The 56,636-nt window shown below is 67.3% G+C and carries 48 protein-coding genes, 1 tRNA gene and 1 other RNA gene (2 of these 50 cut by a window edge); 34 read left to right on the forward strand and 16 right to left on the reverse strand.

Annotated features, from left to right (window positions below; all coding sequences use genetic code 11):
• Both BKK81_RS06895 and glnK read left to right on the forward strand, forming a co-directional pair.
• Window positions 1-1,534, forward strand: the 3' portion of a protein-coding gene (locus tag BKK81_RS06895) for an NAD(+) synthase (RefSeq protein WP_071011596.1). It extends 539 nt beyond the left edge of the window; only the last 1,534 of its 2,073 coding nucleotides appear in the window; its start codon lies beyond the left edge, outside the window; the stop codon is at window positions 1,532-1,534.
• 111 nt (window positions 1,535-1,645) lie between these two features.
• On the forward strand, window positions 1,646-1,984 hold the full coding sequence (gene glnK, locus BKK81_RS06900; RefSeq protein WP_071011598.1) for a P-II family nitrogen regulator: 339 nt from the start codon (window positions 1,646-1,648) through the stop codon (window positions 1,982-1,984).
• Between the two features lie 27 nt (window positions 1,985-2,011).
• Here the strand turns inward: glnK and BKK81_RS06905 are convergent, their stop codons facing one another.
• From BKK81_RS06905 to trxB, 3 genes are all read right to left on the reverse strand, one after another.
• A complete protein-coding gene (locus BKK81_RS06905; RefSeq protein WP_071016173.1) occupies window positions 2,012-2,599 on the reverse strand; it encodes a trimeric intracellular cation channel family protein in 588 nt (195 codons plus the stop codon).
• 124 nt (window positions 2,600-2,723) lie between these two features.
• Window positions 2,724-3,395 carry a Smr/MutS family protein gene (locus BKK81_RS06910; protein WP_071011600.1) on the reverse strand — a complete coding sequence of 224 codons (672 nt, stop codon included), beginning with the start codon at window positions 3,393-3,395 and terminating at the stop codon, window positions 2,724-2,726.
• A 278-nt stretch (window positions 3,396-3,673) separates the two neighbouring features.
• On the reverse strand, window positions 3,674-4,621 hold the full coding sequence (gene trxB / locus BKK81_RS06915; protein ID WP_071011601.1) for a thioredoxin-disulfide reductase: 948 nt from the start codon (window positions 4,619-4,621) through the stop codon (window positions 3,674-3,676).
• A gap of 169 nt (window positions 4,622-4,790) precedes the next feature.
• Here trxB and BKK81_RS06920 point away from each other — a divergent pair, with 169 nt between their 5' ends.
• From BKK81_RS06920 to BKK81_RS06930, 3 genes are all read left to right on the forward strand, one after another.
• Window positions 4,791-7,118 carry a DNA translocase FtsK gene (locus tag BKK81_RS06920; protein ID WP_071011603.1) on the forward strand — a complete coding sequence of 776 codons (2,328 nt, stop codon included), beginning with the start codon at window positions 4,791-4,793 and terminating at the stop codon, window positions 7,116-7,118.
• A gap of 149 nt (window positions 7,119-7,267) precedes the next feature.
• Window positions 7,268-7,927: an outer membrane lipoprotein chaperone LolA gene (gene lolA / locus BKK81_RS06925; protein ID WP_083383988.1), complete on the forward strand. Its 660-nt coding sequence runs from the start codon at window positions 7,268-7,270 to the stop codon at window positions 7,925-7,927.
• An 8-nt stretch (window positions 7,928-7,935) separates the two neighbouring features.
• Complete coding sequence (locus BKK81_RS06930) at window positions 7,936-8,337, forward strand: hypothetical protein (protein ID WP_071011604.1); 402 nt, start codon at window positions 7,936-7,938, stop codon at window positions 8,335-8,337.
• Between the two features lie 21 nt (window positions 8,338-8,358).
• On the opposite strand, the gene BKK81_RS06935 is transcribed toward BKK81_RS06930, so the two are convergent.
• On the reverse strand, window positions 8,359-9,042 hold the full coding sequence (locus BKK81_RS06935; protein WP_231907995.1) for a hypothetical protein: 684 nt from the start codon (window positions 9,040-9,042) through the stop codon (window positions 8,359-8,361).
• Window positions 9,043-9,265: 223 nt separating this feature from the next.
• On the opposite strand from BKK81_RS06935, the gene dctP reads away from it, so the two are divergent.
• The 4 genes from dctP to BKK81_RS06955 all read left to right on the forward strand — a co-directional run bounded on the left by dctP (window position 9,266) and on the right by BKK81_RS06955 (window position 13,515).
• Window positions 9,266-10,384: a TRAP transporter substrate-binding protein DctP gene (dctP, locus tag BKK81_RS06940; protein ID WP_231907996.1), complete on the forward strand. Its 1,119-nt coding sequence runs from the start codon at window positions 9,266-9,268 to the stop codon at window positions 10,382-10,384.
• A gap of 95 nt (window positions 10,385-10,479) precedes the next feature.
• Entirely contained in the window at window positions 10,480-11,919 is a 1,440-nt protein-coding gene (locus tag BKK81_RS06945; protein ID WP_156811164.1) for a replication-associated recombination protein A, read from the forward strand.
• Between the two features lie 104 nt (window positions 11,920-12,023).
• Window positions 12,024-13,337 (forward strand): serine--tRNA ligase, encoded by a 1,314-nt coding sequence (gene serS, locus BKK81_RS06950; protein WP_071011606.1) that lies wholly within the window; start codon window positions 12,024-12,026, stop codon window positions 13,335-13,337.
• A gap of 88 nt (window positions 13,338-13,425) precedes the next feature.
• Window positions 13,426-13,515, forward strand: a tRNA-Ser gene (locus BKK81_RS06955).
• A 267-nt stretch (window positions 13,516-13,782) separates the two neighbouring features.
• Here BKK81_RS06955 and BKK81_RS06960 read toward each other — a convergent pair.
• The 4 genes from BKK81_RS06960 to BKK81_RS06970 form a co-directional block, all read right to left on the reverse strand.
• On the reverse strand, window positions 13,783-14,337 hold the full coding sequence (locus BKK81_RS06960; RefSeq protein WP_071011608.1) for a hypothetical protein: 555 nt from the start codon (window positions 14,335-14,337) through the stop codon (window positions 13,783-13,785).
• Window positions 14,334-14,648, reverse strand: a complete 315-nt coding sequence (locus BKK81_RS36980) for an NMCC_0638 family (lipo)protein (RefSeq protein ID WP_442873394.1) — start codon at window positions 14,646-14,648, stop codon at window positions 14,334-14,336. Before BKK81_RS36980 ends, BKK81_RS06960 begins: the two co-directional genes overlap by 4 nt.
• 827 nt (window positions 14,649-15,475) lie before the next feature.
• Window positions 15,476-16,777: a hemolysin family protein gene (locus tag BKK81_RS06965; protein WP_071011609.1), complete on the reverse strand. Its 1,302-nt coding sequence runs from the start codon at window positions 16,775-16,777 to the stop codon at window positions 15,476-15,478.
• Window positions 16,778-16,832: 55 nt separating this feature from the next.
• Window positions 16,833-17,798 (reverse strand): LysR family transcriptional regulator, encoded by a 966-nt coding sequence (locus BKK81_RS06970; RefSeq protein WP_071011611.1) that lies wholly within the window; start codon window positions 17,796-17,798, stop codon window positions 16,833-16,835.
• 267 nt (window positions 17,799-18,065) lie between these two features.
• Between BKK81_RS06970 and BKK81_RS06975 the strand changes: the two genes are divergently transcribed.
• From BKK81_RS06975 to BKK81_RS06985, 3 genes are all read left to right on the forward strand, one after another.
• On the forward strand, window positions 18,066-18,992 hold the full coding sequence (locus tag BKK81_RS06975) for a glutamate/aspartate ABC transporter substrate-binding protein (protein ID WP_442873243.1): 927 nt from the start codon (window positions 18,066-18,068) through the stop codon (window positions 18,990-18,992).
• Between the two features lie 220 nt (window positions 18,993-19,212).
• Window positions 19,213-20,019 (forward strand): transporter substrate-binding domain-containing protein, encoded by an 807-nt coding sequence (locus BKK81_RS06980; RefSeq protein ID WP_083383990.1) that lies wholly within the window; start codon window positions 19,213-19,215, stop codon window positions 20,017-20,019.
• Between the two features lie 76 nt (window positions 20,020-20,095).
• Window positions 20,096-20,755 (forward strand): amino acid ABC transporter permease, encoded by a 660-nt coding sequence (locus tag BKK81_RS06985; protein WP_071011615.1) that lies wholly within the window; start codon window positions 20,096-20,098, stop codon window positions 20,753-20,755.
• Between the two features lie 108 nt (window positions 20,756-20,863).
• On the opposite strand, the gene cphA (BKK81_RS06990) is transcribed toward BKK81_RS06985, so the two are convergent.
• On the reverse strand, window positions 20,864-23,440 hold the full coding sequence (cphA, locus tag BKK81_RS06990) for a cyanophycin synthetase (protein ID WP_071011616.1): 2,577 nt from the start codon (window positions 23,438-23,440) through the stop codon (window positions 20,864-20,866).
• Between the two features lie 31 nt (window positions 23,441-23,471).
• Window positions 23,472-26,114 carry a cyanophycin synthetase gene (cphA, locus tag BKK81_RS06995; protein ID WP_071011618.1) on the reverse strand — a complete coding sequence of 881 codons (2,643 nt, stop codon included), beginning with the start codon at window positions 26,112-26,114 and terminating at the stop codon, window positions 23,472-23,474.
• 253 nt (window positions 26,115-26,367) lie between these two features.
• Between cphA (BKK81_RS06995) and BKK81_RS07000 the strand changes: the two genes are divergently transcribed.
• The 3 genes from BKK81_RS07000 (at window position 26,368) to BKK81_RS07010 (ending at window position 29,856) form a co-directional block, all read left to right on the forward strand.
• Window positions 26,368-28,674, forward strand: coding sequence for a cyanophycin metabolism-associated ABC transporter (locus BKK81_RS07000; protein WP_071011619.1), 2,307 nt, complete (start codon window positions 26,368-26,370; stop codon window positions 28,672-28,674).
• A 21-nt stretch (window positions 28,675-28,695) separates the two neighbouring features.
• On the forward strand, window positions 28,696-29,166 hold the full coding sequence (locus BKK81_RS07005; RefSeq protein ID WP_071011621.1) for a cyanophycin metabolism-associated DUF1854 family protein: 471 nt from the start codon (window positions 28,696-28,698) through the stop codon (window positions 29,164-29,166).
• 360 nt (window positions 29,167-29,526) lie between these two features.
• Window positions 29,527-29,856, forward strand: coding sequence for an RcnB family protein (locus BKK81_RS07010; RefSeq protein WP_071011623.1), 330 nt, complete (start codon window positions 29,527-29,529; stop codon window positions 29,854-29,856).
• Window positions 29,857-30,016: 160 nt separating this feature from the next.
• Here the strand turns inward: BKK81_RS07010 and ssrA are convergent.
• From ssrA to ompA, 4 genes are all read right to left on the reverse strand, one after another.
• Window positions 30,017-30,375, reverse strand: a transfer-messenger RNA (tmRNA) gene (gene ssrA, locus BKK81_RS07015).
• Window positions 30,376-30,418: 43 nt separating this feature from the next.
• Window positions 30,419-31,111 (reverse strand): phosphoglycolate phosphatase, encoded by a 693-nt coding sequence (gph, locus tag BKK81_RS07020; RefSeq protein WP_071011624.1) that lies wholly within the window; start codon window positions 31,109-31,111, stop codon window positions 30,419-30,421.
• Complete coding sequence (gene ubiG, locus BKK81_RS07025) at window positions 31,108-31,857, reverse strand: bifunctional 2-polyprenyl-6-hydroxyphenol methylase/3-demethylubiquinol 3-O-methyltransferase UbiG (protein ID WP_071011626.1); 750 nt, start codon at window positions 31,855-31,857, stop codon at window positions 31,108-31,110. The genes gph and ubiG overlap by 4 nt, the downstream gene beginning before the upstream one ends.
• Before the next feature lie 115 nt (window positions 31,858-31,972).
• Entirely contained in the window at window positions 31,973-32,632 is a 660-nt protein-coding gene (gene ompA, locus BKK81_RS07030; protein ID WP_071011628.1) for an outer membrane protein OmpA, read from the reverse strand.
• A gap of 457 nt (window positions 32,633-33,089) precedes the next feature.
• Here ompA and gyrA point away from each other — a divergent pair, with 457 nt between their 5' ends.
• The 7 genes from gyrA to aroA all read left to right on the forward strand — a co-directional run bounded on the left by gyrA (window position 33,090) and on the right by aroA (window position 42,645).
• Complete coding sequence (gene gyrA, locus BKK81_RS07035) at window positions 33,090-35,771, forward strand: DNA gyrase subunit A (RefSeq protein WP_071011629.1); 2,682 nt, start codon at window positions 33,090-33,092, stop codon at window positions 35,769-35,771.
• A 116-nt stretch (window positions 35,772-35,887) separates the two neighbouring features.
• Complete coding sequence (locus tag BKK81_RS07040) at window positions 35,888-36,451, forward strand: DUF2059 domain-containing protein (RefSeq protein ID WP_071011631.1); 564 nt, start codon at window positions 35,888-35,890, stop codon at window positions 36,449-36,451.
• A 120-nt stretch (window positions 36,452-36,571) separates the two neighbouring features.
• Complete coding sequence (gene serC / locus BKK81_RS07045) at window positions 36,572-37,726, forward strand: 3-phosphoserine/phosphohydroxythreonine transaminase (protein WP_071011632.1); 1,155 nt, start codon at window positions 36,572-36,574, stop codon at window positions 37,724-37,726.
• Between the two features lie 97 nt (window positions 37,727-37,823).
• Window positions 37,824-38,972, forward strand: coding sequence for a prephenate dehydratase (gene pheA, locus BKK81_RS07050; protein ID WP_071011634.1), 1,149 nt, complete (start codon window positions 37,824-37,826; stop codon window positions 38,970-38,972).
• Window positions 38,973-39,093: 121 nt separating this feature from the next.
• Window positions 39,094-40,215, forward strand: a complete 1,122-nt coding sequence (gene hisC, locus BKK81_RS07055; protein ID WP_071011636.1) for a histidinol-phosphate transaminase — start codon at window positions 39,094-39,096, stop codon at window positions 40,213-40,215.
• A 146-nt stretch (window positions 40,216-40,361) separates the two neighbouring features.
• Complete coding sequence (locus tag BKK81_RS07060; protein WP_071011637.1) at window positions 40,362-41,258, forward strand: prephenate dehydrogenase; 897 nt, start codon at window positions 40,362-40,364, stop codon at window positions 41,256-41,258.
• Window positions 41,259-41,340: 82 nt separating this feature from the next.
• Entirely contained in the window at window positions 41,341-42,645 is a 1,305-nt protein-coding gene (gene aroA, locus BKK81_RS07065) for a 3-phosphoshikimate 1-carboxyvinyltransferase (RefSeq protein WP_071011639.1), read from the forward strand.
• 19 nt (window positions 42,646-42,664) lie between these two features.
• Here aroA and BKK81_RS07070 read toward each other — a convergent pair whose 3' ends face one another.
• A complete protein-coding gene (locus tag BKK81_RS07070) occupies window positions 42,665-42,901 on the reverse strand; it encodes a DUF2061 domain-containing protein (RefSeq protein WP_071011641.1) in 237 nt (78 codons plus the stop codon).
• A gap of 138 nt (window positions 42,902-43,039) precedes the next feature.
• On the opposite strand from BKK81_RS07070, the gene cmk reads away from it, so the two are divergent.
• The 11 genes from cmk (at window position 43,040) to cysM (ending at window position 54,472) form a co-directional block, all read left to right on the forward strand.
• Window positions 43,040-43,702 carry a (d)CMP kinase gene (cmk, locus tag BKK81_RS07075; protein WP_071011642.1) on the forward strand — a complete coding sequence of 221 codons (663 nt, stop codon included), beginning with the start codon at window positions 43,040-43,042 and terminating at the stop codon, window positions 43,700-43,702.
• Window positions 43,703-43,857: 155 nt separating this feature from the next.
• Window positions 43,858-45,552 carry a 30S ribosomal protein S1 gene (rpsA, locus tag BKK81_RS07080; RefSeq protein WP_071011644.1) on the forward strand — a complete coding sequence of 565 codons (1,695 nt, stop codon included), beginning with the start codon at window positions 43,858-43,860 and terminating at the stop codon, window positions 45,550-45,552.
• A 28-nt stretch (window positions 45,553-45,580) separates the two neighbouring features.
• On the forward strand, window positions 45,581-45,991 hold the full coding sequence (locus tag BKK81_RS07085) for an integration host factor subunit beta (RefSeq protein WP_071016182.1): 411 nt from the start codon (window positions 45,581-45,583) through the stop codon (window positions 45,989-45,991).
• Between the two features lie 229 nt (window positions 45,992-46,220).
• Complete coding sequence (locus BKK81_RS07090; RefSeq protein WP_071011646.1) at window positions 46,221-46,538, forward strand: LapA family protein; 318 nt, start codon at window positions 46,221-46,223, stop codon at window positions 46,536-46,538.
• 3 nt (window positions 46,539-46,541) lie between these two features.
• Complete coding sequence (lapB, locus tag BKK81_RS07095) at window positions 46,542-47,762, forward strand: lipopolysaccharide assembly protein LapB (RefSeq protein ID WP_071011647.1); 1,221 nt, start codon at window positions 46,542-46,544, stop codon at window positions 47,760-47,762.
• Between the two features lie 42 nt (window positions 47,763-47,804).
• Window positions 47,805-49,190 carry a UDP-glucose dehydrogenase family protein gene (locus BKK81_RS07100; RefSeq protein ID WP_071011649.1) on the forward strand — a complete coding sequence of 462 codons (1,386 nt, stop codon included), beginning with the start codon at window positions 47,805-47,807 and terminating at the stop codon, window positions 49,188-49,190.
• 71 nt (window positions 49,191-49,261) lie between these two features.
• On the forward strand, window positions 49,262-50,209 hold the full coding sequence (gene rfaE1, locus BKK81_RS07105) for a D-glycero-beta-D-manno-heptose-7-phosphate kinase (RefSeq protein WP_071011651.1): 948 nt from the start codon (window positions 49,262-49,264) through the stop codon (window positions 50,207-50,209).
• 83 nt (window positions 50,210-50,292) lie between these two features.
• Window positions 50,293-51,285, forward strand: a complete 993-nt coding sequence (rfaD, locus tag BKK81_RS07110) for an ADP-glyceromanno-heptose 6-epimerase (protein WP_071011652.1) — start codon at window positions 50,293-50,295, stop codon at window positions 51,283-51,285.
• 164 nt (window positions 51,286-51,449) lie between these two features.
• Window positions 51,450-51,794, forward strand: coding sequence for a ComEA family DNA-binding protein (locus BKK81_RS07115; protein ID WP_071011654.1), 345 nt, complete (start codon window positions 51,450-51,452; stop codon window positions 51,792-51,794).
• Window positions 51,795-52,179: 385 nt separating this feature from the next.
• On the forward strand, window positions 52,180-53,484 hold the full coding sequence (locus BKK81_RS07120) for a solute carrier family 23 protein (protein WP_071011655.1): 1,305 nt from the start codon (window positions 52,180-52,182) through the stop codon (window positions 53,482-53,484).
• 85 nt (window positions 53,485-53,569) lie between these two features.
• Window positions 53,570-54,472 carry a cysteine synthase CysM gene (cysM, locus tag BKK81_RS07125; protein ID WP_071011657.1) on the forward strand — a complete coding sequence of 301 codons (903 nt, stop codon included), beginning with the start codon at window positions 53,570-53,572 and terminating at the stop codon, window positions 54,470-54,472.
• Between the two features lie 124 nt (window positions 54,473-54,596).
• Here cysM and mltB read toward each other — a convergent pair whose 3' ends face one another.
• Window positions 54,597-55,703 (reverse strand): lytic murein transglycosylase B, encoded by a 1,107-nt coding sequence (mltB, locus tag BKK81_RS07130; protein WP_071011658.1) that lies wholly within the window; start codon window positions 55,701-55,703, stop codon window positions 54,597-54,599.
• 135 nt (window positions 55,704-55,838) lie between these two features.
• Between mltB and BKK81_RS07135 the strand changes: the two genes are divergently transcribed.
• A protein-coding gene (locus tag BKK81_RS07135) for a histone deacetylase family protein (RefSeq protein ID WP_071011660.1) crosses the window boundary here: on the forward strand, window positions 55,839-56,636 show its 5' portion. The gene runs 126 nt beyond the window's last position; 798 of the gene's 924 nt are visible here — the first part of the coding sequence; its start codon is at window positions 55,839-55,841; its stop codon lies off the right edge, out of view.

The following is a 56,636-nucleotide window of genomic DNA, read 5'->3' on the forward strand; positions in this document are numbered from 1 at the left end:
AGACGTGTGGGTGCCGGTGCCGCCGTCCTCCTTCGCCGCGCTGGCCGGCGCCACCGTGCTGGTGAACCTGTCCGCCTCGAACATCGTGGTGGGCAAGTCGGGCTACCGCCATCAACTGGTCGCGCAGCAGTCGGCGCGCTGCCTGGCCGCCTACCTGTACACCTCGGCCGGCAAGGGCGAGTCGTCGACCGACCTGGCCTGGGACGGCCAGGCCCTCATCTACGAGAACGGCGAGCTGCTGGGCGAATCGGAGCGCTTCGCCGACAGCTCCCACCTGCTGGTGGCCGATGTGGACCTGGAGCGGCTGTCGCGCGAGCGCATGCACCAGACCACCTTCGGCCAGTCGGTGCGCCGCCACCGCGAGGAAGTGGCGCGTTTCGAGGTGGTGCGCCTGCGCGTCGGCGTGCCCGAAGGGCAGCCGCTGCCGCTGGTGCGCAAGGTGGAGCGTTTCCCCTACGTGCCGGCCGATGCGCGCCGCCGCGACGCGCGCTGCCGTGAGGTCTACAACATCCAGGTGCAGGCGCTGGTGCAGCGGCTGTCGTCCAGCGGCATCGCCAAGGTGGTGATCGGCGTGTCGGGCGGGCTGGACTCCACCCATGCCCTGCTGGTGTGCGCCAAGGCGATGGACCGGCTCGGCCTGCCGCGCACCAATATCCTGGCCTACACCATGCCGGGCTTCGCCACCAGCGAGCGCACGCTGCGCCAGGCGCGCCGGCTGATGGAGCTGGTGGGCTGCAGCGCCAGCGAGATCGACATCCGCCCGAGCTGCCTGGCGATGCTCAAGGACCTGGGCCATCCCTACGCCGAAGGCAAGCCCGTCTACGACGTGACCTTCGAGAACGTGCAGGCGGGCGAGCGCACCAACCACCTGTTCCGGCTGGCCAACTTCCAGCATGCCATCGTCATCGGCACCGGTGACCTGAGCGAGCTGGCGCTGGGCTGGTGCACCTACGGCGTGGGCGACCACATGTCGCACTACAACGTCAACGCCAGCGTGCCCAAGACGCTGATCAGCCACCTGGTGCGCTGGGTGGCCGAGACCGGGCAGGTGGCCGACGGCGGCGAAGGCGTGCTGCTCGACATCCTGGACACCGAGATCAGCCCGGAACTGGTGCCGGGCAACTCCAGCAGCGGCCCCGAGCAGAAGACCGAGTCCGTGATCGGGCCCTACGAGTTGCAGGATTTCCACCTGTACTACACGCTGCGCTTCGGCTTCACGCCATCCAAGGTGGCCTTCCTGGCGCTGGCGGCCTGGGGCGACCGGGAACGCGGCGAATGGCCCGAGGGGCCGCACGTGCCGCGCCACGAATACACGCTGGCGGAGATCAAGCGGGTGCTGGGCATCTTCGTCGACCGCTTCTTCCGCACCAGCCAGTTCAAGCGCTCCTGCATCCCGAACGCGCCCAAGGTGGGCTCGGGCGGCTCGCTGTCGCCGCGCGGCGACTGGCGCGCACCCAGCGATGGCGAATCGGCGGTGTGGATGCGCGATCTGGCACGCATTCCGGATGGCCCGGACAGCGCGCAAGCGGGCTGAACGACGGGCTGAACGGCGGTGTCGGCGGCCTGTGCGGCGCCGCCTTGCCAAGGATGTCAGGGTTTCGGGCTAGAATCTGGCATTCGCTAATGACCATAACCAGGGGCCAACATGAAGCAGATTACCGCCATCATCAAACCGTTCAAGCTCGACGAAGTGCGTGAAGCGCTGGCCGACGTGGGCGTGACCGGATTGACGGTGACCGAGGTGAAGGGCTTCGGCCGCCAGAAGGGCCATACCGAGCTGTACCGCGGCGCGGAATACGTGGTCGACTTCCTGCCCAAGATCAAGATCGAAGTGGTGGTGGCCGAGAACCAGCTCGACACCGTGCTGGATGCCGTGGTCAAGGCCGCCCACACCGGCAAGATCGGTGATGGCAAGATCTTCGTGACCGAGGTGGAGCGCGTGATCCGCATCCGCACCGGCGAGCAGGACGAAGCGGCGGTCTGACGCCGCCGCGCGGCGGCGGCGCCGGGTTCAGCCCGGCAGCCTCCAGCCGCGCCAGACCGAGACCAGGCGCGTGGCCGTGGTGGTCAGCGCGCCGGCCAGCAGGGCCGCTTCCTGTTGCGCGTCCAGCCAGGTCAGGCCGAGGTAGACCCAGCAGCCGGCGAAGGCGCAGGTGGCATAGGGCACCCGGTCACGCAGGATCATCGGCATCTCGTTACATAGCACGTCGCGCACCACGCCGCCGAACACCGACGAGATGATGCCCATCATGACCGCCACGAAGGCCGGCATCTGCGCCACCAGCGCGAGCGAGGTGCCGGTCACGGCGAACAGGCCCAGCCCGATCGCATCGGCCACCAGCATGGTGCGCTCCGACGCCACGCGGCTCACCACGCGGAACACCACCGACGCGCCGATCGACATCGCGAAGATCAGGATCACATAGCCTTCGTGCTCGACCCAGTAGAAGGGACGGCGGTCGAGCAGCACGTCGCGCACCGTGCCGCCGCCGAAGGCGGTGGCGAATGCCACCACGAAGGTGCCGACCGCGTCGAAGCGCTGCTTGCGCGCATCGACGACGCCCGCCACCGCGAAGGACAGCACGCCGATCACTTCCATCACGTGGAGGATCAGCGGCAGCCGGCCGAACAGCGCATCGAAGTGCGGAGAAAGGATGGGGGCCAAGTGCGCTCGCGGTCGGAGTGGGGCGGGGACGCCGGGCGGCGGCTCAGGTGCGCGGCCCTCAGGCGCGCGGCTGGCGCAGCAGCACCATCAGCGCGCCGGCGCCACCCTCGGCGCCGCGGGCCTGCACGAAGGCGATCACTTCCTCCTTCTGCACCAGCCAGCTGCGCACCTTGCCCTTGAGCACCGGCAGCTTGTCGGGCGAGCCGTTGCCCTTGCCGTGGATCACGCGCACGCAGCGCACGCCGCGCCGTACCGCGCGGCGCAGGAACTCGGACAGCGCCTCGCGCGCCTCTTCGCTGCGCAGGCCGTGCAGGTCGAGCTTGTCCTGCGGCACCCATTCGCCGCGCCGCAGCTTCTTGACCACGTCCATGCCGATACCGGGGCGGCGGAAGGAGAGGCTCTCATCGGTGTCCAGCAGGCTCTCGACGTCGAATTCGTCGGACAGCGAGGCCGCCAGCGTTTCCTGGTCGTTGCGCAGTGTCTGCACCGGCAGCGGCGAGGGCTTGCCCGCGGCGGGCTCGATCCGGTTGCGGTCGCGCAGCGCGCTGACCTGGCCCACCGAACTGCGGAACACGTCCGCTTCCTCGCGTGCGCGCTGCGCGGCCTGTTCGGCCGCCAGGCGTTCGGCTTCGCGGCGTTCGGTCTCGTCCTTGAGCCGCTCGCGCAGCTTGCCGAGGTCGGCCAGGCCGAGGCGGGATGGGGCGTTGTCGGGTTTGGCGCCGTGCTTCATGGCTGTCTCCGTGGGGCAGGCGTCATTTTATAAGAAAGTCCGGCCGGGGCAGGGGGTAGGCGGGGCAAAGGCGATGCGCGGGATCACCTGTTACCCATGTCTCCGAACACCCGTTACCCATGTTTCCGGTCTGAAGGCCGCCTGCGGGAGAGGGCGGGGCGGGCGCTTGCCCGGACGCAGCGGCAGGCCTCTTGCTCCAGCCGCCTGCCGCCAGAAAGCACAAAGGGGTGCCGGTTCCCCGGCACCCCTTTGTCCGCGTCGGCTGACGCGTGTGTGCTTTACTTCAACGCTTCCACGTAGCGCTGGGCATCCAGTGCCGCCATGCAGCCGGTGCCGGCGCTGGTGATGGCCTGGCGGTAGACGTGGTCCTGCACGTCGCCGGCGGCGAACACGCCCGGGATGTTGGTGGCGGTGGCGTCGCCCTGCAGGCCGCTCTTGGTGACGATGTAGCCGTTGTGCATCTCGAGCTGGCCTTCGAACAGTTCGGTGTTGGGCTTGTGGCCGATGGCCACGAACACGCCGGCCAGCTTCACTTCCTCGTTCTGCCCGGTCTGCACGTTGCGCAGCTTGACGCCGGTCACGCCGGAGTCGTCGCCCACCACCTCGTCGAGCACCGTGTTCCAGCGGATCTCGACACGGCCTTCCTTCTCGCGCGCGAGCAGGCGGTCGACCAGGATCGGCTCGGCGCGGAACTTGTCGCGGCGATGGATCACGGTCACCTTGCTGGCAATATGGGACAGGTAGAGTGCTTCCTCGACCGCGGTGTTGCCGCCGCCGACCACCGCGACTTCCTGGTTCTTGTAGAAGAAGCCGTCGCAGGTGGCGCAGGCCGAGACGCCGCGGCCCATGAAGTTTTCTTCCGAGGGCAGGCCGAGGTACTGGGCCGAGGCGCCGGTGGCGATGATCAGCGCGTCACAGGTGTACTCGCCGGCATCGCCGATGAGGCGGATCGGGCGCTCCGTCAGCTGGGCCGTATGGATATGGTCGAAGATGATTTCGGTGTTGAAGCGCTCGGCGTGCTCCAGGAAGCGCTGCATCAGCTCGGGGCCCTGCACGCCCTTGGCGTCGGCGGGCCAGTTCTCCACGTCAGTGGTGGTCATCAGCTGGCCGCCCTGGGCGAGGCCGGTGATCAGCACCGGCTGCAGGTTGGCGCGGGCCGCGTAGACGGCGGCTGTGTAGCCGGCGGGACCGGACCCGAGAATGAGCACTTTTGCGTGTTTGGCCATGATGCAATCCTGTGTCCGGCGCGCGCGCTGGCGCACCGGTAGCGGTCAAAAGCGACATTATAAGTGGAGGCGCGTTTGCCCACTGTTGCAATTTCCAATGGGAGCGATAGTGCGCACCAAGGTTAAAATGCCCGGCATCCCGAATTTTTTTCAACCCCACCAATCGCGCATGGCTCGAGCCACTCCCACCACCCGTACCGATCCATCCGCGCTGCCCTCCCGTATCGGCAAGCTGCTGGGCGAAGTGCGCTGGTTCCTGCTGCTTGCGGTCACGCTCGCCTTCGTCTGCATGCTGGCGAGCTACAGCAAATCGGACCCGGGCTGGTCGCATGCCAACCAGGTCGCGGACGTCCACAACCTGGGCGGGCGCGTGGGCGCCTGGCTGGCCGACGTACTGTTCTTCGTCTTCGGCTTCTCCGCCTACTGGTGGGCGGTGCTGCTGGTGCGGCGCTGCTGGCGCGGCTGGCGCGCGCTCTCCGAGGAACTGCCGCCGCCGCTGCCCGAGGCACGCCAGGGCGTGGTGGTCAGCTGGGTCGGCTTCGCGCTGACGCTGGTCTCCAGCATGGGGCTGGAAGCGATCCGCATGTATCCGCTGCGCGCGGCGCTGCCGCGCGCGCCCGGCGGCGTGCTGGGCGACCTGCTGGGCGGCTGGATGCAGGTGGCGCTGGGCTTCACCGGCGCCACCCTGCTGCTGCTGATGCTGTTCGCCATCGGCCTGTCGCTGTTCTTCCATTTCTCCTGGCTGTCGGTGGCCGAGCACATCGGCGGCTTCGTCGAGGGCCTGTTCCTCGGCTTCAAGGCGCGCCGCGAGAGCAAGCAGGACCGCATCATCGGCGAGGCCGCCAAGGTGGAGCGCACCGAGACCGTCGAGGTGCAGCGCGTGAAGATCGAGGAGGCGGCGCCGGTGCAGATCGTGCGTCCGCAGGCGGTGCCCAAGCACGAGCGCGTCGAGCGCGAGAAGCAGCAGCCGCTGTTCGCCGACATCCACGACTCCGACCTGCCGCCGCTGGCACTGCTCGACCCGATCCCGCCGCACCAGGAAACCGTCAGCGCCGAGACGCTGGAATACACCTCGCGCCTGATCGAGAAGAAGCTCAAGGACTTCGGCGTCGAGGTCAAGGTGGTGGCGGCCTACCCGGGCCCGGTCATCACCCGCTACGAGATCGAACCGGCCACCGGCGTCAAGGGCAGCCAGGTGGTCAACCTGGCCAAGGACCTGGCGCGCGCGCTGTCGCTGGTGTCGATCCGCGTGGTCGAGACCATCCCCGGCAAGAACTGCATGGGCCTGGAGCTGCCCAACCCGAAGCGCCAGGCGGTGCGGCTGTCCGAGATCCTCGGTTCGCAGGTCTACAACGAGAGCGCCTCGCAGCTCACGCTGGCGCTGGGCAAGGACATCGCCGGCAAGCCGGTGGTGGCCGACCTGGCGCGCATGCCCCACTGCATGGTGGCCGGCACCACCGGCTCGGGCAAGTCGGTCGGCATCAATGCCATGATCCTGTCGCTGCTGTACAAGGCCAAGGCGGATGCGGTGCGGCTGATCCTGATCGACCCCAAGATGCTGGAGATGAGCGTCTACGAGGGCATTCCCCACCTGCTGTGCCCGGTCGTGACCGATATGCGGCAGGCCGGCAACGCGCTCAACTGGGCGGTGGGCGAGATGGAGCGCCGCTACAAGCTGATGAGCAAGCTGGGCGTGCGCAACCTGGCCGGCTACAACAAGAAGATCGACGAGGCGGCCGCGCGCGAGGAAAAGATCCCCAATCCCTTCAGCCTGACCCCGGACGCGCCCGAGCCGCTGGAGAAACTGCCGGTCATCGTGATCGTCATCGATGAGCTGGCCGACCTGATGATGGTGGTCGGCAAGAAGGTCGAAGAGCTGATCGCGCGCATCGCGCAGAAGGCACGCGCGGCCGGCCTGCATCTGGTGCTGGCGACGCAGCGTCCGTCGGTCGACGTCATCACCGGCCTGATCAAGGCCAACGTGCCGACCCGCATCGCCTTCCAGGTCAGCAGCAAGATCGACTCCCGCACCATTCTCGACCAGCAGGGCGCGGAAGCGCTGCTGGGCATGGGCGATATGCTCTACCTCGCGCCCGGCACCGGCCTGCCGGTGCGCGTGCACGGTGCCTTCGTCTCCGATGACGAGGTGCATCGCGTGGTCGAGAAGCTCAAGGAAGCGGGCGAGCCCAACTACATCGAGGGCATCCTCGAGGGCGGACTGGCCGAGGAGGGCGGTGGCGACGGGATGGGCGGCGGCGCGGGCATCGCCGGTGGCGGTGGCGGCGAGGCCGACCCCCTGTACGACCAGGCCGTCGAGGTGGTGCTGAAGAACCGGCGCGCCTCGATCTCGCTGGTGCAGCGCCACCTGCGCATCGGCTACAACCGCGCCGCGCGGCTGCTGGAGGACATGGAGAAGGCCGGTCTGGTGTCCGCCATGTCCGGCAACGGCAACCGCGACATCCTGGCCCAGGGCGGGGGCGCGCGCGAAGAGGAGTGAACGCCGCACGCGTAACGCGTAACATCGGCTTACTTCTCTGCCGGAATCCCTCCCGCGAGACCGGCTCTAAGCACACAGGCGGCCCGCAGGCAACATGCCGGCGCGGCGCCGCCGCTCAGGTAAACCGAAGAACGCAAGGAAGCAACCTCATGCACATCAGGAGTTTTGCGCCGGCTCGGCGCCAGCTCGCACGGACCGGCGTCCTGCTGGCCCTGCTGGCCTCGGGCCTGACGGCCGCGCATGCCGCCGCCACCGACCAGTTGCAGGCCTTCGTCACCACTGTCAAGACTGCGCGCGGCGAGTTCACGCAGCGCCAGGTCAAGGGGCAGGGCGATACGCTCAAGGTGACCGGCAACTCGAGCGGCAGCTTCGCCTTCTCGCGGCCGGGCAAGTTCACCTGGCGCTACGAGAAGCCCTATGAGCAATTGCTGCAGGCGGACGGCCAGACCCTCTACATCTACGACAAGGACCTGAACCAGGTCACCGAGCGCAAGCTCGATGGCGCGCTCGGTTCCAGTCCGGCCGCCATCCTGTTCGGCAGCAATGATCTCGAGAAGAATTTCGTGGTCAGGAACGGCGCCACGCGTGACGGCATCGAGTGGCTGGAACTGACGCCCAAGTCCAAGGACACGCAGTTCGAGCGTATCGGCATCGGCTTCAAGGGCGGCAACCTGGCGGCCATGGAGTTGCGCGATGCCTTCGGCAACACCACGCTGCTGAGCTTCACCGCGATGCAGAAGAACCCGGCACTGCCGGCCGATACGTTCCGCTTCACGGTGCCCAAGGGTGCCGACGTGATGAAACAGTGAGGACCGGCATGCGAGTGAACGCCTTCTGCAGCCTGCCCCGCCTGGCTGCCGCCGCGCTGCTGGCGGCCGGGCTGGCGGCCTGCGCGGCGCCGGGATCCGGCGCGCGCCAGTTCGACGTCGATGCCTTCCTTGGGGCGCCCGACATGGCCTTGCCCGAGGTGCTGGCCAACCGCGATTTCCTCGCCGCGACCAAGGCGCCAGTGGCTGATTGCGCCGCCATGCTGCAGTCGGCCAGCAGCGGCGTGCTCGAGAGCCTGGGCGGCGGGCGCGCACCGGCCTGGCTGCTTCACCCCGCCGGCGATGCCGCGCGGGTCTGGCTGGTGCTGGGCCAGGCCGACGGCTCGCGCAGCTGCCACGGGCCGCTGCCCGCCGCGCCGATGCGCGTGCTTGCGGAGCGGGCCAGGCGCTAGCCGGCGGACGGCCGGTCCGGTTCAGCCCGGCGAGGTCTTGGTCTTGGCCGCCGAATTGATGCGCAGCACGCCCTCGGGCGGTGGCAGCGGGCGGTAGGTCAGCCGCACGCTGCTGTCCAGGCGCCGCGCGGCCGTGCGGCGGTTCGTTTCCCGCCGGACCATATTGTTGTGGCCGACCGTGCCTTTGGCATAGCCTGCGGCCCCGGCCAGTCCCAGCCTGCGGTTGGCCTCCGCGGCGCTCTTCTTCAACAGTGCGTCAAGGGCCGTGCGTGCCTTGACCTGGGCCTGGAGCAGGGCATCGTCGGGGAAGGCGCGCGCGCGCGCCGCGTCCTGCGGCAACTGCGTCCGGCCGGCCAGGCGGCGCAGCGCGGCACGGAGTTCGGCGCCGTCGAACTGGCCCTCGGCGACCACCCAGGCCGCGTCATGGCGCAACCAGGGTTCGGCATCGGCCAGGCGGCGCAGCAGGGCCGGCAACAGGTTAGGGCAGGCAAAGCAGCGTGCGCGCCGCACCGCGTTCAGGGCGACGCGGCGCACCTGGGCATGCTCGTGATCCATCAGGTCCGCCACCACGCGCTCCGCTGCATGCGGGCGATGCATCATTTCGGCGAGCTGGCCGGCCAGCGCGATCTCGTCGACAGCGGTCATGCGGTTGCGGCCCGTCAGCCGGGAAATCTTGAACAGCAACATGCGGTAGGACAGCAGCATAGGGGTCTCTGGCAACAGGGCGGCATGGCGCCGGCTCGCGCGCGCCGGCGTCAATGCAGGGCATCGGTAGTTCGTATATCGGCCGGGGCGCGGGATCCTGAAGGCGGTGCGGCATCACCTCGCCGCAAGCCGTGGCGGTGATGGCGACTCCCTATAATGCGGTGCGGCCCGGGCCTGCGGGCTGCCCCTTCCACCCAGGCTCGAACAACGCTAGGACCGTGACATGCTTCGTCTCGCCGTGTGCGACGTCTTGCTTTGCCGCCTCCTCCGGCGGGCCTGCGGACGGCCGTTGCCGCTGGTGCTGGCGCTGGCGCTGTTGTCGATGACGCCGTTCGTGCCGGCGCGGGCGCAGCCCGCGTCGGCACCGGCGCCGGCCGCTTCGGCCGCTTCGGCCGCGGCAAGCGTGCCTGCGCCGGTGACCTGGCGCATGACGACGGAAGCGCCGGCCGCCGGCATGGCCGGCGAGGGACTGTCGACCTTTGCCGAGGAGATGAAGGCGCGCTCGGGCGGGACGCTGCTGGTGGCGCCCGCCTTCGAGGCCGGCGTGGACGCCCGCCCGCTGCCGCCACCCGCGGCGACAGCGGCGAGGGACGCGCGCAGCGACGGCGGCGACATCCCGGCCGAAGCACTGGGCCAGCTCGATCCTCTGTTCCAGCTGCCCTCGCTGCCCTTCATCGCGACCTCGCTGGAGTCGGCGCGGCGCCTGGCCGGGCTTGCGCGCGCCGACTACGCACGCGCCTTGGCCGCGCAGGGGCAGCACCTGCTCTACATCACGCCGTGGCCGCCGACCGGGTTGTGGTCGCGTGCGCCGCTGGCCTCGCTGGCGGACCTGCGCGCGCTGACGGTGCGCACTGCCGACACGATTTCGACCGGGCTGATCCGCGCCGCCGGCGCACGTGCGGTCGAGCTGCCGCTGGCCGACACTATGCCCCGCCTGCGCGAGGGCTCTGTCAATGCGGTGCTGTGCTCCGGCGATGACGGCGCGGCGCGCAAGCTGTGGCGCTACCTGCCCAACTTCACCGCGATCGGCTATGCCATGCCGCTGTCCTTCACGACTGTCGGCAATGCCAGTTATGCGGCCCTGACGCCGGCCCAGCGCGAGGTGGTCGATGCCGCCGCACAGGCCACCGAGCAGCGCCAGTGGGTGCGGCTGTCGACGCGCATCGCCGAGAACGCGGCGCAGATGATGGCGAACGGCGTGACCGTGCGCGGCGAGGCGGAGCCGGGCGTGCGCGCGGCGCTGCGCGCGGCGGCTTCTGCGCCGGTGGCCGCCTGGCGCGCCCGCACCGGCAGGGCGGGCGGCGCCATCCTCGACGCCTTCGCCGCCAGCGGCGGCGACTAGGCAAGGCCGGCACGGCCGGCAAGGGCGGGGTGGTGCCGCGGATGGTCTACACTGTGAGGTCGCGCGCCGCACGCGGCGCGCCCCGATACCGAGGCATGACAACCGTGGCGGATACGCTGTTCTCCGAAACCCCTGACCGTTCCAACCAGCCGCTCGCGGAGCGGCTGCGCCCGCGCAACATCGATGAAGTCATCGGCCAGCAGCACCTGCTCGGGCCGGGCAAGCCGCTGCGCGTGGCCTTTGCTTCCGGCGAGCCGCACTCGATGATCCTGTGGGGGCCGCCCGGTGTGGGCAAGACCACGCTGGCAAGGCTGATGGCCGACGTCTTCGACGCCGAGTTCATCGCCTTGTCGGCAGTGCTGTCGGGCGTCAAGGACATCCGCGAGGCGGTCGAGCGCGCCGAGCAATACCGCGCCCACGGCCGCCGCACCCTGGTCTTCGTCGACGAGGTGCACCGCTTCAACAAGAGCCAGCAGGATGCCTTCCTGCCGCACGTGGAAAGCGGTCTGTTCACCTTTATCGGCGCCACCACCGAGAACCCGTCCTTCGAGGTCAACGGCGCATTACTGTCGCGCGCGGCGGTCTACGTGCTCAAGAGCCTGGACGACGCCGAGCTGGCGCAGCTCGCGGGCCGTGCGAGCGCGGAGCTGGGCGGGCTGCGCTGGGACGACGAGGCGCTCAAGCTGATCGTGGCGTCGGCCGACGGCGACGGCCGCAAGCTGCTCAACAATATCGAGATCGTCGCGCGCGCGGCGCGCAGCGCCGGCCAGCAGGCCATCGACACCGCGCTGCTGGGCAGTGCCCTGTCGGAGAACCTGCGTCGCTTCGACAAGGGCGGCGATGCCTTCTACGACCAGATCAGCGCCCTGCACAAGTCCGTGCGTGGCTCCGATCCCGACGGCGCGCTGTACTGGTTCTGCCGCATGCTGGATGGCGGCGCCGATCCGCGCTACCTGGCCCGGCGCATCGTGCGCATGGCGTGGGAAGACATCGGGCTGGCCGACCCGCGCGCCGCCCGCATCACCCTGGATGCTGCCGAGACCTATGAGCGGCTGGGCTCGCCGGAGGGGGAGCTGGCGCTGGCGCAAGCGCTGGTCTACCTGGCCGTGGCGCCCAAGTCCAATGCCGGCTACAACGCCTACAACGCGGCGCGCGCCTTCGTCGCCAAGGACAAGTCGCGCCCGGTGCCCGTGCATCTGCGCAATGCGCCCACCAAGCTGATGAAGGAACTGGGCTACGGCCACGCCTACCGCTACGCGCACGACGAGCCCGAGGCCTACGCCGCCGGCGAGCACTATTTCCCGGACGACCTGCGCCCGCAGGGCTGGTACCAGCCGACGCCGCGCGGCCTGGAGGGCAAGATCGGCGACAAGCTGCGCCACCTGCGCGAGCTCGACGCCGACTGGCACCGGCGCCAGAAGGCTGCGAAGGCTGAAAATGCAGCCAAAGCCGCCGCGGCTGAGCGCGCCGCGCGCGGGGCCTCAGGCGCTGCCGCCGATCCCGCCGCCGGCCCGGCGGAGCCGGGCGACCGATAAGCGGCGTCCCGTTCTCGCTGTTCCCGGCGGACGGGCGTCGCCGCTGCAGTAAAATAGCGGGTCCGCCGGCATGTCGCCGGCTCCGCACTTCCCCGATCCTCGACATGCTCGACATCCAGCTGTTCCGCAAAGACATCGACGCCGTGGCCCAGCGCCTCGCCACGCGCGGCTTCCAACTCGACGTGGCCGCCTTCCAGGCCCTCGAGACCGAACGCAAGCAACTGCAGACCCAGACCGAGGAACTGCAGGCGCGCCGCAACAGCCTCTCCAAGCAGATCGGCATGCTCAAGGGCAAGGGCGAGGACACCTCCGCGGTGATGGCCGAGGTCGGTGGCATCGGTGACACGCTCAAGGCCTCGGCCGCGCGGCTGGACGAGATCCAGGCCCAGTTGTCTGATCTGATGCTGACGATCCCGAACCTGCCCCACGAGAGCGTGCCGGTCGGCGCCGACGAGAGCGGCAATGTGGAAGTGCGCCGCGTCGGCACGCCGCGCAGCTTCGACTTCGAGATCAAGGACCACGTCGACGTGGGCGCGCGCCTCGGCCTGGACTTCGATACCGCGGCCAAGGTCACCGGCGCACGCTTCGCGATGCTGCGCGGCGGCGTGGCGCGCCTGCACCGTGCGCTGGCGCAGTTCATGATCGACACCCATGCGACGGAGCATGGTTATACCGAGACCTACGTACCCTACATCGTCAATGCCGCCTCGATGCGCGGTACCGGGCAGTTGCCGAAGTTCGAGGAAGACCTGTTCAAGGTGCCGCGCAAGGTCGGCGGCGAGGCCGAGGATGGTGGCGAGCGCATCGAGAACTTCTACCTGATCCCGACCGCCGAGGTGCCGCTGACCAATATCGTGCGCGACGCCATCGTCGCGGCCGACAAGCTGCCGCTGCGCTTCGTCGCCCATTCGCCGTGCTTCCGCTCGGAGGCGGGCTCCTACGGCAAGGACACGCGCGGCATGATCCGCCAGCACCAGTTCGACAAGGTCGAGATGGTGCAGGTGGTGCCGGCCGAGCAGTCCTTCGCGGCGCTGGAGGAAATGACCGGCCACGCCGAGGCCATCCTGAAGAAGCTGGAACTGCCGTTCCGCACCATCGTGCTGTGCACCGGCGACATGGGCTTCGGCAGCACCAAGACCTATGACCTCGAAGTGTGGATCCCCGCGCAGAACACCTATCGCGAGATCAGCTCCTGCTCGAACATGGGCGACTTCCAGGCGCGCCGCATGCAGGCACGCACGCGCAATGCGCAGGGCAAGCCCGAGCTGCTGCACACGCTGAACGGTTCCGGGCTGGCAGTCGGCCGCACGCTGGTGGCCATCCTGGAGAACTACCAGAACGCCGACGGTTCGGTGACCGTGCCGACCGCGCTGCGCGCCTACATGGGCGGCATCGAACGGCTCGAACCCGAGGCGTAAAACTTTTTTGCGGAAGGGGCTTGCGGCGGGGGCAAGGCTATCGCTATAATCTTGTTCTTCGCTGATTGCCACCGGCGAACAAGTTCCAGGAGAGGTGGCAGAGTGGTCGATTGTACCTGACTCGAAATCAGGCGTACGTGCAAGCGTACCGAGGGTTCGAATCCCTCCCTCTCCGCCAAATGCAGAAAGCCTGTCGATGTTCGACAGGCTTTTTGTTTTGGGGCGCACCCGCACCGCAGGCGCTCCAGGTCGATGCCATTTCGTTCGGGATCGACGCTTGAAACCCTTGTCGGCGTGCCTCGTCAGGTCCCGCTGTGAAACGTCGTGCTTCGCCTGGCTGCTGGCGCGGGCTTCAGTGCCAGGGATGGTATTCAAGGCAGGCGGAAAGCCCGGATGCGCAGGCGAGGCTTTGCCCGGGTGCCGGGAGTGTATCGAGCGATTGCGGCTACCGGTGTGCGGGGATAAAAAGGTCGCTGTACGCAGGGGGCTCGTCTGGAGCGGAGAAGAACGGTACATGCCAGTGCCCGAGGAAACGGATCGCGACGCCGCGCTTGTTCGGGTCAGAGTGTGCTGTGATCGTGCAGGTTTCGTGGCGCGAGGTCAGGCCGATCTCCGTATCAGGCGCGATTTCCAGTTTGTCACCCAAGTCGACCTCCCGGCCAGCCTTGTTGCGGGGATTGCTCGAGGATACGAGCAGCTTCGCTGGCTTGTTGCTTTCCACGACGAGCGTGTCCGCGTCTCCCGCACCCGCTACGAACCAGTCTAGTTCTCCCGGTCTCTTGTGGCCGAAGGTCAGCTCAAAGCGGTCTCCCAGATCTCGCACGGACAGCACGCCGCAGTCGAAAGGTGGTTCGATGCGCTGACCATGGGCGCTCGCCAGCCAGGCAGTCAAGACCAGCAGGAGCAGGATGCGCCAGAGCCAGTCGTGGCGAGTTGGTCGCAAGGGCTGCCCGTGCAGCGAACTGTGACGCGAAACAGTCGAATGGATACTTGAATTCATCGGATGATGGCTACGGAACCAAGCACTTGGATCTCCGCACTGTCCAGCGGGGCAACTGAAAGAGTGAACAGAATTCCCGGTGCGACGTTTGGCAAGGACCACCTGTAGGAAACGGTGCGAACTCGACCATTGGCGGTGGTTTCTTCATAGTCGTCCGCTACTATTCTTGCGACGAGCGGGGGCGGTGCGCTGGCTGCTAGCTTGTCGAACAATTCCCTTGCGATCTCGGTGTCAGCCCTTCGTGCGTACACTGCAGGCAACTTGCCGATCGCGGATCGTCTGCCAAAGTCTCCATCGCATGTCTGATGCACTCCTGTTCTCAATGGGATGGCGGGAGGAGTCGTTGAGTCAACTCGCCGCCAAAAATGCCGAGGGCCGCCGACCTTGCCATCTGGCCAAGGCTTGGTTGCCCATCTGGCATCGCGGACTGCTCAAGCCGCCGCCAATTTGACATGTTGCTCGCGAGGCCGACAAGTGCCGATAAAGAAAGCAGCCGCATTTCAGTAAAGGATGATTTTTGGGATGATTGGATTCTGAATTTTTTTGGGAATAGTCCTTCTCTAAGCCCAAGTCTGCGGGCGAAGGCGCTGGATCTCGTGACTCGGAATTCAGGCTGTCCCCTCGACGAGGCAGGCGGCTGGATGCTAAGTGGGACAAGGATTGGTATCTGTTCTCGCATGAGAACAAGGAGCGATTTCTCGCGGCATCCTGCCAGGCGCGGGTAGCCGAGCTTTTCGCTCCGGAGGACCGTGCCGCCCAATCAGGACTTTCCAATTCGAGGAGCGCGCCGTCCGCCGCGGCGCGCCGGGTCGATGAAGAACCATGGGGCTGTCGATGCCCATGGCCGCCGCCAAGCAGGGGCTGACGATCTCGTGCGGCGACTTGGCCAGCCGCTTCGGCCGAGCCTCCGGACCCTCCGGCGGCGGTGGATGCCTGCCGCCCGACGTGTCCGGTCCAGCTTGCCCCGGCACTCGCATCCGGATCCTCGCCACGCTGGGCGATGTCAGCGCGGCGACCGCCGCCGACAACGGCGGCATGGGGCCGCTGATAGCAACGATCCCCTTCGCCGCGGGCGAGGTGAATGCCACCTGCTTGAGCCGCCGATTGGCAGGCCCTCGCTTCGCGCGTTGCCCAGGCCTCAGGTGCCGGTGCGCTCGGCCAGCGGCAGCCGCGACACCAGCAACTGGTCGATCTTGTGGTGGTCGATGTCCACCACCTCCAGCCGGTATCCTGCCACTTCGATGGACTCGGATTTCTTGGGAATGCGCTTGAGCGTGTAGATCACCAGCCCGCCCGCGGTGTCGACGTAGTCTTCGCCCGGCAGTGTTTCCACTTCCAGCGCCTTTTTCAGGTCGACCAGCGGCGTCAGGCCGTCGACCAGCCAGGAGTTGTCGTCGCGCCGCACGATCTGCTCGTCCTCGTTGGAGTAGAGGATGTCGCCCATCAGGGCGCCGACGATGTCATCGAGCGTGACCACGCCGACCACCAGCCCGTATTCGTTCATCACCACGGCGAAGCCCTGGTGCATCTCGCGGAAGCGCGTGAGCGCTTCCGACAGGGTCAGGGTGTCGGGGATCACGAGCACGTTCTTGTCGTGATGCTTGCCGATATTGCCCAGCGGCATGGCCTGGTCGGACAGCAGCCGCTGCATGATGTCCTTGGTGTCGATGTAGCCGAGCAGGTCGTCCAGGTCGCGGCCGCACACCGGATACTGCGCGTGCGGCTCGCTGACCAGCTTGCGCCGCACGCTGTCGGTCGACTCGTCCAGTTGCAGGTAAACGACCTCGTCGCGCGGCGTCATGATGGCCGTCACGCTCTTGGAGTCGAGCTCGAACACGTTCTCGATCAGGTGGATCTCGTGCTTGTGCAGCACGCCCGCCTCGGCGCCGGCATCGACCATGGCGGCGATATCCTCGGAGGTGATCTGGTCGACCGGCTTGGTGGGCAGCCCGAACAGCCGCAGCGCGGCGTCGGCGGCCGCGTTGAACACGTAGACCAGCGGACGCAGCACCTTGAGCAGCATCAGCATGGGCTCGATCACCGCCAGTGCACACGTCTCGGGGAAGGTCATGGCGATACGCTTGGGGATCAGGTCGGCGAACTGGATGAACAGCAGCGTCACGATCAGGAAGGAGCCGATATTGGCGCTGCGCTGCGCCATGTCCTGCGCCATATAGGGCGAGAGCGCGGCGAAGACCAGGTCGGACACGTGCTTTTCGCCCAGGATGCCGGCCAGGATGGCCACGCTGTTGACGCCGATCTGCACGATGGTGAAGAAGTTGCCGGGCTCTTCCTTGAGCAGCATGACCTTGGTCGCGCGGCGGTCGCCGCGTTCGGACAGCGTCTGCAGCTTGGTGCGGCGCGAGGCCGTCAACGCGATCTCGGAGATCGAGAAGAAGGCGCTGGCCAGCACGAGGAGGAGCAGGATCAGGGCGAACATGGAGAGGGGCGCCGTATTGGCTCGTGTCGATGATGGTGCACGCCTCGCGTGGCTGTCAATTCTCGGCGCCGGCGGCCGCCGGCTCGAACACCACGGCCGGTGCCTCCAGCCGCTGCGGCAGCGCTTGCGCGGTGGCTTGCGCCACCAGGGCGAACTGGGCGCGCATGTCGTCGACCAGGCTGGAGGTGGCACGGTGGCGCGCGCGCAGCGCGTGGATCTCGAAGGGCAGGGCGGGTTCGATCTGGTGCAGTGCAATACGGGCCGGATCGGCGTCGAGCGCGGTGAACTGGTCGAGCAGGGTCAGGCCGAGCCCGGCTTCGACCATGGCCAGCGCCAGCGAGTAGGTCTGTACTTCCAGCGTGGAGCGCGGTTCCAGCCCGTTGCGCGCCAGCGTCTGGCGTACCAGCAGCCCGAGCGAGCTGTTGTCGTCGTAGGCGATGAAAGGCCGCTCGGCGAGCCGCTGCATGGACACGCTGCCGCGCCGCCCGCCGGCGGGCAGCGGCAGGCCGCGCGGCACCGCCAGCAGCATGCGTCCCGATGCTACCGCTGCCGCCGCGAGCGCTTCATGGCGTGGCGGCGAGAAGGCGAAGCCCAGGTCGATCTGGTTGGACAGCAGGCCCTGCACGATCTCGCCGGTATGGTGGGTGAGTACCTGGACCTGGGTGTCGGGGTGGCGCGCGCAGAAGCGCTGCAGCGCCGGCACCAGCAGGGGGCCGGCCAGGCTGGGCGTCGCCGCCACGCGCAGCCGCCCGGCGCCGCTGTGGCGCAGGCTTTCCGAGACGCGCCGCACCCGTTCGATCTCGCCATATAGCCGTTCGACATCGCCGTACAGGGCAGCGGCCTCGGGTGTGGCCTGGAGCCTCCCCTTGACGCGCTCGAACAGGCGGAAGCCGAGCGAAGCCTCGGCGTGCTGCAGCACGCGTGTCACGACTGGCTGGGACACGTGCAGCAGGCGCGCCGCCTCGCTGGCGGTGCCGGTCAGCATGACGGCACGGAAGACTTCGATCTGTCGCAGGCGCATGGTCGGAGGGCGCAAAGGCAGGGGATACGTCGGGACGGGCCAGGGTATAGCCTTCGGACATATTCTGGCACGTATTCGCATTGGGCAAGCCGCACGCGCTCCGCTACGCTGCGCGGATCGCATGACAGGCAGGGCCGTGCCGGGTTCCGGGGCCGGCGTGGCGGCAGGCGGCGGGGTGCCCGGCCGCCGCGCGCCCCGGCGCGCCCGGCATGGCCCTGGCCTGGCATCGTGCGATCCGGATCGTCCCCCCACCAGGAGAGCCTCACCATGATGCTGAACGTACGCCCGATGCGAACCTCCTCCCGCCGGCGCGCCGCGGCCGCCGCGGCCCTGTTCGCGCTGGCATCCGCGGCCGCCGGCGCCGCCGAGGGCGATAGCGACACGCTGCGCAAGATCAAGGACAGCGGCGTGATCACGCTGGGCTACCGCGAGTCTTCCATCCCCTTCTCCTACACCAACGGCAAGGACGTGATGGGTTACTCGCACGAGATCATGCTGCACATCGTCGACAAGGTGAAGGCGCAGCTGAGCCTGCCAGGGCTGCAGGTGAAGCTGATGCCGATCACCTCGCAGAACCGCATCCCGCTGATGATGAACGGCACCATCGACCTGGAGTGCGGCACCACGACCAATAACCTGGAGCGGCAGAAGCAGGTCGCCTTCAGCAACAGCCTGTTCGTCTATGGCCTGCGCATGCTGACGCGCAAGGACTCCGGCATCAAGGACTTCCCCGACCTCGCCGGCCGCAATGTGGTGACCACCGCCGGCACCACCGACGAGCGCCTGCTGGTGAAGATGAACGGCGAGAAGGCCATGAACATGAACCTGATCAGCACCAAGGACCACGGCCAGTCCTTCCTGATCCTGGAAAGCGGGCGCGCCGTCGCTTTCGTGATGGACGAGCCCTTGCTCTACGGCGAACTGACCAAGGCCAAGAACCGCGACGACTGGGTGGTGGTCGGCACGCCGCTGCAGACGGAGAACTATGCCTGCATGCTGCGCAAGGACGATCCGGCCTTCAAGAAGCTGGCCGACGGCGTGATCGCCGACCTGATGACCAGCGGCCGTGCCGAGCTGCTCTACAAGAAGTGGTTCCAGTCGCCGATCCCGCCGCGCGGCCTCAACCTGAACTACCCGCTGTCGGCCGATATGAAGTCGCTCTACGCCCAGCCCAACGACAAGGCTTTCCAGTAGCGCCGCCGCGGCCGCGCCGGGCGGTGCTTGCGCGGCCCGCCGGCTCGCGTGCTGCGGCGTCCGGGTCGCATCCTGCGCGGGCACGTCCTAGAATGGATGCGACCACGCCTGCGCTGGCGCGGCGCCGCATGCATCACTGCGGTGCCGCCCGTTGCGGACGCGGCGCGGCCGGCCTGCCTCGGGCCGAGCCGGACCGATTGCCAGAACGATGGGAGGAGCCATGCGAACGCTTCGAAGGGGCTGGGCCGCTTTCCTGTTCGCGATGACGGCCTCGGTGGCCGGCTTGTTCTGCACGCCGGCCGGGGCGGCCGACCTGCTCGATGCGGTCCGGCAGGCCGGCGCGCTGAAAGTCGGGCTGGAAGGGACCTACCCGCCTTTCAATTTCCGCGGCCCGGATAACCAGCTCGACGGCTTCGACGTCGACGTGGCGAAGGCTGTGGCGGCCAGGCTGGGGGTCAAGGCGGAATTCGTCACCACCGAATGGAGCGGCATCATCGCCGGCCTGCAGGCGGGCAAGTTCGACGTGATCGTCAACCAGGTCGCGATCACGCCGCAGCGGCGCGAGGTGCTCGATTTCTCCACCCCCTACGCTTATTCGGCGGCACAGCTGATCCAGCGCCAGGACGACAAGCGTGCCTTCCGTTCGCTGGCCGACCTGAAGGGGTTCAAGCTGGGCGTCAGCCTGGGCAGCAACTACAACGAGATGGCCAAGTCGGTGCCGGGCATCGACCTCAAGACCTATCCCGGCGCGCCCGAGTACCTGCGCGACCTGGCCGCGCAGCGCATCGATGCCGCGCTCAACGACCGCTTGATGGTGGGCTACCTGGTCAAGACCGCCAAGCTGCCGTTGCGGCCCGGTGCCGTGCTGCCGGGTGCCAATGCCGAAGTGGCCATTCCGTTCCGCAAGGGCAATCCCGCCTTCGCCAAGGCCATCGACCAGGCGCTGGAGGGCCTGCGCCGGGACGGCAGCCTGGCCCGCCTGTCGACCAAGTGGTTCGACGTCGACGTGACACGCCCGGCCCGTTAGCGGCGCCGGCCAACTCACCGGCCCATGCGGGCGTGCCGGCCGGCGCGCCCGTGCGGCCGGCTTTCGCGCTGCCGCCATGCCTGCTCTGAAGCTGGTGCTGGATTCACTGCCCGTGCTGTTGCAGGGCATGCTGCTGACGGTGAAATTCGCCGTGTGGTCGATGGGCTTCGGCCTGCTGGTGGGCCTGCTGGTGGCGCTGATGGGCATCAGCGGCCAGCGCCTGGCGGTGGCCCTGGCGCGCGGCTACGTCAGCATCATGCGCGGCACGCCGCTGCTGGTGCAGATCTTCGTCGTCTACTACGGCCTGCCGGGCATCGGCATCGCGCTGGAACCGACCCCGGCCGGCGTGCTGACGCTGAGCCTGAACGTCGGCGCCTACCTGTCGGAAAGCATGCGCGGTGCCATTGTCGGCGTGGCGCGCGGCCAATGGCTGGCGGCCTACAGCCTCGGCTTCACGCCGCTGCAGGCGCTGCGCTACGTGATCGGCCCGCAGGCCCTGCGGCTGGCGGTGCCGAGCCTGTCCAACAGCCTGATCAGCCTGATCAAGGACACGTCGCTGGTGTCGGTCATCACGGTGACCGAACTGCTGCGCACGGCGCAGGAAGTGATCGCCGCCACCTACCAGCCGCTGCCGCTCTACCTGGCAGTGGCCGCCATCTACTGGGTGCTCAGCACGCTGCTGGCCGGGCTGCAGCACATGCTCGAGCGCCGGCTTGCGCTGCCGGGGCGGCATTGAGGCACTGCGCGGTGGTACGGCGCAGTGGTACGGCGTGAAAAGGGGAGGCGCCAATGAAAAAGGCCGGCCCGCAGAGGGCCGGCCTGTGCCGGTCGCCGAGGCTCGAGCCTAGACCCGGGCTTCGCCGATACGCTTGGCGATGTGGTCGAGCGCTTCTTCCACCTGGTCGACCAGGATCAGGCACAGGTCGCCCGGCTGCAGGCGTGCCAGGCCGGTGTCGATCGCCACGAACTCGCCGCGGATCTCTTCCACGTGGCTGGCGCGCTGGGCGCCTTCCAGGCCTTCGCGCAGCAGGGCCAGCACTTCGCCATCCTCGCGGCCGCGCTGGCACTGGTCCTGGTAGAGGATGACGTCGTCGAACACGCCGCCGAGGATCTGCGTCTGGCGGCGGATGTCTTCGTCGCGGCGGTCGCCGGCGCCGCTGATCACCACCACGCGGCGCTTGCCGGGCATGCTCTGCACCGCGGTGCTGAGCGCCTGGATGGCATCCGGGTTGTGGCCATAGTCGGCGATCAGCGTGGCACCCTTGTAGTCGAACACATTGAAGCGTCCGGGGGCCGTCTGCGCGTCGCTGTCGAAGTGCATCAGGCCCTGGCGCACCACGTTCCAGTCGACGCCGAGCGCCCACGCCGCGGCGACCGAAGCCATCGCGTTCTCGACCTGGAAGCCGATACTGCCGCCACGCGTGAGCGGCATGTCGGAGAAGGCGATGCGGACTTCCTTGTCCCCTTCGGCCGCCACGATCTCCTGTCCGTCGACGAAGACCACGCGCTTGCCCTGGGCGCGGTGGGTGGCCATCGCGGGTTCCTGCGGATCGCGTGCGAAGAAGGTGACGCTGCCCGGGCAGGCGTCGGCCATGCGCGCGACCATCGGGTCGGCGGCATTGAGCACGGCCATGCCGTGCGGCGCCACGTTCTGCACGATCACGCTCTTGAGCACGGCGAGGTCTTCCACCGTGCTGATATAGGACAGGCCCAGGTGATCGCCTTCGCCCACATTGGTCACCACCGCGACGTCGCAGCGGTCGAAGGCCAGGCCTTCACGCAGCAGGCCGCCGCGCGCGGTCTCGAACACGGCCGCGTCGACGTCCGGGTGCAGCAGCACGCTGCGCGCGCTGCGCGGGCCGCTGCAGTCGCCGGTGTCGATGCGCTCGCCCTGGATGTAGACGCCATCGGTGCCGGTCATGCCCATGCGCAGGCCGCTGGTGGCCAGGATATGGGTGATCAGGCGCACCGTGGTGGTCTTGCCGTTGGTGCCGGACACCGCCACCACCGGGATGCGGCCATCGTCGCCGTCGGTGAACATGGTCGAGACGATGGCCTCGCCGACCGCGCGGCCCTTGCCGTACGAAGGCTGCAGGTGCATGCGCAGTCCCGGCGCGGCATTGACTTCGACGATGCCGCCGGCCTGCTCCTCGAAGGGTTTCAGCACGGTCTCGCAGACCGCGTCGACGCCGCAGATGTCGAGGCCCACCATCTGCGCGGCGGCCACTGCGCGCGCGGCGATGTCCGGGTGCACGTCGTCCGTCACGTCGGTGGCGCTGCCGCCGGTCGACAGGTTGGCATTGTTGCGCAGGACCACGCGCGTGCCCTTGGCGGGTACCGAGTCGGCGCTCAGGTTCTGCTTGGCCAGGGTGGCCAGCGCGATGTCGTCGAAGCGGATCTTGGTCAGCGAGGTGGCGTGGCCCTCGCCGCGGCGCGGGTCGCGGTTCACTTCCTCGACCAGCTGGCGCACGGTGTGCACGCCATCGCCGGTGACCTGGGGCGGGTCGCGCCGCGCCGCCGCCACCAGGTGCTTGCCGACCACCAGCAGGCGGAAGTCATGGCCCGGGATATAGCGCTCGACGATCACGTCGGAGCTGATGTCCTCGGCCACCTTGTAGGCCGCCAGCACTTCCTCGCGGGTGCGGATGCGCACCGCCACGCCCTTGCCCTGGTTGCCATCGCGCGGCTTCACCACCACCGGCGCGTTGATCTCCTGGGCGGCAGCCCAGGCCTCTTCGGCGCTGCGTACCGAGCGGCCCAGCGGCACCGGCACGCCGGCGGCGTGCAGCAGGCGCTTGGTCAGGTCCTTGTCCTGCGCGATCGATTCGGCCACCGCGCTGGTCATGTCGGTCTCGGCGGCCTGGATGCGGCGCTGCTTGCTGCCCCAGCCGAACTGCACCATGCTGCCCTGGGTCAGGCGCCGGTAGGGGATGCCGCGTGCCACCGCCGCATAGACGATGGAGCCGGTGCTGGGGCCCAGGCGCACGTCCTCGTCGAGCTCGCGCAGGCGGTGCAGGGCGTCGTCCAGGTCGAACGGGGTGTCGTCGCGGGCCGCCTTGCACAGGGCCTCGGCCAAGTCGAAGGCCAGGCGGCCGACTTCTTCTTCGCTGTACTGCACCACCACCTGGTAGGTGCCCGGCTCGACCGTGGGCGCGGTGCGGCTGAAGGTGACGGGGCAGCCGGCCGCGGCCTGCAGGCGCAGCGCGGCGACTTCCAGCACGTGCGCCAGCGAGACGATGCCTTCCTCGTCGTCGGGCCGCAGCGGGCCGATGTCCGGGAAACGCGCGCGCAGCCGGTCTTCGAAGCCCGGCAGGTCGGTCAGCATGTGCGATTGGTCGGAGCAGGCCACGATCGCCTCGATCGCGGTATGGCGGCACCACAGGTTGGGGCCGCGCAGGGCCCGGATACGTGAGACTTCCATGAAATCGGTTTCCTCTTGGCAGCGCGTGCGCTCAGGCGCGGCGGGCCGCCTGGCCCATCCATTGGTGGACGTGGTCCACGGTGGCGGCGGTGCTGGCCTCGTCGCACTGCAGGACCAGCAGGTCGCCCGGCACCAGTTGCGCCAGCGCGGCTTCGATGGCCTCGCGGCGCATCCCCTCGTCGATGATCTTGGTGACGCGGCGGCCTTCGTACAGGCCCTGCTTGAGCAGGGCGCGGGCCTCGCTGTCGGGCTGCGCGCCGGCTACGCTGCGGTCCTCGCACAGGAATACGCGGTCGAAGGCGGCGCCGAGCACCTTGCCCTGCTTGACCAGGTCCTGCTCACGGCGCGGCGCGCCGGCGCCGTAGACCACCATGCGGCGCTCGGCCGGGAAGCGGTCGAGCGCGGCGACCAGCGCTTCCAGCGCGGGCGCATTGTGCGCGTCGTCGATCACCACGGTGGTGCCGTTGCGCTCGAACAGGGTGAAGCGGCCCGGCACGTCGACCTGGCCGACGTCGAAGGTCACCACGCCGGCGCGGATCAGGTCGTGCGAGATGCCCAGCGCCCAACCGGTGGCCACGGCCGCCAGCACGTTCTCGATCTGGAACGAGACGCGGCCGGCGTAGGTCAGCGGGATGGCCGAGACATCGGCCAGCGGCGCCTCCGCGGCGCCGGTGGCGAGCACCACCTTGCCGTCGCGCACGAACACCGAGCGCTTGCCGGCGGCACGGTGGGCAGCCAGGGCGGGCAGGTCGGGCGAGAGGCCGAAGAAGATCACCTCGCCGTCGCACAGCTCGGCCATTTCCACCACCATCGGGTCGCGCGCGTTGAGCACGGCGGCGCCCTCGGGCAGCACCACGTCGATCTGGGTGCGCAGTACGTTGTACATGCGGTCCGGCTCTTCGATGTAGTACTGGCCCAGGTGGTCGGGCTCGTCGATGTTGGTGACCACGCCGACCTGGCAGCGGTCGTAGGCCAGGCCTTCGGAGAGGATGGTGCCGCTGTCGTTCTCGAACACCGCGGCCTCGACGGCGCGGTTCATCAGGATGCGGTGCGCGGCGTCCCAGTTGGCGCGGTCGCCGCCTTCCACCTGGCGGCGGTCGAGGAACAGACCGTCGCTGCAGGCCAGGCCGGTGTGCTTGCCGGCCAGTTGCAGCAGCCGCGCCACCAGCTTGGCGACGATGGTCTTGCCGTTGGTGCCGGTGATGCCGACCAGCGGGATGCGGCCGTTGTCGCCGCCGGGCTGGCCGGCGCCCTTGAACAGGTGCTCGACGATGGCGCGGCCGACCGGGCGCGGCTGGCCGTCGGCCGGCTTGATGTGCATCAGCAGGCCGGGGCCGGCATTGACTTCGACCACCGCGCCGCCTTGTTCGGCCAGGGGGCGGCTGATGTCGGTCGCGACCAGGTCGACGCCGGCGATGTCCAGGCCGACGATGCGGGCGGCCAGCGAGGCGTGGCGCGCCACGCTGGGGTGGACGCGGTCGGTCACGTCGAAGGCGACGTTGCCGTTGCGCTGGACCAGCACGGTCTTGCCTTCCGGTGGCACCGAGCTGCCTTCCAGGCCCTGGCGCTTGAGCTCCAGGCGGGCTGCGGAGTCGAGCCGCACGCGGTTCAGCGGGTGGTCCTCGGTGCTGCCGCGGCGCGGGTCGGAATTGATCTGCAGTTCGATCAGTTCCTCCACGGTGGACTTGCCGTCGCCGACCACGCTGGCGGTCTCGCCCATGGCCGCCGCGACCAGGCGGCCGCCGACCACCAGCAGGCGGTGCTCGTTGCCGGGCACGAAACGCTCGACAATGACCCCGTTGCCTTCGTCGATGGCGACCGCGTAGGCGGTCTGCACCTCTTCCTGCGTGGTCAGGTTGGTGAACACGCCGCGCCCGTGGTTGCCGTCGTAGGGCTTGACCACCACCGGCACGCCGATGTCCTGGGCGGCTTTCCAGGCGTCGTCCGCATCGTCGACCATGCGGCCTTCGGGCACCGGCACGCCACAGGATTCGAGCAGGCTCTTGGTCAGGTCCTTGTCGCGCGAGATGCTTTCGCCGATGGCGCTGGTACGGTCGGTCTCCGCCGTCCAGATGCGGCGCTGGCGCGCGCCGTAGCCGAGCTGCACCAGGTTGCCGTCCGACAGGCGTACGGACGGGATGTCGAAATCGTCCGCCGCATCGACGATGCAGGCCGTGCTCGGGCCCAGGCAGTGCTCGTCGACCAGGCTGCGCAGGTGTTCGACCGCTGCCCCGACGTCGTAGGGGCGGTCCTCGATCGCCGCCATCACGAGGTCGCGGGCGGCCTGGAGCGCGGCGCGCGTCACTTCCTCATGCCAGGCGCGCACAATGACCTTGTACACCCCGCGTACCGGGGTCTCCCGTGCCTTGCCGAAGCCACCGGGCATGCCCGCGAGGTTCTGCAACTCGAGCGTGACGTGTTCGAGGATGTGTCCGGGCCAGGTGCCTTCCTTCAGGCGCTGCAGGAAGCCGCCGCGCTCGCCGATGCTGCAGCGGTGCTCGACCAGCGACGGCAGCCAGCAGGAGAGTCGTTCGTAGAAGCCCGGAATCGTGTTGGAGGGGTAGTCCTCCAGTTCCCCGATATCGACCCACGCCTCCAGCACGGGCCGATATGTCCACATATTCGGGCCGCGCAGCGACATGACATCGACGATCTCAATGTCCTTCTTTTTCATTGATTTAGCTTGAGGCAGTGCTTGAGGCAGTGGGCGAGCGCCCGAGAATTTGAGGCGTAACCTTTCAATAACGTTACGGCGTGTCGCGGGTTGACCAAGGGAGAGAAAAAGTGTTTGTGCTATGCATCAAAAAACGCTGATGCGCGTGCCTTATGTATACTTGCGGGCGAAATTGCGGACCGGCTAGTACGATTCCGCGCTAAATTGTTTCAAGTTATATCCGCATCCGGCGGAAATAACACGCCGCATCCACATGACCCAGCCAGCCTTGCCCGACCCGCAACAACCTGCCGACGATCCCTGGCGCGCCGAACTCGGCGCTTCCCTGCTGCCTGGCGAGGTGCTTGCAGCCGGGGTGGTGCTCGACCTGGATGCGAGGCTGCATTTTACTAAAGGGTGGGCGGTTGTGACGGATCGTCGTTTGCTGGCGCGCGCGCCGGGGCAGACGGCGGTCCAGGCCTGGCGCATCGAACCCGGCATGCGGCTGGTGCACAGCGACCATGCCGGCGTGGGGATGCTGGAGTTGCAGCAGGGCCAGGCGCGCCTGGCCAGCTGGCGCTATACGCTGGGATACAACCCGGCCGCCCTGCGCCTGGTCGACCAGTTCGACGCGGTGCTGGACGCTCCGGGCGGCGCCGCGGCCGGGGAGGAGGGCGAGGAAGAAGGCGAGGCCTGTCCTTCCTGCGGGGCGCCGCTGCCGCCCGGGGCGGAATCCTGCCCGCAGTGCAGCCGCGAGCTGGAGGCGCCGCCCTCCACCTGGGCACTGCTGCGGCTGTGGCGCTTCGCCCGGCCGTACCGCTTCGAACTGCTGACCGGCTTCGTGCTGACACTGTTGTCCACCGGCGCCACCCTGGTACCGCCTTACCTGACCATGCCGTTGATGGACAAGGTGCTGATTCCCTACCAGAACGGCCTGCCGATCGACTACGGCCTGGTGCGGCTGTACCTGGGCGGGCTGCTCGGTGCCGCGCTGGTGGCATGGAGCCTGGGCTGGGCGCGGACCTACCTGCTGGCGCGCGTATCCGAGCGTATCGGTGCCGATCTGCGCACCACCACCTACGAACACCTGCTGCGCCTGTCGCTCGAGTACTTCGGCGGCAAGCGCACCGGCGACCTGATGGCACGTATCGGCTCGGAAAGCGACCGCATCTGCGTCTTTCTTTCGCTGCATCTGCTGGACTTTGCCACCGACGTGCTGATGATCGTGATGACGGCGGTCATCCTGATCTCGATCAATCCCTGGCTGGCGCTGGTGACGCTGGTGCCGCTACCCTTCATCGCCTGGATGATCCACCTGGTGCGCGACCGCCTGCGCCACGGTTTCGAGAAGATCGACCGCATCTGGTCGGAGATCACCAACGTACTCGCCGACACCATTCCGGGCATTCGCGTGGTCAAGGCCTTCGCGCAGGAGAAACGCGAGGTGGAGCGCTTCCGCGAGGCCAACAAGCACAACCTGGCAATCAATGACCGCGTCAACGCGGTGTGGTCGCTGTTCACGCCGACCGTCACCTTGCTGACCGAGGTGGGCCTGCTGGTGGTGTGGATCTTCGGTATCTGGCAGGTGTCGCAGAACGCCATCACGGTGGGGGTGCTGGTGGCCTTCCTCACCTACATCAGCCGCTTCTACACGCGCCTGGATTCGATGAGCCGCATCGTCTCGGTGACGCAGAAGGCGGCCGCCGGCGCCAAGCGCATCTTCGACATCCTCGACCATGTGTCGAGCGTGCCCGAGCCGGCGCGCCCGACCCACCTGGAGCAGGTCAGGGGCGCCATCGAACTGCGCGACCTGGGTTTCCGCTACGGTAATCGCGCGGTGATCCGCGGCCTCGACCTGTCGATCGCCCCCGGCGAGATGATCGGGCTGGTCGGTCACAGCGGTTCCGGCAAGAGCACGCTGGTCAACCTGATCTGCCGCTTCTACGACGTTTCGGAGGGCGGGATCCGTGTCGATGGCATCGACATCCGCTCGCTGCCGGTGTCGGAGTACCGCCGCAATATCGGCCTGGTGCTGCAGGAGCCCTTCCTGTTCTTCGGCACGATCGCCGACAACATCGCCTACGGCAAGCCCGGCGCCACGCGCGAGGAGATCATCGCCGCCGCCCGCGCGGCCCACGCCCATGAGTTCATCCTGCGCCTGCCGCACGGCTACGACTCGCTGGTCGGCGAGCGCGGCCAGGCGCTGTCGGGCGGCGAGCGCCAGCGTATCTCGATCGCCCGGGCCCTGTTGATCGACCCACGCATCCTGATCCTCGACGAAGCCACTTCGTCGGTCGATACCGCGACCGAGAAAGAAATCCAGAAGGCCCTGGACAACCTCGTGCAGGGGCGCACCACGATCGCTATCGCGCACCGCTTGTCGACGCTGCGCAAGGCAGACCGGCTGGTGGTGATGGATCGCGGCCAGGTTGTCGAAGTGGGCAACCATGACGAGTTGATGGCGCGTGAAGGCGCCTATTACAAGCTGTACCAGGCGCAGGCGCGCAATGTCGATGTCGAGGATGCATCCCCGGCCGACGAAGCAAGCGCTGGCGCCGCTGAACCGCTGAGCGCGCAATAGCAACAGGAAAGGAAGAGAGCGATGGTAAGCACCGGATTCACGCTCGTGCGCAACCAGCTGGGCCGCCTGGTCATGACGCTGGCCGACGGCACTGTCCACGAAGGTGTGGTGCCCGTGCGGGCATTCCCGATTTCCGCGCCGGACGACGGTGTCGGCGTGATGAGTACCGATGGCCGCGAACTGGCTTGGATTCCCCGGCTGGACGCCCTGCCGGCCAATGAGCGGGCGCTGCTGGCGGAAGAACTGGCCAGCCGCGAGTTCATGCCGGAGATCCGCCGCATCGTCTCGGTATCGACGTTCGCCACGCCGAGCGAATGGACGGTGCAGACCGATCGCGGTGCAACCACGCTGACACTGCGCGGCGAAGAAGACATCCGCCGGCTGTCCGGTGCCACGCTGATGATCTCCGACAGCCATGGTATCCACTATCTGATCCGCGACCTGTCCGGACTCGATCGCGGCAGCCGCAAGATCCTCGACCGCTTCCTCTAATGCCGTGCGGGCGGCGCTTTTGCCGCCGCCGCGTCCGGTCCATCGCTCCGGCGCGCCGATGTGCTGCGTGCGCCGCCCATTTGCTACCGCCTGCTCGCACTGTCCGCTTGCGCGGCTGCCGGCGCGTCCCGCGCTTCCGGCCCGTGGCGCGGAAACATACGCCGACGCACTATCAGCGCCTAAACTGGTTGAGGCGAAGCGCAGTACGCGGAACGCGGCGGCGGGCGGATTCCCGGGAAATGGGCAAGGGCAAGCGACGCCCAGGCGCACATCCCAATGCCGGCGCCTGCCCTGGCGGCGGAAGTTGCCGCGTGCCGGGCTGTCTAGGCAGCACCAACCATTTGATGCAAGGAGATCGCAATGAAGAAGACCAAGGCGTTGCTGAGCTTGCTGCTGGCGGTCGGTGTCCTCGGGCCCGGCACAGGCCTGGCCCAGCCGTCCGGGCATCACAAGGCCATGAAGCAGGAGGCCATGCCGGCCGGCGGCGGTGCGGGTCCCTTCAACTACATGCCGGGGCAGTGGAAGGCGGGCGATCGCCTGCCGGCCGAGTACCGCGACCGTCAGTACGCGATCGACGATTATCGCGAATACCAGTTGCCCGCGCCCAAGCGCGGACATCATTGGGTCGGCGTCGGCTCGGAATTCTTCCTGGTCAACGGTAATGGGGTGATTGCGCAGGTCGGGCCCTGAGCACAGTCCAGGAATACCTGTAAAAAAGCCCGCCTTTCGGCGGGCTTTTTTTGAGCGATGGCATTATCGGGAAAATCACCGCCATTCAGCGGGTGGCTCGGATGGCCAGGCCATTCGATTTCGCTTTCGGTTCGGCGTTTACCGGATATTGCCTGGAAACTGGTGGAGCCGGCGGGAATCGAACCCGCGTCCGCAAGCCCTCCACAGAGAGTTCTACATACTTAGTTCTGTCATTTGATTTAACCGCCGCATCGCGGACGAACACGCTCTACGACGGCGAGTCACTTGGTTTTCGTCCCCGGAGTCGTGACCCTTCCGGGGCTTATCTGACGTAAATGACCTCGCGTGGTCTTGCGACCCTAGCCCGTCAGCGAGCCAGTGCGAGGACGGCCGCAATTAAGCGGCCAGTGCGTAACGTTCGTCGTTAGCAGTTATTACATTCCCATTGATTAACGAGGTGACGGGTCCTCGGTATGCCCTCCACTGCTTCGCAACCCACGTCGAAACCAGGTCGGCCCCAGTGTGAAGAAGAGAGATTGTACCGCGTTGGACGCCCGCTGTGTCAGGGAGTTCCGCCGGGCTTTGCCATGCCGGCCCGGGCGAGCAGCGGCAGCAGTTCCTCGGGGTGCCGGATCAGGTAGTCGGCGCCCCATGCTTCCGGCGGGTCTTCTTCACCGCAGTAGCCATAGGCGGCGGCGACGGTGACCATGCCGGCCGCCTTGCCGGCCTGGATGTCGCGCAGGTCGTCGCCGACGTAGGCGCAGCGTGCCGGCGCGACGCGGCTCAGTTCGGCGGCGAGCAGCAGCGGGGCAGGGTGGGGCTTGGCGTGGGCCGTGGTGTCGCCGCTGACCACGGCGGCCGCGCGCGGCGTCAGGCCGATGGCTTCCACCAGCGGGCGGGTGAAGCGGGTCTGCTTGTTGGTGACGATGCCCCATGGGATGCCGGCGGCCTCGAGCGCGCGCAGCACCGCCTCCATGCCGTCGAACAACTGCGTGCGCGCGGCGATGTCGGCCTCGTAGTAGTCGAGGAAGGCATCGCGCAGGGCCGGGAACTCCGGATCGTCCGGCGTCTTGCCGAAGGCCGCGCCGATCAGGCCGCGCGCACCGTGCGAGGCGACCGGGCGCAGTCTTTCGTAGGCCACCGGCGCGCGGCCGTGCTCGACGGCGAGCCGGTTGGCCGCGGCCGCGAGATCGGGCGCGGTGTCGGCCAGCGTGCCGTCGAGGTCGAAGAAGACGGCCTGCAGTTCCGTGATCATGCGGCCTCCCGGCGGAAGGCCATCATGTAGTTGACGTCGGTGTCGCGGCCCAGTTCGTAGGTCTGCGACAGCGGGTGGTAGCTGAGGCCGCGCATCTCCAGCAGGTCGAGCCCCGCCTGGCGGGCGAAGCGCGCCAGTTCGGCCGGCTTGATGAACTTGTCGTAATCGTGCGTGCCCTGCGGGATCATTTTCAGCACGTACTCGGCGCCGACCACGGCAAACAGATAGGCTTTCAGGTTGCGGTTGATGGTCGAGAAGAAGACGTAGCCGCCAGGGCGGACCAGCGCGGCGCAGGCGCGCACGATGGAGGCCGGGTCCGGCACGTGCTCCAGCATCTCCATGCAGGTCACCACGTCGAAAGCGGCAGGCGTGCGTGCCGCCAGGGCTTCGACCGCGATCTCCTCGTAGTCGACGCGGACACCGGATTCCAGGCTGTGCAGGTCGGCCACGCGCAGTGCCTTGCGGGCGAGGTCGATGCCGCGCACCTGGGCGCCGAGCCTGGCCATGCTTTCGGACAGGATGCCGCCGCCGCAGCCTACGTCCAGGACCTGCTTGCCGGCGAGGGGGGCGATGCCATCGATCCAGCCGAGCCGCAGCGGATTGATTTCATGCAGGGGTTTGAATTCGCTGTTCGGATCCCACCAGCGATGCGCCAGCTCGCTGAATTTGTCGATCTCCTTCGGGTCGGCATTGGTGGCGGGCTCTGGCGTGGCGGTGGTGTCGTGGGAGGAGGAAGGGCTGGACATCGGGGAACTGGGGCGCGGCCAGCGGCGGCGCCGGGAGGGAGTCAGGTCTGGGGCAACTGTACCAAAAAAAAAGCCCAGCTTGCGCTGGGCTTCTTCTCATCGGGAGAGATTCCGATTAGCGGGCGCTGCGAGTGCCGACCACTTCCACTTCCACGCGGCGGTTCGGCTGCTGGCAGGCGATCTGGGCCTTGCGGTTGCCCTTGCAGGACTTCGGATCGACCTTCAGCTGGCGCTTGCCCTTGCCTTCGGTGTAGACGCGGTTGGCTTCCACGCCCTTGCTCACCAGGTAGGCCTTGACGGCTTCGGCGCGGCGGATCGACAGGCGATCGTTGTACTTGTCCGAACCGAACGAGTCGGTGTGGCCAACGGCGATGATCACTTCCAGGGTGATACCCGACAGCTTGGAGGTCAGGTCGTCCAGCTTGGCCTTGCCTTCGGGCTTCAGGACAGCCTTGTCGAAGTCGAACAGGGTGTCAGCAGCGAAGGTGACCTTCTCGCTCGAAACGACCGGCGGGGCGACCGGCGGTTGCGGCTGTGCCACGGGGGCGGTTGCCGGAGCCAGCGCGCCGTCGCACTGCGCATTTGCGGTGGCGGGGGTCCAGGAGCTGTCGCGCCAGCAGAGCTCGTTCGTGCCGTTCTTCCACACGTACTCGCTCGTACCGTTGCCCCAGTTATCGTTCACTGCCTTCTTTTCATAGGGCACGGACTGGGCTTGAGCGGATGCAGCCATTACTGCGGTAGCTGCAACGAGCGCGAGCTTGGCAAATTTTTTCATATTTCTCCTCTCAGGATGAGATCACCGCAGGGTTACTGCGAGCAAATGGACGAAAACAAGTCATACATTCTTCGGAGTATAACATTCTCGATGTGGCGGATGCTCCACTTCGAACAATGTCTGGCTCTTCGCTGGGGAATTGTGCCACAAGGCTCGTTTCCTAAGAAGTAAATATATTCGATTCAATCCGGCGCTTTTGGGCCTGTGGTGTTTGTGCAACATGCACCTTGTGGTGCCCGCAAAGCCTTGTGCCATCAGGGTTGCAGCCGGTCGGGAGGGGATTGTCGAGGGTCGCGAAGCGCCGTTCCCGAGGGGGCTGCAGGTGGTGCCGGGGCCGCCGGGAAGGGGTGGCTGGCATGCTAGAATGGCATGTTGGCCGCCTGTCATGGGGCCGCCCCCGGGAAGGTCATTTCGGGGGGCACCATTTGCCTAAACCCGCCGCATAAACCACGCCGCAATGGATCAATTCGCGAAAGAAACCCTTCCGGTCTCCCTCGAAGAGGAAATGCGCCGCTCCTACCTCGATTACGCCATGAGCGTGATCGTCGGGCGGGCGCTTCCCGATGTGCGGGACGGCCTGAAGCCGGTACACCGGCGCGTGCTCTATGCGATGCACGAGCTCAACAACGACTGGAACCGGGCCTACAAGAAGTCGGCCCGTATCGTCGGCGATGTGATCGGTAAATATCACCCTCACGGCGACACGGCAGTCTACGACACCATCGTCCGCATGGCGCAGGATTTCTCGCTGCGCTACATGCTGGTGGATGGCCAGGGCAACTTCGGCTCCGTTGATGGCGACAACGCTGCAGCGATGCGCTACACGGAAATCCGCCTGTCGAAGATCGCCCACGAGATGCTGCACGATATCGACAAGGAAACGGTCGATTTCGGTCCGAACTACGACGGTTCGGAAAGCGAGCCGCTGATCCTGCCGGCACGCATCCCCAACCTGCTGATCAACGGCTCGTCGGGCATCGCGGTCGGCATGGCGACGAATATCCCGCCGCACAACCTCAACGAGGTGGTGGACGCCTGCCTGCACCTGCTGCGCAATCCCGACGCCACGGTCGATGACCTGATCGAATTGCTGCCGGCGCCCGATTTCCCCACGGCCGGCATCATCTACGGTATCCAGGGGGTGCGCGAGGGTTACCGCACCGGCCGCGGCCGGGTCGTCATGCGGGCCAAGACGCACTTCGAGGATATCGACCGCGGGCAGCGCCAGGCGATCATCGTCGATGAGCTGCCCTACCAGGTGAACAAGCGCACGCTGCTCGAGCGTATCGCCGAACTGGTCACCGAGAAGAAGATCGAGGGCATCTCCGACATCCGGGACGAGTCCGACAAGTCGGGCATGCGCGTGGTGATCGAGCTCAAGCGCAACGAAGTGCCCGAGGTGGTGCTCAACAACCTATATAAGAACACCCAGCTGCAGGATACCTTCGGCATGAACATGGTGGCGCTGGTCGACGGCCAGCCGCGCCTGCTGAACCTGCGCCAGATGCTGGAGTGCTTCCTGTCGCACCGGCGTGAAGTGGTTACCCGCCGCACCGTGTTCGAGCTGCGCAAGGCGCGCGAGCGCGGCCACGTGCTGGAAGGCCTGGCCGTGGCGCTGGCCAATATCGACGAGTTCATCGCCATCATCAAGGCAGCGCCCACGCCGCCGGTCGCCAAGCAGGAGCTGATGGCGAAGTCCTGGGACTCGGGCCTGGTGCGCGAGATGCTGGCACGTGCCGAAAGCGACACGCCGGGCGGCCGCGCTTCCTACCGTCCGGATGGCCTGCCTGCCGTGTTCGGCATGCAGGCCGACGGCCTCTATCGCCTGTCGGATTCCCAGGCCCAGGAAATCCTGCAGATGCGCCTGCAGCGCCTTACCGGCCTCGAGCAGGACAAGATTGTCCAGGAATACCGCGAAGTGATGGCGATCATCGCCGATCTGCTCGATATCCTGGCGCGTCCGGAACGGATCACGACCATCATCTCCGACGAACTGGGCGCGATCCGCGCCGAGTTCGGCGACGAGCGACGCTCGCAGATCGAGCTGAACGCCACCGAGCTGGACATGGAGGACCTGATCACCCCGCAGGACATGGTGGTCACGCTGTCGCACAGCGGCTATATGAAGAGCCAGCCGATCTCCGAATACCGCGCGCAGAAGCGCGGCGGGCGCGGCAAGCAGGCGGCAGCGACGAAGGAAGACGACTGGATCGATACCCTGTTCGTGGCCAATACCCACGACTACATCCTGTGCTTCTCCAATCGTGGTCGCCTGTACTGGCTGAAGGTCTACGAGGTACCGCAGGGTTCGCGCAATTCGCGCGGCCGCCCCATCGTCAATATGTTCCCGCTGTCCGACGGCGAGAAGATCAACGTGATCCTGCCGGTGCGCCAATTCGACGCCGAGCACTTCATCTTCATGGCGACGGCGCGCGGTACCGTGAAGAAGACCGCGCTGACGGACTTCTCCAACCCGCGCAAGGCCGGCATCATCGCGGTCGACCTCGATGAGGGGGATTTCCTGATCGGTGCGGCGGTAACCGATGGCCAGCACGATGTGATGCTGTTCTCCGACGCGGGCAAGGCCGTGCGCTTCGACGAGAACGATGTGCGTCCGATGGGGCGCCAGGCACGTGGCGTGCGCGGCATGAATCTGGAGGAAGGCCAGAGCGTGATCGCCATGCTGGTGGCGCCGGCGGAATCCGCCGACGCTGTCGACGGCGAGGCTCCGGCAGTGACCGTGGGCAGCGTGCTGACCGCCACTGAGAACGGCTACGGCAAGCGTACCCCCATCTCCGAATACACTCGACATGGCCGCGGTACTAAGGGCATGATTGCGATCCAGACGAGCGAGCGCAATGGCCGGGTGGTGGCCGCGGCACTCGTGGCGCCGGAGGACGAGATCATGCTGATCACCACCGGCGGCGTGCTGATCCGCACCCGTGTCGCCGAGATCCGCGAGATGGGTCGCGCCACGCAGGGCGTGACGCTGATCAACGTCGACGAAGGTACCAAGCTGTCGGGTCTGCAACGCATCGTGGAAACGGATGGCGACAACGCCGGCGCCGGCGATGAGGCCGGGGCCGACGACGCGGATGCCGAGACGCCGGGCGGTGACGAGCCTGGCGCGGCGAGCTGATCGGGCCGGATCCGCATCGTTCACGCTGTAAAGACTTGAAACAGTAATCGGACTTTTCACCGGAACTCGACCGGTGGGGTCCGGACTAACCGAGACATATTTACCAGGGAGTCATAATGCTCAAAACCACTCGTCAATTCGCCGTTCTGGCGGCCTCCGTCTCCGCGCTCATGCTGGCGCCGTACGCGCACGCACAGGATGCGGACAAGACGGCCGCGATCAAGGAACTGCTGACGGTGATGCAGGCCGACCAGGTCGTCAAGAACCAGGGCGAGATGTTCCAGCAGAATGCCAAGCAGGACGCGCCGGCCGTGCTGGAGCAGGTGCTGATCGAGAACAAGACGCTGAACGACAAGCAGAAGCAGGCTGTGGTCGACAAGCTGAAGAAGAACGGCGCGGTCCAGCGCATGGTCGACGGCGCGGGCCAGGCCTTCACCACCGATGCCTTCAAGAAGGACGCGATCCAGGCCCACTACGAGGCTTTCGGCAAGTACTACAGCACCCAGGAACTCAAGGACCTGACTACCTTCCTGAAGTCGTCGACCGGCCAGAAGTTCATGACCAACCAGGGCAAGGCGACCCAGGAGATCTGGGGCTCGACCATGCAGAAGTACGGTCCGCAGGTCGGCAAGGCCATGCGTGACGCCGCCGAGAAGGAAATCGCCGCTGCTGCGAAGTAAGCACTGGCGGATGCCGGAGCCGGGCCTGCGTTCAGGTGATTCCGGCGCCGCGCCGCGCAACGCGGGGCGGGTTTGAGTGATAATGGCTGCTTGGGTAACACCGGCAGCCATTTTTCTTTCATGAACGATCCTCAGAATCCAGCCCTTGCCGCCATGATGCAGCGCGCCGTGGCAGAGCGTGTCTACAATTTCTCTCCCGGTCCGGCAGCGCTGCCGGCCGAGGTGCTGCAGCAGGCGGCCGAGGAGATGCTGTCCTGGCATGGCTCCGGCGTTTCCGTGATGGAGATGAGCCACCGCAGCCGCGAGTTCGAAAGCATCCTGGCCCAGGCCGAGGCGGACCTGCGCGAACTGCTGCAGGTGCCCAAGGATTACCGCATCCTGTTCCTGCAGGGCGGCGCCATCGGCGAGAACGCCATCGTGCCGCTGAACCTGATGCGTCGCCTCGACGCCGAGCGGCCGAAGGCCGACTTCGTCGTGACCGGCACCTGGTCGGTCAAGACCGAGCAGGAGGCGCGCCGCTACGGCGAGGTCAATATCGCGGCTTCCAGCGTCGAGCAGAAGTTCGTGCGCATCCCCGATGTGGCGGACTGGAAGCTGGCCGACGATTCGGCCTACCTCCACCTGTGCACCAACGAGACCATCGTCGGCGTCGAGTTCCAGGAGGTGCCCGAGGTCGGGCAGAAGCACGGGCGCGTGGTGGTGGCGGATGTATCCAGCCACATCCTGTCGCGTCCGGTCGACTGGTCGCGGCTGCAGGTGGTCTATGGCGGTGCGCAGAAGAACATCGGCCCCGCCGGCGTGACCATCGTCATCGTGCGCGAGGACCTGCTCGGCCATGCGCATCCGCTGTGCCCGTCCGCCTTCAATTGGCGACTGGCCGCCGAGCATGGCTCGATGTACAACACGCCGCCGACCTACGCCATCTATATTGCCGGCCTGGTGTTCCAGTGGCTCAAGCGCCAAGGTGGTGTGCCCGCCGTCGAGCAGCGCAATATCGCCAAGGCCAAGGCACTGTACGATTTCCTCGACCAGAGCGCGTTCTACCGCAACGAGATCGATCCGAGCTGCCGTTCGCGCATGAACGTGCCGTTCTTCCTGGCCGACGAATCCCGCAACGAAGCCTTCCTGGCCCAGGCGCGCGCCGCCGGGCTGGTGCAGCTCAAGGGCCACAAGTCCGTGGGCGGCATGCGGGCGAGTATCTACAACGCGATGCCGCTCGAGGGCGTGATGGCGCTCATCGACTTCATGCGCGAATTCGAGCGCAGCGCGGCCTGAGTGCCGCTGAGCCGCGGGCGGGTGCCCGCGGCACGCTGCCGGACCGCGCGGCCTTTCCCGTTCCGCCCCGCCGGGGGCGGGCCAGCAGATTCCACACATGACAAGCCAAGACAAGCAAGACGCCGCCGAGGAGACACAGCCGGCCGGCAGCCAACCCAGTGCGGCCGAACAGGCCCTGTCGGTCGAACTCGCGCCGCTGCGCGAGCAGATCGATACCGTGGATCGCGAACTGCTCGCCATGCTCAACCGCCGCGCCCAGCTCGCGCTGGACGTGGGCGAGGTGAAGAAGAAGTACGGTGCTCCGGTGTTCCGCCCCGAGCGCGAACTGCAGGTGATCCGCAAGGTGCAGGGAGCCAATCCCGGACCGCTGCTGGGTGAAAGCGTGGCGGCGATCTGGCGCGAAGTGATGTCGGCATGCCGCGGCCTGGAGAAGCCGCTGGAGGTTGCCTTCCTGGGGCCGGTCGGCACCTTTACCGAGCAGGCGCTCTACGCGCACTTCGGCCACGAGGTCAGCGGCGTGCCGTGCCCGAGCATTGACGAGGTGTTCCGCGCGGTCGAGGCCGGCACCGTCGAGTATGGTGTGGTGCCGGTCGAGAATTCGACCGAGGGCGCGGTGTCGCGCACGCTCGACCTGTTCCTGCAGACCTCGCTGAAGATCAGCGGCGAGATCGCGCTGAAGGTGCATCACAACCTGATGGCCTCGTCGCCCGACATGAAGGGTGTGACCGTGGTGCGCGCGCATGCGCAGGCGCTGGCCCAGTGCCAGCACTGGCTGAGCGCCAACTACCCGCACCTGGAGCGGCAGGCGGTGTCGAGCAATGCCGAGGCTGCACGCATGGCGAGCGAGGATCCGAGCGTGGCGGCGATCGCCGGCGAACAGGCCGCCAACCGCTACCACCTGCACATCGTGCGCTCCCATATCCAGGATGATCCGCACAATCGCACGCGCTTCGTGGTGATCGGTCGCTACGAGACCGAGCCGTCCGGCAGCGACCAGACCTCGCTGATCCTGTCGGTGCCGAACAAGGCCGGCGCGGTCTACCAGCTGCTGGCGCCGCTGGCCCAGAACGGTGTGTCGATGTGCCGCTTCGAGTCCCGACCCGCACGCAGCGGTGCCTGGGAGTATTACTTCTACGTCGACGTCGAAGGCCACCAGCGCGAGCCATCCGTGGCGCAGGCGATCGACGAACTGCGCCGCAACGCGGCCTACCTGAAGGTGCTGGGTTCCTACCCGTCCAGCAAGTAGGCGCCGGCGCATCGGCTGCTGGCGGGTATCGTGCGCGGTGGAAGGCCGCAGAGCATGGCGATGTGCGGTTTCGCTGCCGATCCATCACGCATCACTGATCAGAACAGAACCAGGAGAAGACATGGCAGAGCAGGGCGGCAACGTGCGATTCGGGCCGGACTATGTGCGGGCGATTTCCCCCTACGTGGCCGGCAAGCCGATCGCCGAGGTGGCGCGCGAGTTCGGGCTGGACGAGGCGGGCATCGTCAAGCTGGCCTCCAACGAGAACCCGCTCGGCATGCCGGAGTCGGCGCGCCGCGCCGTCGCGGCGGCGGCCGCGGACCTCGGGCGCTATCCCGACGCCAACGGCTTCGAGCTGAAGGCGGCGCTGTCGGCTCGCTTCGGCGTGCCGGCCGACTGGCTGACGCTCGGCAACGGCAGCAACGATATTCTTGAGCTGGCGGCGCACGCCCTGGTGCAGCCGGGCGAAGCGATCGTCTACGCGGAATACTCCTTCGCCGTCTACGCGCTCGCCACGCAGGAAGTCGGCGCGCGCGCCATCGAAGTGCGGGCGCGCGACTACGGCCACGACCTCGACGCGATGGCAGCCGCCATCACGGCCGACACGCGGCTGGTCTTCATTGCCAATCCCAACAATCCGACCGGCACCTTCCTGCCGGCCGGGCAGATTGCCGCCTTCCTGGCCAAGGTGCCGTCGCATGTGGTGGTGGTGTTGGACGAGGCTTACAACGAATACCTGGAGCCTGCGCAGCAGTACGACTCCATCGAGTGGGTGCGCCGGTATCCGAATCTGCTGGTGTCGCGTACCTTCTCCAAGGCCTATGGCCTGGCCGGGCTGCGCGTCGGCTACGCGGTCGCCCAGCCCGCGCTGACCGACCTGCTCAACCGTATCCGCCAGCCGTTCAACGTCAACAGCCTGGCCCAGGCGGCAGCCATCGCGGCGCTGGGCGATGCGGCCTTCCTGCGCGAGAGCGCGGAGCTGAACCGGGCCGGCAAGGCCCAGTTGGCCGGGGCCTTCGAGCGCCTCGGCCTCGAATATGTGCCCTCGTCCGGCAACTTCGTGCTGGTGCGCGTCGGTGATGACGACGAGGCCGGCAACCGCGTGAACCTGGCCTTGCTCAAGCAGGGCGTGATCGTGCGTCCGGTCGGTGGCTACAAGTTGCCTCGCTGGCTGCGCATCACCGTCGGCCTGCCCGAGGAGAACGCGGCCTGCATCGCCGCGCTCGAGACCGCGCTGAAGTAACGCACTCGGCGCGTCGCCATGTTTCCGGGGGATCGTCCCCCGGCGCAGGGCGGGCAGGCCAATCCCCGGCGGTGCGAAAACGCGCGCGCGACCGGCTACAATATCGGATTCCCGAAATTTCCTCGCCTGGCAGGCAGCGTATTCCCGTGTCCGCACTTCATTTTTCCCGTGTCGTCATCGTCGGTGTCGGCCTGATCGGAGGTTCGCTCGCGCTGGCGCTCAAGCGGGCCGGTGTGGCCGGCAAGGTGATCGGTGTCGGGCGCTCCCGGGCCTCGCTCGAGCGGGCCCAGGCACTGGGCGTGATCGACGAAGCCGCGCCGCTGGAGGTTGCGGCCAAGGGCGCCAGCCTGATCGTGCTGTGCGCGCCGGTGGCGCAGACCTTCGCCTTGCTGCACGCGCTCGAGCCGCATCTCGAGCCGGGCACCATCGTCACCGATGCCGGCAGCACCAAGTCCGACGTCATCATGGCGGCCAAGACCGCGCTGGGCGACAAGGTGGCGCAGTTCGTTCCCGCCCATCCGATCGCCGGGCGCGAGCTCAACGGCGTCGAGGCCGCGCTGGCGGGGCTCTATGAAGGCAAGAAGACCGTGCTGTGCCCGCTGCAGGAGAACACGCGTGCGGATGTCGCCGCCGTGCGGGCGATGTGGGAAGCGGCAGGCGCCGATTGCCACGTGATGTCCGCGGTCCAGCACGATGCCGTGTTCGCGGCCGTCAGCCACCTGCCGCACGTGTTGTCCTACGCGCTGGTGGCCCAGGTGGCCAATGCCGAGGACGCCGCACTGAAACTGGATTTCGCCGGCGGCGGCTTCCGCGACTTCACCCGCATCGCGGCGTCATCGCCGGAGATGTGGCGCGACATCTGCGTGGCGAACCGTGATGCGCTGCTGCGCGAGATCGCCACCTACCAGTCCGTGCTGGCGCACCTGAAGGCGCGGATCGAGGCCAGCGACGGCGAAGGCCTGGAACGCGTCTTCGCGCGCGCCAGCCAGGCGCGGCTCGCCTGGGGCGCCCAGCGCGCCGCCGCTGCCAACGTCGAACCGTGATGCCGGCCGGCGCGGCAAGCCGTGCCGCGCCGCTGCGCAGTGCCCGCCAGTCCCCCACCCGCTAGCCAGTCAATCAGCCACCATGGAACACCTTACGATCGGTCCTCTCACCCGTGCCGCCGGCACGGTCCGCCTGCCGGGCTCCAAGAGCATCTCCAACCGTGTGCTGCTGCTGGCCGCCCTGGCCGACGGCGAGACGCGCGTGCGCGATCTGCTCGATTCGGACGACACGCGGGTGATGCTGCAGGCCCTCCAGGCGCTGGGCGTGGCCTGGCGGCAGGACGGTGCCGATTATCTCGTGAGCGGCACCGGCGGCGGATTCCCCATCAAGTCGGCCGAGCTTTTCATGGGCAATGCCGGCACCGCGATCCGTCCGCTGACCGCGGCGCTGGCGCTGCAGGGCGGCAGCTACCGCTTGTCCGGCGTGCAGCGCATGCACGAGCGGCCGATCGGTGACCTGGTCGATGGCCTGCGCCAGGTCGGCGCGCGCATCGACTACCTGGGCACGGAGGGCTATCCTCCGCTGGCGGTGCATCCGGCGTCGATCCGCATCGATGGGCCGATCCGCGTGCGCGGCGACGTTTCCAGCCAGTTCCTGACCGCGCTGCTGATGGCGCTGCCGCTGGTGCAGGCGCCCGATGGCCGCATCGTGATCGAGGTGGTGGGCGAGCTGATCTCCAAGCCCTATATCGAGATCACCCTGAACCTGATGGCGCGTTTCGGTGTGGTGGTCGAGCGCGATGGCTGGTCGCGCTTCGTGCTGCCGGCGGGGGCGCGCTACCGCTCGCCTGGCGAGATCTTCGTCGAGGGCGATGCCTCGTCGGCGTCCTACTTCCTGGCGGCTGGCGCCATCGGCGGCGGCCCGCTGCGCGTGGAGGGTGTCGGCATGGCCAGTATCCAGGGGGACGTCCGCTTCGCCGATGCGCTCAATCGCATGGGTGCCAACATGATGGCGGGCGACAACTGGATCGAGGTGCGTGGCACCGAGCGCGACGATGGCGGCCTGCATGCCATCGAGCTCGATTGCAACCACATTCCCGACGCGGCGATGACGCTGGCGGTAGCCGCGCTGTTCGCCAAGGGCACCACCACGCTGACCAACATCGCCAGCTGGCGGGTCAAGGAAACCGACCGCATCGCGGCGATGGCGAAGGAATTGCGCAAGCTCGGCGCGGAGGTGGAGGAGGGCGCGGACTACCTGCGCGTGACGCCGCCGCAGCAATGGCAAAGTCCGGCCGAGGGCATCGACACCTATGATGATCATCGGATGGCGATGTGTTTTGCGCTGGCGGCCTTCGGGCCGCTGCCGGTGCGCATCAATGAGCCGGGCTGCGTGGCGAAGACCTTCCCCGACTACTTCCAGGTCCTGGCCGGCGTCGCACGCTGAGGCGCCGCGGGGCACCGTATCAGCCGCCCGGCATGGCATCCGCCGCGGCGGGCGCAGCCGGTTCCGCCGGTCCTGCCGCATGGGCGCGGGCTTCGCGCCGTGCCCAGAAGCGTTCGAAGAAGTAGTGGGCCACGGTGTTGACGGCCGGCTCGATGAAGGTGATGGCGCCGCTGATGGCCAGGCTGCCGGTCAGCGCGTAGGTGACGCTGAAGGCGATGCCGAGGTGCATGACGCCGAACGACAGGGTTTTGGCCATGGTAGATTGCCTTGCGCGATGAGGGTCCGTAAATGGCACGCAGCGGGAGGTCATTCGATCCAGCGTGTGCACCATGACCAAATGATAATGATTCCTATTTGCTTTTCAAGGCAATTATTTTTGTTGTTGTAATCAAAAATGACTATCGTTGATGTCATCACCATCGATGGACCCACGGCTTCCGGCAAGGGTACTGTCGCGCACAAGGTCGCCGATGCGCTGGCCTTCCACCTGCTCGACAGCGGTGCCTTGTACCGGCTGGTGGCGCTGGCCAGCGTGCGCGTGGACATCGACGTCCAGGATGTCGAGGCGCTTGCAAAACTGGCGGCCAGCCTCGATGTCAAGTTCGGCCCGGACCGGGTCTGGCTGGCTGGCGAGGAAGTGAGCCTGGCGATACGCGCCGAGGCGATCGGCAACCGCGCCTCGGCGCTCGCGGTGCATCAGCCGGTACGCGACGCCCTGACCAGGCTGCAGCGCGACTTCCGCAAGCTGCCGGGGCTGGTGGCGGACGGGCGCGACATGGGCACCGTGATCTTTCCCGACGCCGGGCTGAAAGTGTTCTTGACGGCAAGCGCCGAGGCACGCGCCCGGAGACGCTATAAACAATTGATTGATAAGGGGATTTCTGCTAATATCGAAGACCTTTTGCGTGACCTCGAGGCGCGCGACGCGCGGGATCGTACCCGTGCCGCCGCGCCGCTGCGTCCCGCCGAAGATGCGCGGCTGCTCGATACCTCCGACATGACGGTGGAGCAGGCGGTTGCGCAGGTGCTCGCGTGGCATGCCGAAACGCGCGCGTGATGCTTCACGCGGCCGGCGTGCCATCAGGCGCCGAGGCGGCTTGCCCGGTCGATGACGGCCGGCGCCGGCTTTTGTTCAACCTGACCCCGCTGCATTGGCAGACTGTGCGCGATCCTCGCGCCGGCCAGCGTACTGCGGATTGTTAACCTACGTTTATGTCCGACCTGCAAACTAACGAATCCTTTGCCGCACTGTTCGAGGAATCGATCGCCCGCTCCAATATGAAGGCTGGCGAAGTGATCTCCGCTGAAGTCGTGCGCATCGACCACAACTTCGTGGTCGTCAACGCCGGCCTCAAGTCCGAGGCTTTCGTGCCGGTGGAGGAGTTCCTGAACGACCAGGGCGAACTCGAAGTGCAGGCCGGCGACTACGTCTCCGTGGCCATCGACGCGCTCGAGAACGGCTATGGCGACACCATCCTTTCGCGCGACAAGGCCAAGCGCCTGGCCTCGTGGCTGAACCTCGAGAAGGCCCTGGAAGACGGCGAGATCATCTCGGGTACCGTGACCGGCAAGGTCAAGGGCGGCCTGACCGTCATGGTCAACGGCATCCGCGCCTTCCTGCCCGGCTCGCTGGTCGACGTGCGTCCGATCAAGGACACCACGCCGTACGAAGGCAAGACCCTGGAATTCAAGGTCATCAAGCTGGATCGCAAGCGCAACAACGTGGTGCTGTCGCGCCGCGCCGTGGTGGAAGCGACCCTGGGCGAAGAGCGCCAGAAGCTGATGGAAACCCTGAAGGAAGGCGCCATCGTCAACGGTATCGTCAAGAACATCACCGACTACGGTGCGTTCGTTGACCTGGGCGGCATCGACGGCCTGCTGCACATCACCGACCTGGCATGGCGCCGCGTCCGCCACCCGAGCGAAGTGCTGTCGGTTGGCCAGGAAATCACCGCCAAGATCCTCAAGTTCGACCAGGAAAAGAACCGCGTCTCGCTGGGCGTGAAGCAACTGGGCGAAGATCCGTGGGTCGGCATCTCGCGCCGCTACCCGCAAGGCACCCGCCTGTTCGGCAAGGTGACCAACCTGACCGACTACGGCGCGTTCGTCGAGATCGAAGCCGGCATCGAAGGCCTGGTGCACGTGTCGGAAATGGACTGGACCAACAAGAACGTGGCCCCGTCCAAGGTTGTCCAGCTGGGCGACGAAGTCGAAGTCATGGTGCTGGATATCGACGAAGACAAGCGTCGTATCAGCCTGGGCATGAAGCAGTGCAAGGCCAATCCGTGGGACGATTTCAGCCGCAACCACAAGAAGGGCGACAAGCTGTCGGGCCAGATCAAGTCGATCACCGACTTCGGCGTGTTCATCGGCCTGCCCGGTGGCATCGACGGCCTGGTCCACCTGTCCGACCTGTCCTGGAACGAAGCCGGCGAAGAAGCCGTGCGCAAGTACAAGAAGGGCGACGAAGTGGAAGCCGTGGTGCTGGGTATCGACGTCGACAAGGAACGCATCTCGCTGGGTATCAAGCAGCTGTCGGGCGATCCGTTCAACAACTTCATCTCGGCCAACGACAAGGGCTCCATCGTGACCGGCACCATCAAGGCGGTGGATGCCAAGGGCGCCGTGGTGCAGCTGGCTGACGACGTGGAAGGCTACCTGCGCGCTTCGGAAATCGCGGCTGACCGCGTGGAAGATGCTCGCAACGTGCTGAAGGAAGGCGAACAGATCACCGCCCTGGTGGTGAACGTCGACCGCAAGTCGCGCAACATCAACCTGTCGATCAAGGCCAAGGACAACGCAGAGCAGCAGGAAGCGATGCAGAAGTTCCAGGCCGATACCAGCACTGCCGGCACGACCAACCTGGGCGCGCTGCTGAAGGCCAAGCTGGGCCAGGACAACCAGTAAGCGCTGGTTCCACGCGTAGCGGATGCCCATGACCAAGTCCGAGCTCGTCGAAAAACTGGCTGGCCGTTTCCCGCAGCTGCTGCTGCGCGATGCGGACATTTCGGTGAAAACGATCCTCGACGCGATGTCCGATGCGCTGGCCGACGGCCATCGCATCGAGATCCGCGGCTTCGGCAGCTTCGGTCTGAACCGGCGTCCGCCGCGCGTTGGCCGCAATCCCAAGTCCGGCGAACGCGTGCTGGTGCCCGAGAAACGGGTGCCGCACTTCAAGGCGGGCAAGGAATTGCGCGAGCGGGTGGACCGTTCGCTGCTGCGGTCGCCGGTCAACGGCGGCAGCGGTGGCGGCGGTGCGCATGCCGCCCATGGCCAGGCCGGGCAATCGGCCCAGGCGGGTGGCAGCGCGCTGTTGGACGGCGGGCTGAACCTGGTCCGCTCCTGAGCGGGTCCGCTCCGCGGCTGTCTGCAAAAGCGCTCCTGACCGGAGCGCTTTTTTCGTTGGGGCCGCCGGCATCTCTTGCCGCCGTGTGGCGTGCCTGTCATGTTTCGTCACAGATTGCAGGCAAGGGCTTACCTTCGGCGCCGAACGATTCCGTTACAATGCCGGGAATTCGCCGCAAGTGCCGTGGCGCCGGCTCCTGAACGCGCTTTTCTAGTCCATCCTTGCTCGCATGAAACTTGTTGCCTGGACCATCCGCATCGTGCTGTTCGTGCTGCTGTTCGTGCTGGCACTGCGAAATACCGGCGAGGCGGCGCTACAGTTGTTTTTCGGCGCAGTCTGGCACGCGCCGTTGATCCTGATCCTGCTTGCCGCCTTCGCGCTCGGCATCGTCGCCGCGCTGATCGCGGTCGCGCCGGCGCTGATGCGCCAGCGCATGGAGGCCAGCCGTTTGCGCCGTTCGCTGGATGCGGCACGCGCGCAGCAGGCGGCAGAGAGCAGTGAGCGCGGGACGGGCGTTCCCTACAACATAATGGGACCGAAAGTCTGAGTCATGATGTTTGAAACCTGGTGGCTGCTGGGACTGCCGCTCGTCTTCGGCCTGGGCTGGGTGGCCGCGCGTTTCGACGTGCGCCAGCTGCTGAGCGAGCAGGGGGCGCTGCCGCGCTCCTACTTCAAAGGCCTCAATTTCCTGCTCAACGAGCAGCCTGACAAGGCCATCGACGCCTTCATCGAAGTGGCCCGGCTCGATCCGGAAACCACTGAACTCCATTTCGCGCTGGGGGCGCTGTTCCGCCGGCGCGGCGAGACCGAGCGCGCCATCCGCGTGCATCAGAACCTCGCCAGTCGTCCCGACCTGCCCGAGTCCGAACGCGAACACGCCTTGTACGAGCTGGGGCAGGACTTCCTGCGGGCGGGGCTGCTGGATCGCGCCGAGGAGTCGCTGCGGCGCCTGATGTCCGGCCCCTATGCCGCATCGTCCAAGCGGGTACTGCTCGAGCTGTACCAGGTCGAGAAAGAATGGAAGAAGGCGATCGACGCCGCGCGTGAGTTGCAGGGGCTCGAGCAGAAGGACTACAGCGTGCAGATCGCGCAGTTCTGCTGCGAGCTGGGCCAGGAGGCGCTGCAGCGCAAGCAGCCCGAGCAGGCGGTGCAGTGGCTGCATCAGGCACTCAAGGAGAACCCGAAGAACGTGCGCGCGCCGATGCTGCTGGGCGACGTGTCCTCCGCCGCCGGCGATCCTGCGGCGGCGCTGGAGCACTGGCTCGGCATCGAGCGGCAGGATGCCGCCTTCGTGCCGCTGGTGGCCGACCGCGTGGTCAAAGCCTACCACCAGCTGGGACAGCAAGGACGCGCGCTCGACTGGCTGCATGGCCTGCTCAAGGGCAATCTGGCTCCAGAGCTGCTCGACACGGCCTATCGCGCCGAACTGGAGGCAAACGGGGCGGCCGCCGCGGTGACGCTGATGCGCGACCAGTTGCGCCGCCAGCCTTCGCTGCTGGCGCTGACACGCTATTTCGAGGCGCAGGCCGAACTGGGCCGGCAGGAAGCGCCGGCACAGGAGGCGGCCGGCGCCACCGCGACCGCCACGCCGGTTGCCGACCAGGGCCAGGAGGCCGCTGCCATCGGCAAGCTGCTGCAGGCCCGCACGCGCAACCTGGCGCGCTACACCTGCCGCGAGTGCGGATTCCGCGCCCGGCTCTTCTATTGGCAGTGCCCCGGCTGTGCCCGCTGGGAAACCTATGCGCCGCGCCGCACCGAAGCGCTGGGCTGAGTCCGGCTGCCTGCGCGCGCACCCGAATCTGGAGTACGAACAATGAAAGTCACCATCATCGGCAGCGGCTACGTCGGCCTCGTGACCGGTGCCTGCCTGGCCGAGCTGGGCAACGATGTCTTCTGCCTGGACGTCGACGAACGGAAGATCGCCTTGCTCAACGCGGGCGGCGTGCCTATCTACGAACCTGGCCTGAAGGAACTGATCGAGCGCAACCGTGCCGCCGGCCGGCTGACCTTCTCGACCGATATCGCCGCCAGCGTCGAGCATGCCGACGTGCAGTTCATCGCGGTCGGTACGCCGCCCGACGAGGATGGCTCCGCCGACCTGCAGTATGTGCTGGCCGCCGCGCGCAATATCGGCCGCTACATGACCGGCTTCAAGGTGGTGGTGGACAAGTCCACCGTGCCGGTCGGCACCGGCGACCGCGTCGCCGCGGTGATCCGCCAGGAGTTGGCCGCACGCAACCTGGAAGACCTGCAGTTCTCCGTGGTGTCGAATCCGGAGTTCCTCAAGGAAGGGGCGGCGGTCGAGGATTTCATGCGCCCCGACCGCATCGTGCTGGGCTGCGACGACGACGTCGCCGGCCGCCACGCCAAGGCCATCATGCGGCAGTTGTACGCACCCTTCAACCGCAACCACGAGCGCACCTTCTACATGGACGTGCGTTCGGCCGAGTTCACCAAGTACGCGGCCAACTCCATGCTGGCCACGCGGATCTCGTTCATGAACGAGCTGGCCAACCTGGCCGACGAAGTGGGGGCGGATATCGAACTGGTGCGGCTGGGTATCGGCTCGGACCCCCGCATCGGCTACAGCTTCCTCTATGCCGGTGCCGGCTACGGCGGCTCATGTTTTCCCAAGGACGTGCAGGCGCTGATGCGCACGGCTGCCGCCTACGGCAAGCCGCTGCGCGTGCTGGAGGCGGTCGAGGCTGTCAACGACGCGCAGAAGGCGATCCTGGGGCGGAAGGTGGTGCGCCGCTTCGGCGAAGACCTGGCGGGGCGCACCTTCGCCCTGTGGGGGCTGGCCTTCAAGCCCAATACCGACGATATGCGCGAAGCCCCTTCGCGCGTGCTGGTGCGCGAGCTGGTCTCGCGTGGTGCGGCGTTGCGTGTGCACGATCCGGTGGCGATGGAGGAGGCCCGCCGCGTGATGGCGATGGACCTTGCCGACATCGATGGCGGCATGGCGCGCGTGCACTTCTGCGAGCAGCAGATGCCGGCGCTGGAAGGGGCTGACGCGCTGATCATCATGACCGAATGGAAGGTGTTCCGCAGTCCTGACTTCGCGCAGATCCGCGCGCGCCTGAAGGCGCCGGTGATCTTCGATGGCCGTAACCTGTACGAGCCGGAGGCCATGCAGGAGGCGGGCATCGAATACCACGCGATCGGACGGCCCTCGACGGCCGCGGCCGCAGAGCAATAGCCCACGAGGCAAACGGGTATGCAAGCCAGCCGCCCCGCTGACGGGCCGGGCGGCGTTGCCAAGGGAAGCCGATGAACAAGACCGTGATTCCGCAGGAGCAGATCCGCCAGGCCCGCATTCTGGTGGTCGGCGACATGATGCTCGACCGCTACTGGTTCGGCGATGTCGAGCGCATTTCACCGGAGGCGCCGGTGCCGGTGGTGCAGATCAAGCGCAGCGACGAGCGCCTGGGCGGCGCCGCCAACGTGGCGCGCAACGCTGCTGCGCTGGGCGCGCGCGTGGGCATGCTGGGCGTGATCGGCGACGACGAGCCGGGCCGCATGCTGGAGACCTTGCTGGAGGCCAGCGAGGTCAAGCCGTACCTGCACCGCGATGCGAACGTCAATACCACTATCAAGCTGCGCGTGGTGGCGCAGCAGCAGCAACTGCTGCGCGTGGACTTCGAGAAGCCGCCGACGCACGAAGTGCTGCGCTCGGTGCAGGACCGCTTCCAGTCGCTGCTGGCCGAGCACGAGGTACTGGTGCTGTCCGATTACGGCAAGGGCGGCCTGGCGCACGTCGGCCGCATGGTGGAGGCCGGTCGGGCCGCCGGCCGCGCGGTGCTGGTCGACCCGAAGGGCGACGACTACTCACGCTACCGCGGCGCCACGCTGATCACGCCCAACCGCGCCGAGATGCGCCATGTGGTGGGCGCGTGGAAGACCGAGGCCGACCTGACCGTGCGCGCGCAGAACCTGCGCCGCGACCTGCAGCTCGAGGCGCTGCTGCTGACGCGCTCGGAGGAGGGCATGACGCTCTATACCGAGACCGAGGTGCTGCACGTGTCGGCGCAGGCGCGTGAAGTCTATGACGTATCCGGTGCCGGCGATACGGTGATCGCCACGCTGGCGGCCATGCTCGGCGCCGGCGTGCCTCTCAAGGAAGCGGTGCAACTGGCTAACCGGGCCGGCGGCATCGTGGTGGGCAAGCTGGGCACGGCCGTGGTCAGCTACGCCGAACTGTTCGGCGCGGCGGGCTGAGGGCGCAACGTGCCCGCACAGCACCCGTCGGACCTGTTGGACTAGTTGGACTAGTTGGACTAGTTGGATTCGTTGGAACGACCATGACCATCATCGTGACCGGCGCTGCCGGCTTTGTCGGCAGCAACCTCGTCAAGGGCCTGAACGAGCGGGGCGAGGACAACATCATCGCCGTGGATAACCTGACGCGGGCGGACAAGTTCCACAACCTCGTCGACTGCGAGATCCGCGACTACCTCGACAAGGAAGACTTTCTCGCCCGCCTGGCGCGCGGCGAGTTCGGCAAGATCCGCGCGATCTTCCACGAGGGCGCCTGCTCCGACACCATGGAGACCGACGGGCGCTACATGATGGAGAACAATTTCCGCTACACCCAGACGCTGCTGCGGCATTGCCTGGACCTCGGCGCACAGTTCCTCTATGCCTCGTCGGCCGCCACCTATGGTGCCTCGCAGACCTTCCGCGAGGAGCGGGCCTACGAGAAGCCGCTGAACGTTTACGGCTATTCGAAGTTCCTGTTCGACCAGGTGGTGCGCCGCACGCTGCCGGGTGCGCTGTCGCAGATCGTCGGTTTCCGCTATTTCAATGTCTATGGTCCTCGCGAGGACCACAAGGGCCGCATGGCCTCGGTGGCCTTCCACAACTTCAACCAGTTCCGCAGCGAAGGCATCGTCAAGCTGTTCGGCGAATACGGCGGCTATGCCCCCGGCGGCCACAGCCGCGATTTCATTTCGGTCGAGGATGTGGTCAAGGTCAACCTGTTCTTCCTCGAGCATCCGGACAAGTCCGGCATCTTCAACCTCGGCACCGGCCGCGCCCAGCCCTTCAACGATATCGCCACCACGGTGGTCAACACGCTGCGTGAGGCCGAGGGCAAGCCGGCGCTGAGCCTGGCGGAAATGACGCAGGAAGGGCTGCTCGAGTACATCAAGTTCCCTGACGCGCTGCGCGGCAAGTACCAGTGCTTCACCCAGTCGGACATGTCGCGCCTGCGCGCAGCCGGCTATGACCAGCCCTTCCTGACGGTGCAGGAAGGCGTGGCGCGCTATTGCCGCTGGCTGCTGCAGCGCGGCTGATCCGGCCGGGTCGTTCCGGGGCCCGCCCCCGCGACGGACACATCCCGGTGCGGATGGTGTCAACTTGTGTGGCCGATCGACGCACAGCCGCCCGCTGCCTCTTATCCTGCGCTGGACCCGCCTCTTGCGGCGAGGTCCTGAGCAACCGGATAGGAGAGTCATCCATGAGCAAACGAGCCTTGCTGGCCGTGTTGGGCGCACTGGCCTTTTCCCTGGGCAGCGCCGCCCACGCGGTCGACGTCAACAACGCCGACGAAGCGGCGCTGCGCACCATCAAGGGTATCGGGCCGGCCACGGCGGGCACCATCATCGAGGAACGCAGTCGGAACGGGCCCTACAAGGATGCCGACGACTTCGCCCAGCGCGTCAAGGGCGTGGGACCGAAGTCGGTGGTGCGGCTGCAGGAGCAGGGCCTGAGTTTCGGCTCGCGCCCGGCTCCGGCGGCGAAGAAGGACGCCAGGCCGGACCCGAAGGCCGGTGCCAAGGCGGTGGCCAAGCCCGCACGCTGAGCGCGGCCGCGCCCTGGCGGCACCGTTTCGCGGCGCCGTCTCATGCAAGCCCCGGCATGTCCGGGGCTTTTGCTTTGGCGCCGCCGGGCGCTGGCCGCGTCCGGTCGTTCCGGGCAACTGGCATGACTCGTGCTCCGACGCAAGCTCGGGCGTTCCGCCGGACCGCTGGCGCGGAGTATCATGCGGACGCCGCCGGGGCTTCGCCATGGCGGAGCGGGTAGAGGCGGCGGAGCTGGCCACCGCCGATAGAGACAGTGAAGAGCGGTCCGGGCGCCAGCCGCCAGGTGGAAGGCGTACTCGCAACGATGCATTCATAAGAGCGGCACCGGCAGCACCGGTAGCACTGACAGCACTGACAAGAGAAGCAGATCGGGAGAAAAAACAGATGCAGAACGAAGAGATCGGCGGCACGGGCTTCTTGCCGAAATGGAAGCTGAAGACCGAGGGCGTGATCGCCCCGGACGAGCGCCTGCCAGCGGGGCAGACGCTGCTGGCGGGGATCCAGCACGTGGTGGCCATGTTCGGCTCGACCGCGATCGCGCCCATCCTGATGGGCTTCCCGCCGAATATCGCCATCCTGTTCTCCGGTATCGGCACCCTGATCTTCTTCCTGTGCGTGCGCGGCCGCGTGCCCAGCTACCTGGGTTCGAGCTTTGCCTTCATCGCCGTGGTGATCGCTGCCACCGGCTATGGCGGCAGCGGCCCCAACGCCAATATTCCGCTGGCGCTCGGCGGCATCATCGCCGCCGGTGCCTTGTACACGGTGATCGGCCTGGTGGTGCAGGCGATCGGCTATCAGTGGGTGGAGCGCCTGATGCCGCCGGTGGTGACCGGCGCCATCGTCGCGGCCATCGGCCTGAACCTGGCGCCGGTGGCGGTCAAGGCCGTCAGCGGCGGTTCGCTCGACACCTGGGTCGGCCTGCTGACCGTGTTCGCGGTCGGCCTGGTGGCAGTGCGCATGCCCGGTATGCTGGGCCGCCTGCCGGTACTGCTGGGCGGCTTGGCAGGCTACCTGCTGTACTGGCTTGCCACCAATGTGATGGGGCTGGGCAAGCCGATCGACTTCTCCGGCGTGGCGAGCGCGGCCTGGTTCGGCCTGCCGGTGTTCACCGCGCCGGTGTTCGACGCCAATGCGATGTTGCTGATCGCCCCGGTGGCCATCGTGCTGGTGGCCGAGAACCTCGGCCACATCAAGGCCATCGGCGTGATGACCGGCCGCAACCTGGATCCCTATATCGGCCGCGCCTTCATCGGCGATGGCATCGCCACCATGATCTCGGCCAGCGGCGGCGGCACCGGCGTGACCACCTATGCGGAGAACATGGGCGTGATGGCGGTGACGCGCATCTACTCCACGCTGATCTTCGTGGTGGCGGCCGCGGTGGCTCTCGTGCTGGGCTTCTCGCCCAAGTTCGGCGCACTGATCCTGACCATTCCCGGACCGGTGATCGGTGGCCTGACCATCGTCGTGTTCGGCCTGATCTCGGCCACCGCCGGCCGTATCTGGGTGCAGAACCATGTGGACTTCTCCAGTTCCCGCAACCTGATCACGGTGGGCGCCACGCTGACCGTGGCCGCCGGCGACCTGACGTTGAAGCTGGGCGGCATGACCCTGGGCGGCATCGGCACCGCCACCTTCGGCGCGATCCTGCTCTACCACCTGCTCGGCAAGGGCCGCGAGCAGGGCTGAGCGCCGACCGTCCCTTGCCGGGGCGTCGCCGGCAAGGGACAGGCCGCTGCATTACAATGTCCGCCGACATTGATGATCCAGCACCATGGCCTACAAGACGATCGAAGACACCATCGGCAACACCCCGCTGGTGCAACTGCAGCGCATCCCCGGGGCGGGCAACGCCGAACGCGGCAATGTGATTCTCGGCAAGCTCGAGGGCAACAACCCGGCCGGCTCGGTCAAGGACCGGCCCGCCGTGTCGATGATCGCCCGCGCCGAGGCGCGCGGCCGCATCAAGCCGGGCGACACCCTGATCGAAGCCACCTCGGGCAATACCGGTATCGCGCTGGCCATGGCGGCGGCGATCCGCGGCTACAAGATGGTGCTGATCATGCCCGAGGACCTGAGCCTCGAGCGCCGCCAGAGCATGGCGGCCTACGGCGCCGAGATCCTGCTCACGCCCGTCAAGGGCGGCATGGAGTATGCGCGCGACCTGGCGGAGTCGATGCAGCGCGAGGGCAAGGGGGTGATCCTCGACCAGTTCGCCAATCCGGACAACCCATTGGCGCACTACGAGACCACGGGTCCCGAGATCTGGCGCGATACGGAAGGGCGCGTCACGCATTTCGTCTCCGCCATGGGGACCACCGGCACCATCACCGGCGTGTCGCGGTACCTGAAAGAGCAGAATCCCGCCATCCAGATCGTCGGAGCGCAGCCGGCCGAGGGGTCGCGCATTCCGGGCATACGTAAATGGCCGGAAGCCTACCTGCCCAAGATCTACGATCCGAAGTTCATCGACCGCACCGAGCCCGTCAGCCAGGCGGATGCCGAGCACATGGCGCGCCGCATGGCGAGCGAGGAGGGCATCTTCTGCGGCATCTCGGCGGCTGGCGCGCTGTGCGTTGCCCTGCGCGTTGCCGAGGAAGTCGAGAATGCCACCATCGTCTTCGTGGTGTGCGACCGCGGCGACCGCTACCTGTCGACAGGCGTGTTCCCCGCCTGAGGCTGGTCTTGCGCCGCTCGTTCTGCAGCCCCCTCCGGGTTGCGGGAGAGCAACCGTGTCAAGCCGCGCCGTGGGACCGGCGGCGTCGGCGCACCGCCGGGGCATTTTCCCGTTTCCTGCCGTCTCAGCCCATCGCCGCCTTGACGGCCTCTCCCAGCTCGTACACCGCGAGCGCATAGAAGAAGCTGCGGTTGTAGCGCGTCAGCACGTAGAAATTGCGCAGCCCGACGCGGTATTCGGTCGGCTGGTCCGGCGTGGGCAGGTCGGCGATCAGCACGCCGGTTTCGCCTTCGCTCGCCAGGTCGATGGGTTCGTCCACACGCAGCCCGGCCTTGAGCAACTGGTTCAGCGTGCGCGTGGGCCAGGGTTCGCCGTCGGCCGCGGCGGCGGCCACGCCCCGGCTGCCGTCGTCGCCGGCGATGCGCCACACCACCGGGCGGCCCGCTTCCCAGCCGTGCAGCTGGAGAAAGCGGCCGACGCTGCCGATGGCATCCGTGGGGCTGTTGCGCAGGTCGACGTGGCCGTCACCGTCGTAGTCGATGGCGTACTCGCGCAGGCTGGTCGGCATGAACTGCGGGATGCCGACGGCGCCGGCATAGGAGCCCAGCACGGAGAAGACGTCGGTGCCGGTGTCGCGGCACCACAGCAGGTAGTCGGACAGCTGGTTGCGGAACATCGCGCTGCGCGCGTCCCGGTTGGGCGTGGCGGGGTAGTCGAAGGCCAGCGTGGAGAGCGAGTCCATCACGCGGAAGGTGCCCATGTCGCGGCCGTAGATGGTCTCCACCCCGATGATGCCGACGATCACCGAGGCGGGCACGCCGAACTCGGCCTCGGCGCGGCGCAGCGTGGCGCGGTTCTGCTGCCAGAAGCGCACGCCGGCGTTGATGCGGATCGGTTCGATGAAGCGCGAGCGGTAGGCGCGCCAGCTCTTGCGTCCTGGCGTGGCCGGCGGCAGGATCAGGCGTGCCACGGTCGCCGAATACACGGTCTGGCCGAACCAGTCGGCGAGCTGTTCGCGCGCGAAGCCGTGGCGGGTCGCCATGTCGTCGATGAAGGCCTGCGTCTGCGCGTTGTCGCGGTAGCGTCCGGGTTCGATCTCCTCTTCGCGCAGGGCGACACGGCGCTTGCCGGCGGCCATCGACAGGGGGGAGAGGCCGCACAGGCCCAGGCCCGCGGCGGCGATCGCGGCGCCCAGCAGCGGGCGGCGCAGGGAACGCTGTGAATCGGTCATGTTGTCCTTTGCAAGTGCGCTTGAGTATAGCGGATGCGGCGTCCACGCCGCGCGCATTGGGCGGGACCGGCCTCCTGTGCTAACGTAGCGATTGGAGACAAATTTACCCCGCCACGGGCCTGACAAGAGCAGAGCATGCCGACCGGCTACTACACCCATCCGTCCTTCCTGTTGCACGAGATGGGGCATTTCCATCCCGAATGCCCGGAGCGGCTGCAGGCGATCGAAGACCACCTGATCTCGCACGGTCTCGACGGCCTGCTGGACCGGCGCGAAGCGCCGCCGGCCACCGCCGCGCATCTCGAGCGCGTCCATCGTCCCGACTATCTCGCCGCGCTGGCCGCGGCGAGCCCGGCCAGCGGCTACCACCCGATCGATCCCGATACGCTGATGAACCCCCGCACGCTGGAGGCGGCCGCGCACGCGGCCGGCGCCGCGGTGGCGGCGACCGATGCGGTGATCGCCGGCGAGCTGGAGAACGCCTTCTGCTGCGTGCGGCCGCCGGGCCACCATGCCGAGCCCGACCGCGCCATGGGCTTCTGCTTCTACAACAATGTGGCGATCGCTGCGCGGCACGCGCTGGAGGCGCACGGGCTGGAGCGGGTCGCCATCGTCGACTTCGACGTGCACCACGGCAACGGTACCGAGGCGGCCTTCCGCGGCGAGCGGCGCGTGCTGATGTGCAGCTTCTTCCAGCACCCGTTCTATCCCTACAGCGGCGCGGAAACGATCGCGCCGAACATGTCGAACATCCCGTTGCCGGCCTACTCGAACGGCATGGCGGTGCGCGAGGTGGCCGAGACGATCTGGCTGCCCCGGCTGGAGGAGTTCAAGCCGCAGATGCTGTTCATCTCGGCCGGCTTCGATGCCCATCGCGAGGATGATATGGGGCAGATGGGCCTGGTCGAGCAGGACTACGCCTGGATCACCGAG

The organism is Cupriavidus sp. USMAHM13 (assembly GCF_001854285.1).
Taxonomy (GTDB): domain Bacteria; phylum Pseudomonadota; class Gammaproteobacteria; order Burkholderiales; family Burkholderiaceae; genus Cupriavidus; species Cupriavidus malaysiensis.

What these genes read in the sequence shown, in the direction of transcription:
- glnK (WP_071011598.1), top strand. Translation starts at nt 1,646, where the DNA reads ATGAAGCAGATTACCGCCATCATCAAACCGTTCAAGCTCGACGAAGTG.
- BKK81_RS06905 (WP_071016173.1), bottom strand. Translation starts at nt 2,599, where the DNA reads ATGGAAGTGATCGGCGTGCTGTCCTTCGCGGTGGCGGGCGTCGTCGAT.
- BKK81_RS06910 (WP_071011600.1), bottom strand. Translation starts at nt 3,395, where the DNA reads ATGAAGCACGGCGCCAAACCCGACAACGCCCCATCCCGCCTCGGCCTG.
- trxB (WP_071011601.1), bottom strand. Translation starts at nt 4,621, where the DNA reads ATGGCCAAACACGCAAAAGTGCTCATTCTCGGGTCCGGTCCCGCCGGC.
- BKK81_RS06920 (WP_071011603.1), top strand. Translation starts at nt 4,791, where the DNA reads ATGGCTCGAGCCACTCCCACCACCCGTACCGATCCATCCGCGCTGCCC.
- lolA (WP_083383988.1), top strand. Translation starts at nt 7,268, where the DNA reads ATGCACATCAGGAGTTTTGCGCCGGCTCGGCGCCAGCTCGCACGGACC.
- BKK81_RS06930 (WP_071011604.1), top strand. Translation starts at nt 7,936, where the DNA reads ATGCGAGTGAACGCCTTCTGCAGCCTGCCCCGCCTGGCTGCCGCCGCG.
- BKK81_RS06935 (WP_231907995.1), bottom strand. Translation starts at nt 9,042, where the DNA reads ATGCTGCTGTCCTACCGCATGTTGCTGTTCAAGATTTCCCGGCTGACG.
- dctP (WP_231907996.1), top strand. Translation starts at nt 9,266, where the DNA reads ATGCTTCGTCTCGCCGTGTGCGACGTCTTGCTTTGCCGCCTCCTCCGG.
- BKK81_RS06945 (WP_156811164.1), top strand. Translation starts at nt 10,480, where the DNA reads ATGACAACCGTGGCGGATACGCTGTTCTCCGAAACCCCTGACCGTTCC.
- serS (WP_071011606.1), top strand. Translation starts at nt 12,024, where the DNA reads ATGCTCGACATCCAGCTGTTCCGCAAAGACATCGACGCCGTGGCCCAG.
- BKK81_RS06960 (WP_071011608.1), bottom strand. Translation starts at nt 14,337, where the DNA reads ATGAATTCAAGTATCCATTCGACTGTTTCGCGTCACAGTTCGCTGCAC.
- BKK81_RS06965 (WP_071011609.1), bottom strand. Translation starts at nt 16,777, where the DNA reads ATGTTCGCCCTGATCCTGCTCCTCCTCGTGCTGGCCAGCGCCTTCTTC.
- BKK81_RS06970 (WP_071011611.1), bottom strand. Translation starts at nt 17,798, where the DNA reads ATGCGCCTGCGACAGATCGAAGTCTTCCGTGCCGTCATGCTGACCGGC.
- BKK81_RS06975 (WP_442873243.1), top strand. Translation starts at nt 18,066, where the DNA reads ATGATGCTGAACGTACGCCCGATGCGAACCTCCTCCCGCCGGCGCGCC.
- BKK81_RS06980 (WP_083383990.1), top strand. Translation starts at nt 19,213, where the DNA reads ATGCGAACGCTTCGAAGGGGCTGGGCCGCTTTCCTGTTCGCGATGACG.
- BKK81_RS06985 (WP_071011615.1), top strand. Translation starts at nt 20,096, where the DNA reads ATGCCTGCTCTGAAGCTGGTGCTGGATTCACTGCCCGTGCTGTTGCAG.
- cphA (WP_071011616.1), bottom strand. Translation starts at nt 23,440, where the DNA reads ATGGAAGTCTCACGTATCCGGGCCCTGCGCGGCCCCAACCTGTGGTGC.
- cphA (WP_071011618.1), bottom strand. Translation starts at nt 26,114, where the DNA reads ATGAAAAAGAAGGACATTGAGATCGTCGATGTCATGTCGCTGCGCGGC.
- BKK81_RS07000 (WP_071011619.1), top strand. Translation starts at nt 26,368, where the DNA reads ATGACCCAGCCAGCCTTGCCCGACCCGCAACAACCTGCCGACGATCCC.
- BKK81_RS07005 (WP_071011621.1), top strand. Translation starts at nt 28,696, where the DNA reads ATGGTAAGCACCGGATTCACGCTCGTGCGCAACCAGCTGGGCCGCCTG.
- BKK81_RS07010 (WP_071011623.1), top strand. Translation starts at nt 29,527, where the DNA reads ATGAAGAAGACCAAGGCGTTGCTGAGCTTGCTGCTGGCGGTCGGTGTC.
- gph (WP_071011624.1), bottom strand. Translation starts at nt 31,111, where the DNA reads ATGATCACGGAACTGCAGGCCGTCTTCTTCGACCTCGACGGCACGCTG.
- ubiG (WP_071011626.1), bottom strand. Translation starts at nt 31,857, where the DNA reads ATGTCCAGCCCTTCCTCCTCCCACGACACCACCGCCACGCCAGAGCCC.
- ompA (WP_071011628.1), bottom strand. Translation starts at nt 32,632, where the DNA reads ATGAAAAAATTTGCCAAGCTCGCGCTCGTTGCAGCTACCGCAGTAATG.
- gyrA (WP_071011629.1), top strand. Translation starts at nt 33,090, where the DNA reads ATGGATCAATTCGCGAAAGAAACCCTTCCGGTCTCCCTCGAAGAGGAA.
- BKK81_RS07040 (WP_071011631.1), top strand. Translation starts at nt 35,888, where the DNA reads ATGCTCAAAACCACTCGTCAATTCGCCGTTCTGGCGGCCTCCGTCTCC.
- serC (WP_071011632.1), top strand. Translation starts at nt 36,572, where the DNA reads ATGAACGATCCTCAGAATCCAGCCCTTGCCGCCATGATGCAGCGCGCC.
- pheA (WP_071011634.1), top strand. Translation starts at nt 37,824, where the DNA reads ATGACAAGCCAAGACAAGCAAGACGCCGCCGAGGAGACACAGCCGGCC.
- hisC (WP_071011636.1), top strand. Translation starts at nt 39,094, where the DNA reads ATGGCAGAGCAGGGCGGCAACGTGCGATTCGGGCCGGACTATGTGCGG.
- aroA (WP_071011639.1), top strand. Translation starts at nt 41,341, where the DNA reads ATGGAACACCTTACGATCGGTCCTCTCACCCGTGCCGCCGGCACGGTC.
- BKK81_RS07070 (WP_071011641.1), bottom strand. Translation starts at nt 42,901, where the DNA reads ATGGCCAAAACCCTGTCGTTCGGCGTCATGCACCTCGGCATCGCCTTC.
- cmk (WP_071011642.1), top strand. Translation starts at nt 43,040, where the DNA reads ATGACTATCGTTGATGTCATCACCATCGATGGACCCACGGCTTCCGGC.
- rpsA (WP_071011644.1), top strand. Translation starts at nt 43,858, where the DNA reads ATGTCCGACCTGCAAACTAACGAATCCTTTGCCGCACTGTTCGAGGAA.
- BKK81_RS07085 (WP_071016182.1), top strand. Translation starts at nt 45,581, where the DNA reads ATGACCAAGTCCGAGCTCGTCGAAAAACTGGCTGGCCGTTTCCCGCAG.
- BKK81_RS07090 (WP_071011646.1), top strand. Translation starts at nt 46,221, where the DNA reads ATGAAACTTGTTGCCTGGACCATCCGCATCGTGCTGTTCGTGCTGCTG.
- lapB (WP_071011647.1), top strand. Translation starts at nt 46,542, where the DNA reads ATGATGTTTGAAACCTGGTGGCTGCTGGGACTGCCGCTCGTCTTCGGC.
- BKK81_RS07100 (WP_071011649.1), top strand. Translation starts at nt 47,805, where the DNA reads ATGAAAGTCACCATCATCGGCAGCGGCTACGTCGGCCTCGTGACCGGT.
- rfaE1 (WP_071011651.1), top strand. Translation starts at nt 49,262, where the DNA reads ATGAACAAGACCGTGATTCCGCAGGAGCAGATCCGCCAGGCCCGCATT.
- rfaD (WP_071011652.1), top strand. Translation starts at nt 50,293, where the DNA reads ATGACCATCATCGTGACCGGCGCTGCCGGCTTTGTCGGCAGCAACCTC.
- BKK81_RS07115 (WP_071011654.1), top strand. Translation starts at nt 51,450, where the DNA reads ATGAGCAAACGAGCCTTGCTGGCCGTGTTGGGCGCACTGGCCTTTTCC.
- BKK81_RS07120 (WP_071011655.1), top strand. Translation starts at nt 52,180, where the DNA reads ATGCAGAACGAAGAGATCGGCGGCACGGGCTTCTTGCCGAAATGGAAG.
- cysM (WP_071011657.1), top strand. Translation starts at nt 53,570, where the DNA reads ATGGCCTACAAGACGATCGAAGACACCATCGGCAACACCCCGCTGGTG.
- mltB (WP_071011658.1), bottom strand. Translation starts at nt 55,703, where the DNA reads ATGACCGATTCACAGCGTTCCCTGCGCCGCCCGCTGCTGGGCGCCGCG.